This is a genomic window from Actinomadura madurae, assembly GCF_047130825.1.
Classification (GTDB): Bacteria; Actinomycetota; Actinomycetes; order Streptosporangiales; family Streptosporangiaceae; genus Spirillospora; species Spirillospora madurae.
Genome location: NZ_CP083237.1, coordinates 1075732 through 1130501, shown reverse-complemented (window position 1 = coordinate 1130501; position 54770 = coordinate 1075732). Strand labels below are relative to the sequence as shown.

Annotated in this window: 54 protein-coding genes (2 of these 54 only partly in view); 31 read left to right on the top strand and 23 right to left on the bottom strand. The window is 74.4% G+C overall.

The features are described 5' to 3' along the window. Positions 1–1119: the 3' portion of a sensor histidine kinase gene (locus K8Z49_RS05150; protein WP_412517715.1), read on the top strand. 369 nt of this gene lie to the left of the window's left edge; 1119 of the gene's 1488 nt are visible here — the last part of the coding sequence; its start codon lies beyond the left edge, outside the window; its stop codon occupies positions 1117–1119. An 84-nt stretch (positions 1120–1203) separates the two neighbouring features. On the opposite strand, the gene K8Z49_RS05145 is transcribed toward K8Z49_RS05150, so the two are convergent. From K8Z49_RS05145 to K8Z49_RS05135, 3 genes are all read right to left on the bottom strand, one after another. Continuing rightward, entirely contained in the window at positions 1204–1944 is a 741-nt protein-coding gene (locus K8Z49_RS05145) for an rRNA methyltransferase (protein WP_075022296.1), read from the bottom strand. Positions 1945–1949: 5 nt separating this feature from the next. Beyond that, positions 1950–2774: a TrmH family RNA methyltransferase gene (locus K8Z49_RS05140; RefSeq protein ID WP_412517714.1), complete on the bottom strand. Its 825-nt coding sequence runs from the start codon at positions 2772–2774 to the stop codon at positions 1950–1952. 87 nt (positions 2775–2861) lie between these two features. Beyond that, positions 2862–3293, bottom strand: a complete 432-nt coding sequence (locus K8Z49_RS05135; RefSeq protein ID WP_412517713.1) for a DUF6069 family protein — start codon at positions 3291–3293, stop codon at positions 2862–2864. Positions 3294–3450: 157 nt separating this feature from the next. Here K8Z49_RS05135 and K8Z49_RS05130 point away from each other — a divergent pair, with 157 nt between their 5' ends. Together K8Z49_RS05130 and K8Z49_RS05125 are read left to right on the top strand one after the other, a co-directional pair. Then, positions 3451–4626, top strand: a complete 1176-nt coding sequence (locus K8Z49_RS05130; protein ID WP_412517712.1) for a sensor histidine kinase — start codon at positions 3451–3453, stop codon at positions 4624–4626. Then, a complete protein-coding gene (locus K8Z49_RS05125) occupies positions 4614–5276 on the top strand; it encodes a response regulator (protein ID WP_412517711.1) in 663 nt (220 codons plus the stop codon). The genes K8Z49_RS05130 and K8Z49_RS05125 overlap by 13 nt, the downstream gene beginning before the upstream one ends. A 28-nt stretch (positions 5277–5304) precedes the next feature. On the opposite strand, the gene K8Z49_RS05120 is transcribed toward K8Z49_RS05125, so the two are convergent. Next, positions 5305–5910: a TetR/AcrR family transcriptional regulator gene (locus K8Z49_RS05120; RefSeq protein WP_024935715.1), complete on the bottom strand. Its 606-nt coding sequence runs from the start codon at positions 5908–5910 to the stop codon at positions 5305–5307. A gap of 112 nt (positions 5911–6022) precedes the next feature. On the opposite strand from K8Z49_RS05120, the gene K8Z49_RS05115 reads away from it, so the two are divergent. The 9 genes from K8Z49_RS05115 (at position 6023) to K8Z49_RS05075 (ending at position 13903) form a co-directional block, all read left to right on the top strand. Then, entirely contained in the window at positions 6023–6913 is an 891-nt protein-coding gene (locus tag K8Z49_RS05115) for a virginiamycin B lyase (RefSeq protein ID WP_412517710.1), read from the top strand. A gap of 64 nt (positions 6914–6977) precedes the next feature. Beyond that, positions 6978–8375: an MFS transporter gene (locus K8Z49_RS05110; protein ID WP_412517709.1), complete on the top strand. Its 1398-nt coding sequence runs from the start codon at positions 6978–6980 to the stop codon at positions 8373–8375. Between the two features lie 52 nt (positions 8376–8427). Continuing rightward, positions 8428–9213 (top strand): RNA ligase family protein, encoded by a 786-nt coding sequence (locus K8Z49_RS05105; RefSeq protein WP_412517708.1) that lies wholly within the window; start codon positions 8428–8430, stop codon positions 9211–9213. Next, complete coding sequence (locus K8Z49_RS05100; protein WP_412517707.1) at positions 9200–10324, top strand: AAA family ATPase; 1125 nt, start codon at positions 9200–9202, stop codon at positions 10322–10324. The genes K8Z49_RS05105 and K8Z49_RS05100 overlap by 14 nt, the downstream gene beginning before the upstream one ends. Before the next feature lie 64 nt (positions 10325–10388). Further along, positions 10389–11138 carry an SDR family oxidoreductase gene (locus K8Z49_RS05095; RefSeq protein ID WP_024935712.1) on the top strand — a complete coding sequence of 250 codons (750 nt, stop codon included), beginning with the start codon at positions 10389–10391 and terminating at the stop codon, positions 11136–11138. Between the two features lie 103 nt (positions 11139–11241). Continuing rightward, the gene (locus tag K8Z49_RS05090) at positions 11242–11730 is read left to right on the top strand and encodes a phage holin family protein (RefSeq protein ID WP_412517706.1); all 489 of its coding nucleotides are present in this window, start codon (positions 11242–11244) and stop codon (positions 11728–11730) included. After that, positions 11727–12182: a DUF3618 domain-containing protein gene (locus K8Z49_RS05085; protein WP_412517705.1), complete on the top strand. Its 456-nt coding sequence runs from the start codon at positions 11727–11729 to the stop codon at positions 12180–12182. The genes K8Z49_RS05090 and K8Z49_RS05085 overlap by 4 nt, the downstream gene beginning before the upstream one ends. Positions 12183–12207: 25 nt before the next feature. Next, on the top strand, positions 12208–13275 hold the full coding sequence (locus K8Z49_RS05080) for a YihY/virulence factor BrkB family protein (protein WP_412517704.1): 1068 nt from the start codon (positions 12208–12210) through the stop codon (positions 13273–13275). Between the two features lie 61 nt (positions 13276–13336). Then, on the top strand, positions 13337–13903 hold the full coding sequence (locus K8Z49_RS05075) for a GNAT family N-acetyltransferase (RefSeq protein WP_075022287.1): 567 nt from the start codon (positions 13337–13339) through the stop codon (positions 13901–13903). A 13-nt stretch (positions 13904–13916) separates the two neighbouring features. Here K8Z49_RS05075 and K8Z49_RS05070 read toward each other — a convergent pair whose 3' ends face one another. After that, complete coding sequence (locus tag K8Z49_RS05070) at positions 13917–14891, bottom strand: helix-turn-helix transcriptional regulator (protein WP_021599363.1); 975 nt, start codon at positions 14889–14891, stop codon at positions 13917–13919. 82 nt (positions 14892–14973) lie between these two features. Between K8Z49_RS05070 and K8Z49_RS05065 the strand changes: the two genes are divergently transcribed. Together K8Z49_RS05065 and K8Z49_RS05060 are read left to right on the top strand one after the other, a co-directional pair. Beyond that, on the top strand, positions 14974–15768 hold the full coding sequence (locus K8Z49_RS05065) for an alpha/beta fold hydrolase (protein WP_412517703.1): 795 nt from the start codon (positions 14974–14976) through the stop codon (positions 15766–15768). A gap of 131 nt (positions 15769–15899) precedes the next feature. Then, entirely contained in the window at positions 15900–16934 is a 1035-nt protein-coding gene (locus K8Z49_RS05060; RefSeq protein ID WP_412517702.1) for an alpha/beta hydrolase, read from the top strand. Between the two features lie 157 nt (positions 16935–17091). Here the strand turns inward: K8Z49_RS05060 and K8Z49_RS05055 are convergent, their stop codons facing one another. Then, on the bottom strand, positions 17092–18945 hold the full coding sequence (locus K8Z49_RS05055) for a glycoside hydrolase family 3 protein (protein ID WP_412517701.1): 1854 nt from the start codon (positions 18943–18945) through the stop codon (positions 17092–17094). A gap of 187 nt (positions 18946–19132) precedes the next feature. On the opposite strand from K8Z49_RS05055, the gene K8Z49_RS05050 reads away from it, so the two are divergent. Both K8Z49_RS05050 and K8Z49_RS05045 read left to right on the top strand, forming a co-directional pair. Continuing rightward, entirely contained in the window at positions 19133–19579 is a 447-nt protein-coding gene (locus K8Z49_RS05050; RefSeq protein WP_200871881.1) for a helix-turn-helix domain-containing protein, read from the top strand. Next, positions 19572–19940: a DUF4180 domain-containing protein gene (locus K8Z49_RS05045; protein ID WP_021600270.1), complete on the top strand. Its 369-nt coding sequence runs from the start codon at positions 19572–19574 to the stop codon at positions 19938–19940. Before K8Z49_RS05050 ends, K8Z49_RS05045 begins: the two co-directional genes overlap by 8 nt. A 39-nt stretch (positions 19941–19979) precedes the next feature. Here the strand turns inward: K8Z49_RS05045 and K8Z49_RS05040 are convergent, their stop codons facing one another. Both K8Z49_RS05040 and K8Z49_RS05035 read right to left on the bottom strand, forming a co-directional pair. Further along, entirely contained in the window at positions 19980–21206 is a 1227-nt protein-coding gene (locus K8Z49_RS05040) for an AI-2E family transporter (protein WP_021600271.1), read from the bottom strand. A 75-nt stretch (positions 21207–21281) separates the two neighbouring features. After that, positions 21282–22559 carry an APC family permease gene (locus tag K8Z49_RS05035; RefSeq protein WP_111831611.1) on the bottom strand — a complete coding sequence of 426 codons (1278 nt, stop codon included), beginning with the start codon at positions 22557–22559 and terminating at the stop codon, positions 21282–21284. An 87-nt stretch (positions 22560–22646) separates the two neighbouring features. On the opposite strand from K8Z49_RS05035, the gene K8Z49_RS05030 reads away from it, so the two are divergent. From K8Z49_RS05030 to rpoB, 3 genes are all read left to right on the top strand, one after another. Continuing rightward, complete coding sequence (locus K8Z49_RS05030; protein WP_412517700.1) at positions 22647–23426, top strand: metalloregulator ArsR/SmtB family transcription factor; 780 nt, start codon at positions 22647–22649, stop codon at positions 23424–23426. Next, entirely contained in the window at positions 23413–23802 is a 390-nt protein-coding gene (locus tag K8Z49_RS05025) for a VOC family protein (RefSeq protein ID WP_021599855.1), read from the top strand. The genes K8Z49_RS05030 and K8Z49_RS05025 overlap by 14 nt, the downstream gene beginning before the upstream one ends. Before the next feature lie 225 nt (positions 23803–24027). Next, positions 24028–27507: a DNA-directed RNA polymerase subunit beta gene (gene rpoB, locus K8Z49_RS05020; RefSeq protein WP_412517699.1), complete on the top strand. Its 3480-nt coding sequence runs from the start codon at positions 24028–24030 to the stop codon at positions 27505–27507. Positions 27508–27657: 150 nt separating this feature from the next. Here rpoB and K8Z49_RS05015 read toward each other — a convergent pair whose 3' ends face one another. Together K8Z49_RS05015 and K8Z49_RS05010 are read right to left on the bottom strand one after the other, a co-directional pair. Beyond that, the gene (locus K8Z49_RS05015) at positions 27658–28524 is read right to left on the bottom strand and encodes a hypothetical protein (protein ID WP_412517698.1); all 867 of its coding nucleotides are present in this window, start codon (positions 28522–28524) and stop codon (positions 27658–27660) included. A gap of 95 nt (positions 28525–28619) precedes the next feature. Then, the gene (locus tag K8Z49_RS05010) at positions 28620–30602 is read right to left on the bottom strand and encodes a heavy metal translocating P-type ATPase (RefSeq protein WP_412517697.1); all 1983 of its coding nucleotides are present in this window, start codon (positions 30600–30602) and stop codon (positions 28620–28622) included. A gap of 119 nt (positions 30603–30721) precedes the next feature. Between K8Z49_RS05010 and K8Z49_RS05005 the strand changes: the two genes are divergently transcribed. Both K8Z49_RS05005 and K8Z49_RS05000 read left to right on the top strand, forming a co-directional pair. After that, a complete protein-coding gene (locus K8Z49_RS05005) occupies positions 30722–31198 on the top strand; it encodes an ArsR/SmtB family transcription factor (protein WP_412517696.1) in 477 nt (158 codons plus the stop codon). Between the two features lie 144 nt (positions 31199–31342). After that, on the top strand, positions 31343–31810 hold the full coding sequence (locus K8Z49_RS05000) for a hypothetical protein (protein ID WP_412517695.1): 468 nt from the start codon (positions 31343–31345) through the stop codon (positions 31808–31810). 26 nt (positions 31811–31836) lie between these two features. On the opposite strand, the gene K8Z49_RS04995 is transcribed toward K8Z49_RS05000, so the two are convergent. Further along, positions 31837–32205, bottom strand: a complete 369-nt coding sequence (locus K8Z49_RS04995) for a YybH family protein (protein ID WP_111831606.1) — start codon at positions 32203–32205, stop codon at positions 31837–31839. A gap of 145 nt (positions 32206–32350) precedes the next feature. On the opposite strand from K8Z49_RS04995, the gene K8Z49_RS04990 reads away from it, so the two are divergent. Continuing rightward, complete coding sequence (locus K8Z49_RS04990; RefSeq protein WP_021598879.1) at positions 32351–32794, top strand: acyl-CoA thioesterase; 444 nt, start codon at positions 32351–32353, stop codon at positions 32792–32794. 150 nt (positions 32795–32944) lie between these two features. Here the strand turns inward: K8Z49_RS04990 and K8Z49_RS04985 are convergent, their stop codons facing one another. The 3 genes from K8Z49_RS04985 to K8Z49_RS04975 are packed head-to-tail and all read right to left on the bottom strand — an operon-like array spanning position 32945 to position 36078. Beyond that, a complete protein-coding gene (locus tag K8Z49_RS04985; protein WP_111831605.1) occupies positions 32945–33919 on the bottom strand; it encodes an ARPP-1 family domain-containing protein in 975 nt (324 codons plus the stop codon). A 49-nt stretch (positions 33920–33968) separates the two neighbouring features. Beyond that, a complete protein-coding gene (locus tag K8Z49_RS04980) occupies positions 33969–35300 on the bottom strand; it encodes a hypothetical protein (RefSeq protein WP_021598877.1) in 1332 nt (443 codons plus the stop codon). A 55-nt stretch (positions 35301–35355) separates the two neighbouring features. After that, positions 35356–36078 carry a TetR/AcrR family transcriptional regulator gene (locus tag K8Z49_RS04975; RefSeq protein WP_412517694.1) on the bottom strand — a complete coding sequence of 241 codons (723 nt, stop codon included), beginning with the start codon at positions 36076–36078 and terminating at the stop codon, positions 35356–35358. A gap of 93 nt (positions 36079–36171) precedes the next feature. Here K8Z49_RS04975 and K8Z49_RS04970 point away from each other — a divergent pair, with 93 nt between their 5' ends. Both K8Z49_RS04970 and K8Z49_RS04965 read left to right on the top strand, forming a co-directional pair. After that, positions 36172–37119, top strand: coding sequence for an ATP-binding cassette domain-containing protein (locus K8Z49_RS04970; protein WP_021598875.1), 948 nt, complete (start codon positions 36172–36174; stop codon positions 37117–37119). Positions 37120–37174: 55 nt separating this feature from the next. Continuing rightward, the gene (locus tag K8Z49_RS04965) at positions 37175–37948 is read left to right on the top strand and encodes an ABC transporter permease (protein WP_412517693.1); all 774 of its coding nucleotides are present in this window, start codon (positions 37175–37177) and stop codon (positions 37946–37948) included. On the opposite strand, the gene K8Z49_RS04960 is transcribed toward K8Z49_RS04965, so the two are convergent. Beyond that, positions 37846–38886, bottom strand: coding sequence for an EamA family transporter (locus K8Z49_RS04960; protein ID WP_024936802.1), 1041 nt, complete (start codon positions 38884–38886; stop codon positions 37846–37848). The genes K8Z49_RS04965 and K8Z49_RS04960 overlap by 103 nt on opposite strands. A 241-nt stretch (positions 38887–39127) precedes the next feature. On the opposite strand from K8Z49_RS04960, the gene K8Z49_RS04955 reads away from it, so the two are divergent. After that, positions 39128–42058 carry a hypothetical protein gene (locus K8Z49_RS04955; RefSeq protein ID WP_412517692.1) on the top strand — a complete coding sequence of 977 codons (2931 nt, stop codon included), beginning with the start codon at positions 39128–39130 and terminating at the stop codon, positions 42056–42058. A gap of 117 nt (positions 42059–42175) precedes the next feature. Continuing rightward, positions 42176–43291: a helix-turn-helix transcriptional regulator gene (locus tag K8Z49_RS04950; protein WP_412517691.1), complete on the top strand. Its 1116-nt coding sequence runs from the start codon at positions 42176–42178 to the stop codon at positions 43289–43291. Between the two features lie 14 nt (positions 43292–43305). Here K8Z49_RS04950 and K8Z49_RS04945 read toward each other — a convergent pair whose 3' ends face one another. Continuing rightward, positions 43306–43986 (bottom strand): ATP-binding protein, encoded by a 681-nt coding sequence (locus K8Z49_RS04945; RefSeq protein ID WP_412517690.1) that lies wholly within the window; start codon positions 43984–43986, stop codon positions 43306–43308. Between the two features lie 477 nt (positions 43987–44463). After that, positions 44464–45360, bottom strand: a complete 897-nt coding sequence (locus K8Z49_RS04940; protein ID WP_111831661.1) for an alcohol dehydrogenase catalytic domain-containing protein — start codon at positions 45358–45360, stop codon at positions 44464–44466. Positions 45361–45460: 100 nt separating this feature from the next. Between K8Z49_RS04940 and K8Z49_RS04935 the strand changes: the two genes are divergently transcribed. After that, positions 45461–45865, top strand: a complete 405-nt coding sequence (locus K8Z49_RS04935) for a winged helix-turn-helix transcriptional regulator (protein ID WP_021599212.1) — start codon at positions 45461–45463, stop codon at positions 45863–45865. 84 nt (positions 45866–45949) lie between these two features. Here K8Z49_RS04935 and K8Z49_RS04930 read toward each other — a convergent pair whose 3' ends face one another. Together K8Z49_RS04930 and K8Z49_RS04925 are read right to left on the bottom strand one after the other, a co-directional pair. Continuing rightward, positions 45950–46147 carry a DUF3040 domain-containing protein gene (locus K8Z49_RS04930; protein ID WP_024936039.1) on the bottom strand — a complete coding sequence of 66 codons (198 nt, stop codon included), beginning with the start codon at positions 46145–46147 and terminating at the stop codon, positions 45950–45952. Between the two features lie 56 nt (positions 46148–46203). Continuing rightward, complete coding sequence (locus tag K8Z49_RS04925; protein WP_412517689.1) at positions 46204–47781, bottom strand: glycoside hydrolase family 10 protein; 1578 nt, start codon at positions 47779–47781, stop codon at positions 46204–46206. Between the two features lie 716 nt (positions 47782–48497). On the opposite strand from K8Z49_RS04925, the gene K8Z49_RS04920 reads away from it, so the two are divergent. Next, complete coding sequence (locus K8Z49_RS04920) at positions 48498–49103, top strand: LAGLIDADG family homing endonuclease (protein WP_412517688.1); 606 nt, start codon at positions 48498–48500, stop codon at positions 49101–49103. A 41-nt stretch (positions 49104–49144) separates the two neighbouring features. On the opposite strand, the gene K8Z49_RS04915 is transcribed toward K8Z49_RS04920, so the two are convergent. Continuing rightward, positions 49145–49951 carry an NAD(P)H-dependent oxidoreductase gene (locus K8Z49_RS04915; protein ID WP_412517687.1) on the bottom strand — a complete coding sequence of 269 codons (807 nt, stop codon included), beginning with the start codon at positions 49949–49951 and terminating at the stop codon, positions 49145–49147. 89 nt (positions 49952–50040) lie between these two features. Between K8Z49_RS04915 and K8Z49_RS04910 the strand changes: the two genes are divergently transcribed. Next, positions 50041–51024, top strand: coding sequence for a GlxA family transcriptional regulator (locus K8Z49_RS04910; RefSeq protein WP_412517686.1), 984 nt, complete (start codon positions 50041–50043; stop codon positions 51022–51024). A 39-nt stretch (positions 51025–51063) separates the two neighbouring features. Here K8Z49_RS04910 and K8Z49_RS04905 read toward each other — a convergent pair whose 3' ends face one another. From K8Z49_RS04905 to K8Z49_RS04895, 3 genes are read right to left on the bottom strand one after another with little or no spacing between them, the layout of a single operon-like run. Beyond that, a complete protein-coding gene (locus tag K8Z49_RS04905) occupies positions 51064–52032 on the bottom strand; it encodes a S1C family serine protease (RefSeq protein WP_412517685.1) in 969 nt (322 codons plus the stop codon). A 59-nt stretch (positions 52033–52091) separates the two neighbouring features. After that, the gene (locus K8Z49_RS04900; protein ID WP_075025021.1) at positions 52092–52655 is read right to left on the bottom strand and encodes a GNAT family N-acetyltransferase; all 564 of its coding nucleotides are present in this window, start codon (positions 52653–52655) and stop codon (positions 52092–52094) included. A 17-nt stretch (positions 52656–52672) separates the two neighbouring features. Then, positions 52673–53473 (bottom strand): SDR family NAD(P)-dependent oxidoreductase, encoded by an 801-nt coding sequence (locus tag K8Z49_RS04895; protein ID WP_412517684.1) that lies wholly within the window; start codon positions 53471–53473, stop codon positions 52673–52675. Between the two features lie 68 nt (positions 53474–53541). Between K8Z49_RS04895 and K8Z49_RS04890 the strand changes: the two genes are divergently transcribed. Then, the gene (locus tag K8Z49_RS04890; protein ID WP_412517683.1) at positions 53542–54255 is read left to right on the top strand and encodes a spermidine synthase; all 714 of its coding nucleotides are present in this window, start codon (positions 53542–53544) and stop codon (positions 54253–54255) included. A 118-nt stretch (positions 54256–54373) separates the two neighbouring features. Beyond that, on the top strand, positions 54374–54770 hold the 5' portion of the coding sequence (locus K8Z49_RS04885) for a biotin transporter BioY (protein WP_412517682.1). The gene runs 191 nt beyond the window's last position; only the first 397 of its 588 coding nucleotides appear in the window; the start codon lies at positions 54374–54376; its stop codon lies beyond the right edge, outside the window.

Here is a 54770-nt window from a genome sequence, read left to right as displayed (position 1 = left end):
GGCCCCTCCCGCCACGCGGACGGCGCACCGAGAACCGTCAGGAGCGAGGGAACCGCCTATCGGGTCACGACCGTGCGGCTCTCCGACGGCACCTACGTGCTGCTCGCGATGTCGCTGGAACCGGTGGAACGCACCGTGCGGCGCCTGCTCCTGCTGAACGCGTGCGCGGGCGGTGTGCTGCTGCTGGTCCTGGCCGCGGTGTCGCAGGCGGAGTCGCGGCGCAGGCTGCGCCCGCTCGGCGACATGGTGCAGACCGCGTCGGCGATCGCCGAGGGCGACCTGGCGCGCCGCGTCACCGTCCGATCCCCGGCCAGCGCCGAGGTGGCGGAACTGCGCGGGGCGCTGAACACGATGCTGCACCAGATCGAGGCGGCCTTCGAGATGCGCGAGCGCAGCGGGGCGCAGCTGCGCCGGTTCGTCGCCGATGCCTCCCACGAACTCCGCACCCCGCTCGCCGCGATCCGCGGCTACCTGCAGCTGTCGGGCAAGGGCATGCTGGACGGCGGGGAGCGCGACCGGGCGGTGGCCCGCATGGCCGCCGAAGCCGACCGGATGGCCCGGCTCGTGGACGACCTGCTCGCCCTCGCCCGCCTCGACCAGCACCCGGAGATGCACCCGGTGCCGGTGGACCTGAACCGCGTCGTGCGCGACGCCGCAGCGGACCTGCGCGCCGTGCAGCCCGCACGGCCGCTGCGGGTGGACGTCCCCGAGCAAGACCTCACGACCGAAGGCGACGAGGGTCTGCTGGCGCAGATCGTCGCGAACCTGCTGGCCAACGTGCGCGCCCACACCCCTCCGGACGCCGCCGTGCAGATCACCTTGCGGCCGGAGGCCGACCAGGCAGTGCTGGAGGTCGCCGACGACGGGCCGGGCATGGACACCGGCGACGCCGCGCACGTGTTCGACCGTTTCTTCCGCGCACGCAGGAACGAGCAGCGCGATGACAAGGGGCCCGTTTCCAGGGAGCGCGTTGACGCGCACAACGGCAGCGGCCTGGGCATGGCGATCGTACGAGCGGCGGTCGAGGCGCACGGCGGCACAGTGAACGTGGACACCGCTCCAGGCGAGGGCTTCACCGCCACCGTGCGCCTGCCCCTGTCCCGACCTGTGGGTGAGTGAATTCGGCCTCACCCGATCGGATGCGATCGATGGCGATGACCTGCGTGTTCGGCGCCGTCTGCCGCTTTCCGGTCTGTCGGGCGCTCAGGGGGCCGTGGTGGGGCGGACGCGGAAAAGGCCGACGGTTCGGGTGCCGATCCGGAACGTGGCGTCGGCGCGGGGGCCGTCGTCCAGCCGCAGCTTCCGGCCGCGGACGGCGACGGCGATCACGGCGTCCTCGGACAGGAGCTCTCCCAGGGCCCGCAGCATGCCCGCCGTCCCGGACGCGCCGCCGGGGCCGCGCCAGCCGGTCTGCTCCCCGTAGGGGACGTCGGTGATCACCAGGCCGGGGCGGCGGCCGTCCAGCGCCTGGCGAAGCTGCCGCGGGTCGAACACATCGGCTTGGTGCAGGTGCGGCGCAGGGCCCTGCCCCGACGGCAGCCGGCGCGCGAGCCGTCGGGCCGCCTGGGCCGCGGCGGCGTAGGAGGGTTTGTCCCAGCGTTCGGCCTGCGCGTCCAGATCGGCGGCGCGGGCCGATAGCCCGGCTTCGTCCAGCAGGGCCAGGTTCTGCCCGGCCAGCCGTAGCGCGGCGGGATCGATGTCGGTGCCCACCACGGCGGTGATCTGGCCGGGATGCAGCAGTCCCAGCACGGTCAGCATGTAGCCGCTGCCGCAGCACGGGTCCCACACCATCGCCGCGTGGTCCTGGCGCATCGCCAGGGCACGCTGGAACATCTCGCTGGCCAGCCGCACCGGGAAGGCGGGGAAGCCGGGCGCCGAATGCAGGACGCCGCCGCTTGCCAGGTCCTCGTAGTTCTCCCGGACGACCGCGTAACGGTAGGCCATGGCGGTCAGGGCCGGCCGCCGCGTTGGCGGACGGTCTCGTACAGCGCGACCGTGGCGGCGCTGGCGGCGTTGAGCGAGCTGGCCGCGCCGCCGATCGGGATCCGCGCCATCGTGTCGCAGCCCTCCCGCCAGCCGGCGCTCAGCCCGGCGGTCTCGTTGCCGATGACCAGCAGCACGGGGCCGGTCAGGTCGACCTCGGCGATGTCGGCGGCGCCGTGCTCGTCGGTGCCGACCACGGTGAGCGGCCGTCCGGCGGCCCGCTCCCGCCGGACCCAGTCCAGCACCTCGCGGTGGGAGCGGACGCGGACCACCGGCAACGCCAGCAGCGACCCGGTGGAGGCGCGCACCGCCTTGGGGTCGTAGGGGTCGGCGGCGTGCCCGGTGACGATCAGTCCGGCACCGCCGAACGCGTCGAGCGAACGCACCAGCGTGCCGATGTTGCCGGGGCCGGCCGGCCGGTCGAACACCACGCCCAGGAACAAGGGCCCCACCGCGATCCGCGCCAGGTCGTCGTCCGGCAGCGCCACCACCGCCACCAGCTCGGGGACCTCCTGCTCCTTGCCGCTCAGCTCGCGCAGCAGTGCGGGCGCCATCGCCACCCGCTCGGCCCCGGCCGTGTCCAGCATCCCGGCCGCCCAGCGCGACAAGGGCCGCTCGGCGTCGTAGATCAGCGCCCGCACCGGCCAGCCGCGCTCCACCGCCAGGCTGATCGGCCGGACGCCCTGCACCAGGAACTCGCCCGCCCGCTGCCGCTTGTTCCGGTTCCGCAGCAGCGCCTCCCACTGCTGGAACCGCGCGTTGGGCCGCGAGATCCGCAGCACATCCCCCACCGACCGCTCCAGTCCGCTTCTCGCCCGAAGAACGGCCCAGTCTCCCACATGACGATCTCGGGACCGGTCCCCCGCTGCGCCGGCAATTCAGCGCTGTGACAATGAGGCTTCGGGACGCTCGGTGGAGCGCGCCGCCCGGGCCGTCCGGCCGAGCCCGGGGATCAGGACGGCCGCGACGATCAGGTGCATGCCGGTGAGGACCGCCATGGACGTCCCGTCGCCGGCGCTGCCGAGCGGTCCGCCCAGCGACAGGACGAGGACGGCCAGCGCGAGGGCGGTCCAGATCCGTCCCGGGCGGGCGGTGGTGCGTTCCAGCAGCGCGAGCAGTCCCCAGCCGGCCAGGCCGGCGATCAGGCTCCCGGCGATGACCGGGGCGGCCCCGACCGTGCGGAGCTGCCCGCCGGTCTCGGCGGACGGGTCGAGCCCCGCGACCGGGCCGGTCAGCGCCCACAAGGCGAGGGCGGCGGCGACCGCTCCCGCGACGGTCAGCGCCCGGCGTGCGCGATTCCCAGCGAACATGTGCTCGTCCTTTCGTTGCGGTCGATGCACGTAGCGTCGCCGCCGCGGCGCGCCTGCCGCATCGGGCGCGCGGTGGGAGCCGCCCCGACCGGGGAACGGGCGGGCACCGACTTTGGTCGGTGTCGGGCCGCGGGGCGTCGGGGCTAGCCTCGGTCCGGTGGACGAAACGACCCCCCACCTGCCCGAACGAGGTGCCTCCGGCGCGCGGGAGCGCCCGAGGCTCACCGCCGCGACCGTGACGGCCTGCTCCGCCGCGCTGGTCGTGGCGACGGTCCTGGGCCGTTTCGCCGACGACGTGGCGGGCTGGCGTCTCGCCCTGGACATCGCCGTCGGGGCGGCGAGCTGCCTGCTGTCCCCGCTGCTGGTGGGGCGGCCGGTCGCGGCGGCGCTGGCACTGACGGCCCTCGCGGCGCTGTCGCCGGCGGCGACCCCGCCGGCGAGCATGGGGGTCCTGCAGGTCGCGCAGCGCCGCCCGTTCCCGCTGGCCGCCCGGGTCGGCGCGGCGGGGGTCGCGGCGCACGTCGTCCAGGGGCTGTGGCAGCCGAACAGCGGGATCTCCTTCGGCTGGTGGCTGCTGCTGATCGCGTCCGGCTACGGCGCGCTGGTCGGCTGGGGCGCGTGGGCGCGGGCGCGCCGCGAGCTGCTGGAGTCGCTGCGCGAGCGGGCCCGCCGCGCCGAGGCCGAGCAGGGCCGCCGGGTCGCCGAGGCCCGCATGATGGAGCGGACGCGGATCGCGCGGGAGATGCACGACGTGCTCGCGCACCGGCTGTCGCTGCTGGCCACCTACGCGGGCGCGCTGGAGTACCGTCCGGACGCGCCGCCGGAGAAGCTGTCCCATGCCGCGGGGGTGGTCCGCGCCGGGGTGCATCAGGCGCTCGACGAGCTGCGCGAGGTGATCCTGCTCCTGCGCGCCGACGACGCCGCCGAGGAGGACCGTCCGCAGCCCGTCCTCGCGGACGTGCCCCGGCTGGTGGAGGAGTCCCGGGACGCGGGCACCCCCGTGGAGCTGCGCGACGACACGTCGGACGCGCCGGCGCTCCCCGCCGCCGCGGGCCGCACCGCGTACCGGGTGGTGCAGGAAGGACTGACCAACGCGCGCAAGCACGCCGCGGGCCGTCCCGTCCAGGTGGTGCTGGACGGGCGGCCCGGTGACCGGCTCGTCATCGACATCCGCAACCCCCTCGCCGGGGGCGGCGCGGGGCCGGTCGCGCCGGGCAGCGGGACGGGCCTGGTCGGTTTGACCGAGAGGGTCCGGCTGGCCGGCGGGCGGCTGGACCACGAGGCGGTCGCGGGCGAGTTCCGGTTGCGCGCCTGGCTACCATGGCCCGCGTGACCCGGCCCCTGCGCGTCCTGATCGTCGATGACGACGCGCTCGTCCGCGCCGGACTGTCGATGATGCTGGACGGGACGGGCGGCATCACGGTGGCCGGCGAGGCCGCCGACGGCGCCGAGGTGCCGGCCGCCGCCGACGCGCACGCCCCCGACGTCGTCCTGATGGACCTGCGGATGCCGCGCGTGGACGGCATCACCGCGACCCGCCGGCTGCGGGCCCGGCCGGACCCGCCGGAGGTGATCGTGCTGACGACGTTCGACTCCGACGAGAACATCCTGCACGCGCTGCGCGCCGGGGCCAGCGGGTTCCTGCTGAAGGACACGCCGCCGGACCAGATCGTGCACGCCGTCCGGCAGGTCGCCGCGGGCGACCCGATCCTGTCCCCGCGGATCACGCGCCGGCTCATGGACCGCGCCGCGGTGGAGGCCGGCGCCTACCAGCGGGCCCGTGCGGCGCTCGCCCGGCTCAGCCCGCGCGAGAACGAGGTGGTCCTGGCGATCGCCCGGGGGGCGTCCAACGCCGACATCGCGGAGGAGCTGTTCATGAGCGTGGCGACCGTCAAGGCGCACGTCTCCAGCGTCCTGACCAAGCTCGACCTCGACAACCGCACCCAGATCGCACTGCTCGCCCACGACGCCGGCCTCGCCTGACGCCCGCCGGGGCCGTCCAGAAGGCGGCTCAGGTGAGGAGGGCCCCGGCGCGGGCCGCGGCGCAGGCGGCCGCGGCGGCGCGGTCGGCGGCCTGCCGGCCGGCGGGTTCGCCGGTGATGAACAGCCGGTAGTACAGCGGGGCGACGGCGACCCGGACGACCTCGGCCGCGTCGGTCCCGGCGGGGACCTCGCCGCGGGCGGCGGCCCGTTCGACGACGGCGGCGGCCTGCTCGTGGCGGCGCGCGAAGAAGGCGTTCAGGGCGCGGGCGGCGTCGGTGCTCTGCGCGGCGGCCAGCACGAACGCGCGGGAGACCGGGCCCTCGCGGGGGTCGGCGAACCCGGCCTGGACGAGCCGAGCGATGGCCCGCAGGTCGCCGGCGAGGGTGCCGGTGTCGGGGATCGGCCAGGGTTCGGCGGCGGCGCGTTCGAGGGCGTCGGCGACGAGCCCGTCGGCGTTGCGCCAGCGCCGGTAGACGGTGGTCTTGTGGACGCCGGAGCGGGCGGCGACGCCTTCGACGGTGAGGCCGCGGTAGCCGTGCTCGGCCAACTCTGCGAGGGTGGCCTCCCGGACGGCGTCGCGCACCCGGGCGGTGCGGCCGCCGGGGCGCACGCTGCCCGGCCCCGCGGCGGTCACCGGGCGTCCGGGCGGTGTCGGCTGCTTCCCACGCCCCGATCGTAACGCAACACCGGTTGCGTTAACCTCGGCGCTGGGCGGAAACAGCAGTGGAGGACGAGGGGGGACGATCATGCCGCAGGGTTCGCACGCCACGATCAGGGAGTTCACGGTCTCGGGCCCGGACGCGGGCCCGTACGGCATCGCCGCCGGGCCGGACGGGGCGCTGTGGTGCACGCTCGTCCACGACGGCCGGATCGCGCGCCTGACGCCGGGCGGGGACCTCACCCTGCACGGTCCCGTCACCGGCGGCCCGATGATCATCACGGCGGGCCCGGACGGCGCGCTGTGGTTCACCGCCTTCCAGGGCTCCGTGGTCGGCCGGATCAGCACCGCGGGCGAGATCACCGAGTTCGCCGTCCCCGAGGGCTGCGGCCCCTGCGGGATCGCGGCCGGGCCGGACGGCGCCCTCTGGTTCACCCAGATGCACACCGGGCGCATCGGCCGGATCACCGTGGACGGGCGGGTGACCGACCATCCGGTCCCGGGCGAGGGCACGATGCCGTCGATGATCACCGCGGGCCCGGACGAGGCCCTGTGGTTCACCCTCAACCAGGGCAACGCCATCGGGCGGATCGCCCCCGGCGGGGACGTCACCGTCCACGCGCTGCCCACCGAGGGGTCCGCGCCGGTCGGCATCACCGCCGGGCCGGACGGCGCGCTGTGGTTCGTCGAGATCGGCACCGGGCACATCGGGCAGATCACCACCGACGGGAAGGTCACCGAGTTCCCGCTGCCCGACCCCGCCTCCCGCCCGCACGCGATCGTCACCGGCCCCGGCGACGACCTGTGGTTCACCGAGTGGGGCACCGCGCACATCGGGCGGATCACCCCCGACGGGCGGATCGACGAGCATCCGCTGCCGACGCCCGGATCCGAGCCGCACGGCCTGGCCGTCGGGCCGGACGGCGCGCTGTGGGTCGCCCTGGAGACGGGCGCCATCGCCCGCGTCGCCGTCAGCTGACCGCTTCCCTGCCGCCGCGGACGGTTCGGGCCACACCGAAGCATCCCGCCGCCACCGTGGGGGCATGGGTTCCACGACACATGCCACCGCCGGTCCCGAGACCCGCGTGCCCGTCCCCCGGCGCGGGGCGGCACTGGCCATCCTGTGCGCCGGGATGTTCCTGGTCCTGCTGGACGTGACGATCGTCAACGTCGCGCTTCCAGGGATCGGACGGGCGCTCGGCACCGGCCTGCCCGGCCTGCAGGGGGTCGTGGACGGGTACGCGGTCGCGATCGCGGGGCTGCTGCTCGGCGGCGGCGCCCTCGGCGACCGGATCGGCCACCGCAGGACGACCCTCGCCGGCTTCGCCCTGTTCGGGCTGGCGTCGCTGGCCTGCGGGGCCGCGCCCGGAGCCGGGCCGCTCATCGCGGCGCGCGTCGCCCAGGGGGCCGGGGCGGCGCTGCTCCTGCCCGGCAGCCTCGCCCTCGTCACCGCCATGTACCCGGGGCGCGCGGAGCAGGCGCGGGCGCTCGGGGCGTGGGCTGGCATCTCCTCCACGGCACTGCCCGCGGGACCGCTGCTGGGCGGGCTGCTCGCCGACACCGCGGGCTGGCGCTGGATCTTCCTGCTGAACGTCCCGATCACGGCCATGGCGATCATCGGCGTCAGCCTCCTCGTCCGCCCGCCCGAGGGCCGTGACGCGGGGCGGCGACAGGACGTCCCTCTGGACCGCGCCGGGCTGATTCTGGCGCCGCTCACCCTGGGCGGCCTGGTCTGGACCGTCATCGCCGCCGGCCACGGTCATCCGGGGACGGCCGCCGGCACCGCCGTCCTCACCCTGGCCGCGGGGGCCGCGTTCGTGGTCGCCGAGCGGCGGGCGGCGGCGCCGATCGTGCCGCGCGGGCTGCTGCGCGCCCCGGCGTTCCTCGGCGCGGGCGCCATCGCGCTGATCATGAACCTGGTCACCAACGGGGTGCTGTTCGTCGCCACGCTGTGGCTCCAGCAGGATGGGCACCGCTCCGCCCTGACCGCCGGCGCGATGCTGCTGCCGATGGCCGCCCCGCTGGCGTTCCTGGCCCCGGTCAGCGGGCGGCTCACGGCCCGGTACGGGACGCGGGTGCCGATAGCCGCGGGCGCCGCGATCGCCGCCGCCGGATGCGTGTCCCTGCTCGGCGCCGGGCCCGGCGGGTACGCGGCGCTGCTTCCGGCGCTGCTCGGCATCGGGATCGGGGACGGGCTGATCGTCACCGCCGTGGTCGCCGCCGCGATGCGCGCCGCGCCGCCCGCGGACGCCGGCCTGGCCGGGGGCTTCAGCAACACCGCCCGCCAGATCGGGACGGCGCTCGGCGTCGCGGTGTACGGGACCGTCGCCGGCCCCGCGCCGCGACCGGCGTTCACCTCCGGCCTGCACACCCTGGCCTGGGCGAGCATCGCGCTGTGGCTGGCCGCGCTCGCGCTGACCCGCGTCGTCCCGGCCCGCTGAGGCGCCGAAAACCGGTCGACATGATCGGGCGCGCTCGCCTACAACGGTCGGCATGCTTCGCAAGTACCCCCGGACCCGGCACATCGAGGGCTCCCGGCTCCAGCCAGGCGACCACGATCTCGCCGCGGTGCCGTTCGCGGCCATCGCCGGGTGGTACCTGGTGGTGGAGGAGAAACTCGACGGCGCCAACGCCGGCATCAGCTTCACCCCGGACGGTGACCTGCGGCTCCAGAGCCGCGGCCACTACCTGACCGGCGGGCCGCGCGAGCGCCAGTTCGGGCCGTTCAAGGCGTGGGCGGCGTCGGTCCAGCACGTCCTGCGCGAGCGTCTGCGGGACCGCTACGTCCTGTACGGGGAGTGGCTGTACGCCAAGCACACCGTCTTCTACGACGCGCTCCCCCACTACTTCTGCGAGTTCGACGTCCTCGACCTGGCGGACGGGACGTTCCTGTCGACCGCGCGGCGCCGGGAGCTGCTGGAGGGGACGCCGGTAGTGCCGGTCCCCGTCCTGCACGAGGGCCCCCTGCCGGAGGTGGCCGCGCTGACCGCGCTCGCGGGGCCGTCCACGTGCCGCACCCCGGCGTGGCGGGACGCGCTGCGGGACGCGGCGCGGGCGGGCGGCGCCGACCCCGATCGCGTCACCGAGGAGACCGACACCTCCGAGGAGATGGAGGGCCTCTACATCAAGGTGGAGGAGGACGGGCAGACCGTCGGCCGCTACAAGTGGGTCCGGCCGAGCTTCCTCACCGCGATCCTGGACTCCGGCACCCATTGGCAGGACCGGCCGATCGTCGCCAACGGGCTCGCCGACCCGGAGGTGTTGTATGCGGGTGTTTGAGGAGCTGTGCCCGGCGCCGCCGCACTGGACCGTCCCCTGGGACCGGATCCGCGACGCCTTCGACTGGGTGCGCGACATGGCCGGGGTCCCGCAGGACGCGGTCTACCACGGCGAGGGCGACGTCGAGGTCCACACCCGGCTGGCGTGCGAGGCGCTGGCGTCGCTGCCGCAGTGGCGGGCGCGACCCGCGGCCGAGCGGGTGCGGCTGTTCACGACCGTGCTGATGCACGACATCGCCAAGCCGCACTGCACCGCCGTCGACGACGACGGCCGCATCACCGCCCGCGGCCACTCCCGGCGCGGCGACCTGATGGTGCGCCGCATCCTGTGGGAGCTGGGCGCGCCGGTCGCGTGGCGCGAGCACGTGGCCGCGCTGATCCGCCACCACCAGGTGCCGTTCTGGGCGCTGGAGCGCCCCGACCTGCAGCAGATCGCGTTCCGGGTCAGCCTGCTGGCCCGCAACGACGACCTGGTGCTGCTGGCGTCGGCCGACATCCTCGGCCGGATCTGCCCCGACACCGAGGAGCTGCTGGAGAACGTCGCCCTGTATGGGGAGTACTGCGCCGAGCAGGACTGCCTGGACGGGCCGCGCGCGTTCCCGTCCGACCACGCCCGGTTCTGGTACTTCCGCAAGCCCGGCCGCGACCCCGGGTACGCCGCCTACGACGACACGCGCTGCACCGTGACCGTCCTGTCCGGCCTGCCGGGCGTGGGCAAGGACCACTGGATCGAGGCGAACCGGCCGGACGTGCCGGTCGTCAGCCTCGACCGGCTCCGCGCCGAGATGGGCGTCGGCCCGGCCGGCGACCAGCGCGCCGTGGCCGCCGCCGCGCACGAGCTGGCCCGCGGGCACCTGCGCGCCGGGCGGTCGTTCGTGTGGAACGCCACCAACGTGTCGCGGACGCAGCGCGACCTGTGCACCGGCCTCATCGCCGGCTACCGGGGGCGCGTCGAGGTGGTCGCGCTGGAGGCGCCGCCGCGGGTGCTGCGGGACCGCAACCGGGCGCGGGCGGCGCCGGTCCCGGACGCGGTGATCGACCGGCTCGTCCGCCGCTGGGAGACCCCCGACCCGACCGAGGCGCACCGCGTCGACTGGCTCGCCACCGTCTGAGCTGGTACGTCTGAGCTGGTACGCCTGAGCTGACAGGCGGGCGGTATCGGACGGGAGGTCGCCGATGGAGGGACGGGTCGCGCTGGTGACGGGCGCCGGATCGGGCATCGGCGCCGCGATCGCGGCGGCGCTGCTGGACGGCGGCTGGCGCGTCGCGCTGGCCGGGCGCCGCGCCGGGCGCCTGGAGGAGGCGGCGGCGCGCGGCGGGGCCGGGGAGGCGCTGGCGGTGCCCGCCGACGTCACCGACCCCGGCTCGGTCGAGGGGCTGTTCGGCGCCGTCCGCGACCGGTGGGGGCGCCTGGACCTGCTGGTCAACAACGCGGGCGTGTTCGGTGCGTCCGCGCCCGTGGAGGAGTTCTCCCACGACGAGTGGCGCACGGTGGTCGACACCAACCTGACCGGCGCGTTCCTGTGCGCGCAGCAGGCGTTCCGGATGATGAAGGACCAGGACCCGCAGGGCGGCCGGATCATCAACAACGGGTCCCTGTCGGCGCACACGCCGCGTCCCCGGTCGGTGGCCTACACCGCCAGCAAGCACGCCGTGACGGGGCTGACCAAGACGCTGTCGCTGGAGGGCCGCCCGTACCGGATCGCCTGCGGGCAGATCGACGTGGGCAACGCCGCCACCGAGCTGACCGGCGGTTTCGGCGCGGGCACCCTGCAGGCGGACGGGACGGTGAAGGCCGAGCCGAGGATGGACGTGCGCCACGTCGTCGACGCCGTCCTCTACATGGCCGGGCTGCCGCTGGAGGCCAACGTCCAGTCGTTGACGGTGATGGCCACCACGATGCCCTCGTTCGTGGGCCGCGGCTGACCCCCGCGTTCACCGCGGGTCGGGGCGCGGACACGTTTAGCCCATGAGCTGAGGGAACGCCACCACCAGGCTTCGTAACGATATGCGGAGGAGGCCTGGAGCGATGAGCATCGCGCGTCGGCAACACGATGGTGAGGGCCAGACCGGGACGCTGGGAGCACACCGGCAGGATTTCGGGCGCGCACCGGAGTCCGGTGACGGGCGTCACGGGGCGGGCACGGGCGAGCTGGTCCGGCAGGCCGCGCAGCAGGTGTCGGAGCTGATGCGCGCCGAGATGCGCCTGGCGGCGGCCGAGCTGAAGGACAAGGCCCGCCACGCCGGCACCGGCGCGGGCATGTTCGGCGGCGCGGCCCTGGTCGCCCTCTACGGGCTGGGGGCGCTGCTGGCCGCGGCGATCGCGGGGATCGCGGTGACGCTGCCGGTGTGGGCCGCGGCGCTGATCATCGGCGGGTTCCTGATGCTGGTGGCGGGTGTGCTGGCGATGCTGGGCCGCGCGCAGACCAGGCGCGCCACACCGCCCCGGCCGGAGAAGGCGATGGACGAGGCCCGGCAGGCCGTGGCCGAGCTGAAGGAGAGGGCGACGCACCGATGACCACGCAGGGCAAGCACGGCGCGGCCGCCGGGACCGAGGAGCTGCGCCAGGACGTCGACCGGGCGCGCCACGAGCTCGGTGACACGGTGGAGCAGCTGGCCGCGAAGGCCGATGTGAGGGCGATGGCCCGGCAGAAGGCCGAGTACGCGCGGGGCAGGGCCCGCGACGCGGCCGCGTCGGCGTGGCGGGCGGCCGGCTCGGAGAAGACGGTGTCCAGGGCGCGGCGGGGCGGGATCGTGATCGGCTCCGCGGGCGCCGTCGCCGGCGCCGCCCTGTGGATGCGCCGCCGGGGCACGCCGCGGATGCGGCTCGGCGGCACGCCGCGGATGCGGCTCGGCGGCACGCCGCGGATGCGGCTCGGCCGCGGCCGCAGGGCACCGGTCCAGGTCCGGTTCCGCACCGGCCAGAAGCGCGCCATCGAGGTGCGCCGCCGGCGCCGGAAGTTCTTCTGAGAGGGCCGGGAAAGAGGACGGACTCATGCACGGCCGAACCAGCGCGTTCCTGCGCAGAGGACCCGGCGCGCCGACAGATCTGCCCGTGCGGTCGTGGGGGCAGGCGCTCAAGCGCACCGCCGGCGAGTTCAAGAAGGACAACCTGTCCGACTGGGCCGCCGCGCTCACCTACTACTCCATCCTGTCGATCTTCCCGGCGATCCTGGTGGTGGTGTCGCTGGTGGGCCTGGCCGGCCAGTCGGCCACCGACGACCTGATCGACAGCGTCGGGGACCTGGCGCCCGGATCGGTCCGGGACCTGCTGATCAGCAGCATCCGGCAGCTGGAGGGCGGCAGCGGCGGCGCGGGCGTCGTCGCGGTGCTGAGCCTGGGCGCCGCGGTGTGGTCGGCGTCGGGGTACGTAGGGGCGTTCATGCGCGCCTCCAACGTCGTCTACGACGTGCCCGAGGGCCGGCCGTTCTGGAAGACCGTGCCGATCCGCGTCGGCGTCACGCTGCTGACGCTGGTGCTGCTGTCGGCGTCGGTGATCGCGGTGGTGGTGTCAGGGCCGCTGGCCCGGGAGATCGGCGAGATTCTCGGGCTCGGCTCGCAGGCGGTCACGATCTGGGGCATCGCCAAGTGGCCGGTGCTGGTGCTGGTGGTGAGCCTGCTGTTCTCGCTGCTGTACTGGGCCTCCCCCAACGCCAGGCGCGGGTTCCGGTGGGTCACGGCGGGCGGTGTCCTGGCGATCGTCCTGTGGCTGGCCGCGTCCGGGCTGTTCGCGCTGTACGTGGCGAACTTCGCCTCCTACAACAAGACCTACGGCAGCCTGGCCGGGATCATCATCTTCCTGGTGTGGCTGTGGATCACCAACCTGGCGATCCTGCTGGGCGCCGAGCTGAACGCCGAGATCGAGCGCGGCCGGGCGATCGCCGGCGGGCAGTCGGCCAAAGAGGAGCCGTACGTGGAGTTCCGCGACACCCGCGCGTTCGACGAGGACCAGCGGCGCGAGACCGGTGTCGGGGAGACCGGGACGCCGGAGGAGGCGGGAACCGGGGACAAGGCCGCGGAGGCCGGGCGGCGGGAGCACGGGAGCGGCGCCCACCGGTCCTAGGGCGGCCGTCCCGGGGAATCACGGGTCGCATAAGGGCGATTACCGTGAATAGGATCATCGCATGCTCCGTCCCGCCTATCCGATCGAGACCGAGCGTCTGATCCTGCGGCCGTTCCGCGAGGACGACCTTGAGGGCCTGTACGCCTACCAGTCGCTGCCGGAGGTGGCGCGGTACCTGTACTGGAAACCGCGTTCACTGGAGGAGTCGCGTTCGTTCCTGAAGCAGAAGATGAGCGCGGCGACCGTGGAGAAGGAAGGCGACTGGCTGGTCCTGGCCGTCGAGTGGCGCGAGACCGGCGAGCTGATCGGCGAGGTCAACCTGCAGTGGCGCAGCCGGGAGCACCGGCAGGGCGAGATCGGCTACATCTTCAACCCGGCCTACCACGGCAAGGGGTTCGCCACCGAGGCCGCCGAGGCGGTGCTGCGGCTGGGCTTCGAGGGGCTGGACCTGCACCGGGTGTGCGGCCGGCTGGACGGCCGCAACGCCGCGTCCGCCCGCGTCCTGGAGCGGCTCGGCATGCGCCGCGAGGCGCACCTGATGCAGAACGAGATCGTCAAGGGCGAGTGGAGCGACGAGGTCATCTACGCGATGCTCCGCCACGAGTGGGACGCCCGCACCTCCTTCTGACCCGCGCCGCGGGTCACCGCCCGGCCTGCTCCTGGAGTGAGCGGGCCAGGTCGCGGACGTGGCCGCGCAGCTCGCCGGGGCGGCGGATGACGAATGGGAAGCCGAGTCCGGCCAGCATCCGCGCCATCCCGTCCAGGCGCTCGGCACGGGTGGTCAGCAGCACTCCCCCGGCGTCCTCGGCCAGCGTCGCGGTCGCGGCGGGGATCCGGCGCCGCGCCTCGGCGATCGTGGTCTCCAGCAGCACCTCCACCTCGTGGGCGTAGGGGACGGCGGCCAGTGACCGGGTGACGTGCTGGACGGGGTCGAGGCCGGCGGGCGGCTCGAAGCGCGCGGTGCCGGGCTCGGCGGAGGCGACGCGGTCGATCCGGAACGTGCGGATCTCGCCGCTGCGGTGGTCGTGGCCGGTGACGTACCAGCGGCCGGAGTGGAACACCAGGCCGTAGGGGTCCAGGTCGCGTTCGGTGTCGGCGCCGCGGAAGGAGCGGTAGCGCAGCCGGACGCGGCGGCGTTCGCGGGCGGCCGCGGCGAGGGTGAGGACGGCGCCGGTGTCGGGGGCGGCACCGCGGACGGCGGCGTCCCGCGCGGGGGCGGTGAACCCGAGGGTGTCGCGCAGCGCCTGGACGCGGTCGCGCAGCGCGGCGGGAAGGACGCGCTCCACCTTGGCGAGGGCGCTCTCGGTGGCCTGCCCCGGAAGCCCGATCCGCCGTCCGGCCAGCAGGCCGAGCACCACGGCGGTGGCCTCGTCGTCGGTGAGCATGAGCGGCGGCAGCTTGTAGCCGGGCATGAGCCGGTAGCCGCCGTGGCGCCCGCGTTCGGCGGTGACGGGGACGCCGAGGTCCTCCAGCCGGGCGGCGTAGCGGCGGACGGTGCGCTCGTCCACGCCGAGCCGCCGCGCCAGCTCCGCGCCGCCGATGCGCTGGTTGGCCTGCAGCAGCTCCAGCATGGCCAGGACACGGGTGGTCGGATGCGACGGTGGAGGATGTGACACAGGCCACTCCATAAATCCGGGCGGTTTCTGTCCGGTATCGACCGTAGCGTGGGATCACATCCACGAGAAAGGACGGCCGACCGTGACTTCTGACAGCGGGACTTCTGACACCGTGACCTCCGGCGAGGCGACGTTCGTGCTGGTCCCCGGCTACTGGCTCGGTGCCTGGGCCTGGGACGCGGTGGCGGCGGAGCTGCGCGCGGCGGGGCACGCCGTCCACGCGGTGACCCCCGCCGGGCAGGCCGAGCGGGCGGAGCAGTCCGCGCCCGGCGCCGACGTCGAGACCCAGATCGCCGACCTGGTGAGGCTCATCGAGGACGCGGACATGCGCGAGGTCGTCCTCGTCGCCCACAGCGGCGCCAACATGGCCGTCACCGGCGCCGCCGACCGGATCCCCGAGCGGATCGCCAACGTCGTGTACGTCGACAGCGGGCCGATGCCGTCCGGCATGGCCGGCATCGACTTCCACGACGCCGAGGCGCGCGCCGAGCTCGAGAAGGCGGTCGCCGAGCAGGGCGGCGGATGGCGCATCCCGGTGCCGCCGTTCGACGCCGCCGCCGACCCGGTCAACCTCGCGGGCCTCACCGAGGAGCACCTGGCCGCCATGCGCGGGCGCGGCACGCCCCAGCCGTTCGGCACCGCGACGCAGGCGCTCACCCGCCCCGACCCGCTGCCGGCGACGCCGCGCACGCTCATCGCCACCACGATCCCGCTCGACGCGGTCAGGCAGATGGGCGACAGCGGCCACCCCGTCTTCTCGCTGATGACCGGGCCCGGCTGGACCTACCGGGAGCTGCCGACCGGGCACTGGCCGATGCTGTCGGCGCCGCGCGAGCTCGCCGCGCTGCTGGCCGGGGTCGCCGCCGGCGGCTCCTGAAGCACTCACTTCTCCACAGCCGCACGGGCGTTTCTTGTTACCCGCCCATGTAGATCATTCCGGCCGGGTCGAGGACACTCTGCGGAAGTCGCGCGGCCACGGGGGTCGGGCCTGATCCGCGAGGTGAGCAGATGACACCCACCGCCCGCCATCGATCACACCGCGTGCACCGGCGGCGCTCGCTGGCGTCCGGGGCGATCACCGTCGTCGTGGCCGCGGGCCTCGGCGCGGTCGGCACGGGGCCGGCGCGGGCGCTGGCGGGCCCGGTCAAGGCGGACGACGGCGCGCGCATCACCGCGGAGAAGAAGATCGCCTCCCGCGCGGTCGACATCACGATCGCCTCGCCCGCGCTGGGCAAGTCGGTGAAGGCCCGCATCCTGCTCCCGGCGAACTGGTCGCGCAACGCGACGGCGACGTGGCCCGTGCTGTACGCCTTCCACGGCGGGCAGGACAACTACACCTCCTGGACCAAGAACAGCGACATCGAGGCGTGGGCGGCGAAGTACAACGTCATCGTCGTCATGCCGGAGGGCGAGAACGGCTCCTACACCGACTGGTACAACTACGGCAAGGGCGGGTCGCCCAAGTGGGAGACCTTCCACACCGCCGAGGTGCGCCAGCTGATGGAGCGCAACTACCACGCGGGCGCGCTGCGCGCGGCGATCGGCAACTCCTCCGGCGGCGCGGGCGCGATGTCGTACGCGGCGCGGCATCCGGGGCTGTTCAAGTACGCGGCGTCGCTGAGCGGGATCCTGTCGATGCGCTCGATCGGGATGCCGGCGATGCTGATGTTCCTGAACGCCGGCAACGGGCAGGACCCGTTCGCGATCTGGGGCGTCCCGTGGGCCGACGACGCCAACTGGGCGGCGCACGACCCGTCCTCGCTGGCGCCCAAGCTGCGCGGCACGGGGCTGTTCTTCTCCGCCGGCACGACCGGCCGCCCGGGGCCCGGCGACCCGGACGTGGCGCCGTGGGACATCGGCCTGCTCAGCGAGATCGCGGTGGGCGCGAACAACAAGGACTTCAAGAAGCGGCTGGACGAGCTGAAGATCCCCTACACCGCCCACATCTACGGCGACGGCCGCCACAACTGGCCGGCGTGGATCCGTGAGGCGGCGGCGATCTGGCCGACGCTGATGAAGTCGCTCGGCGCGCGGAAGGCGTGACGCCGGGGCGCCGCCTCCGCGGACGGCGCCCCCTGGCCCGACATGAACCAGAACCCGGCCCGGTTCCGGTGCGGCTGCGGCTGCCGACCCGGGACCGGGCCGCCGCGTCCGCGGGCGCCCGGCCGCCGGCCAGGCCGGGCGCCCGCGGATGCGGCGGTCAGTAGCCCAGCCCGTGCCCGTAGGGGTAGAGGACGGAGCCGGGCTGGTCCTTGACGGGGATGGCGACGGGCAGGCGGCCGCGCGGGTTCAGCTCGCCGAACAGCGTCCGGGCGGCCGAGCGCAGCGCCTCGGCGGTGTAGGAGTAGGTGGCGAGGTAGGTGGTCGCCTCGGGGAACCAGGCGATGTCGTAGGGGTCGCGGAGCGCGATCACGACGACGGGCCGGCCGGTGGCGATGAGCGCCTTGACGAGGTTCGTCTGGCCGGGCCCGTTGTGGCCTGGCTCGTCCTTGACGTCCCAGGCGCGGTTGGTGACGGCGACGACGAGGTCCTTGTCCTTCGCGGCGGCGACGGCCTGGTCGATCTCGGCCTGGCCGGGGTTGATGCCGGTCTGCCGGATGGTGGTGACGGCGCCGCGGCGGGCGATCTCGGTGCCGAGGGAGGCGGTGGTGGACACCCCCCAGCCGGTGACCAGCACGTCGCGGGCGCCGGGCCGCAGCGGCAGGATCCCGGCGCCGTTCTTGACCAGGGTGGTGGTGCGGTCGGTGGCGCGCTGCGCGGCGGCCAGGTGCGCGGGTGTCCCGACGATCTGGTCGATCTTCGACTCGTCGGCGTAGGGGTCGCGGAACAGGCCGCGCTTGCGCTTCAGCTCCAGGATCCGGTAGACGGACTCGTCGAGGCGCTCGCGCGTCAGCTCACCGGTCTTGACGGCGTTGACGACGGCGGCGAGCTGGCGGGGGAACACGCCGTCGCCCTGGGCGTCCGCCGGCGGTTTGAGCAGGACGTCCGCGCCGGCCTTGAGGGCGAGGACGGGGATGTTCTCGTCGCCGTACTTGTCGCGGACGCCCTGCATGTCGAGCGCGTCGGTGACGACGACGCCTCGGTAGCGCAGCTGCTCGCGCAGGATGCCGGTGAGGATGGGCCGCGACAGCGTGGCGGGGTCGCCGGAGGGGTCCAGCGACGGGACGACGATGTGCGCGGTCATGATGGAGTCGACGCCGTGCCGGATCGCGGCGCGGAACGGCGGCAGGTCGAGCCGCTCCCATTCGGCGCGGGTGTGGTCGATGTGCGGGACGCCGGTGTGGCTGTCGGTGGTGGTGTCGCCGTGTCCCGGAAAGTGCTTGACGGTCGGGGTCACTCCCCCGGAGCGGTATCCGCCGACCTGCGCGGTGACCATGGAGGCGACCAGGGCGGGGTCGGACCCGAAGGACCGGACGCCGATGACGGGGTTGGCCGGGTTCACGTTGACGTCGGCGTCGGGCGCGTAGTCCTGGTTGACGCCGATGGCGCGCAGCTCGCGTCCGGTGATGCGGGCCAGGGCGCGGGCGTCGCCGGTGCGTCGCCCGGCGGCCAGCGCCATGGCGCCGGGCGACTGCGTGGCGGGCGGCTGGACGCGGGCGACGATGCCGCCCTCCTGGTCGGTGGCGATCGTGGCGGGGATCTTCAGCGGCGTCGCCGCGGCGGCGCGCTGGATGCCGTTGGAGAAGGCGGCGAGCTGGTGCGGGTCCCGGACGTTCTCGCCGTAGTAGATGATCCCGCCGGGGTGGTAGCGGGCGATGACCTGGGCGGCGTCGTCGACCCCGTACAGCCTGCGGTTGGCGGCGACGGCGGCGGGGTCGGTGGTGGTCGCGCTGGTCCCGAAGATCTGCAGGACGAACAGCTGGGCGGCCTTGTCCTCCAGCGACATCGAGCGCAGGAGCCGCAGCAGCCGCGGGTCCTTGCCGCCGTGCCGCGCGGCCTGCGCCGCCGCGGCGGGCGCCGCGGCGGCGTCCGGTGCGGCCAGGCCGGTCACGGCGAGGGCTCCCGCCGTGAGGCCGGCGAGCCACCGGCGGCGGCGCGTCCTGGGACGGTACATGTCGGCTCCCTCCCGCCCCCGAGCGGCCCGATGATCAAGGTTCCTCCTGGCACGTTAGACCGGCCGGGCGCGCCCGTCCATGGCAATGGTCGACGATCCGCCCGGGAACCGGCCCCGCCCGGCCCTGGCAAGCCGGGCATGCCATAAACATCCGCATCACTCTCTATATACAGTAGTTTAGGGAGTGATGGAGCAGAAAATGTACTCGGTCGAGGAGGTCGCCGATCTCCTCGGGCTGCATGTGCGGACGGTGCGCGGCTACATCCGCGACGGCCGGCTCAACGCGGTGCGGATCGGCAAGCAGTACCGGATCGCCCCGGCGGACCTGGAGGCGCTGACCGGGCGTGCCCGCCGCGCCGCCCCGCTTCCGGGGCCCGGCGCGGTGGAGGTGTCGAGCATCGTGCAGATCGACGGGGTCGGCCGGGCCGCGGCCGACCGGCTGGGCACGCTCGTCCTGGCCGGGATCAGCACCGGCGACCCGGCGCACCCGCTGCGCGTCCAGGTCGTCCACGACGAGGAACGGAACCGGATGAAACTGGTGATCATGGGCGGCGCGGCCGCCACGGCCGACGTCCTGCGGCTGCTGGATTCGGTACTCGGCGGTCTGTCGAACGGGGAGGACGGCGATGCCTGACGTGATCCGGGAGCGGGCCGGCGTCGCGGTGCTGATGTGCGATCCGGACGGCCCGCCGGTGGCCACGGTCCAGGACGCGCTCGACCTGATCGGCGCGTCGTTCCTCGGCGCCGAGGCGGTGGCGGTGCCCGTGGCGCGGCTGGACGAGCGGTTCTTCTCGCTCGGCACCCGCCTCGCCGGCGAGATCATGCAGAAGTTCGCCAACTACCGGCTGCGGCTGGCGGTCGTCGGCGACGTCTCCGCGCACGTGGCGGCGAGCCCGGCGCTGCGCGCCCTCGTCCACGAGTCCGGCACCGCCGGCCACGTGTGGTTCGTGCCCGACCTGGACGCGCTGGACGACCGACTCCGCGCGGTCGCCTGAGCCCGCCGCGCCGGGGTGCGGGTCAGTCGCGGCACCGGGTCAGTCGCGGCGCAGCCACCGCCACCAGCGTCCGGCGGGCGCGTCCGGCTCGGTCAGCGGATGCACCTCCACGTCGTAGCGGCGCACGTAGGCGGTGGCGAAGGCCTGGATGGTGGCGCCGAGCGGGATCGCCAGGAGCACCCCGATGGGCCCGGCGACGGCCGCTCCGGCCAGGATGAGCCCGAACGCGACCGCCGGGTGCATGTCGAGGGTCCGCGCGGTGATGCGCGGCTGCAGCAGGTAGTTCTCCAGCTGCTGGTAGGCCAGGACGAACAGCAGCATCCACAGCGCCGTCGACGGCCCCTTCGTCAGCGCGATGAGCACGGGCACCGCCCCCGCCAGGTAGGTGCCGACGGCCGGGATGAACTGCGACACCACCCCGACCCACAGCGCCAGCGTCGCCGCGTAGGGGACGCCGAGCCCGGCCATGGCGGCGTAGTGGGCGATGCCGGAGATGAGGGCCAGCAGGCCCCGCGAGTAGATGTAGCCGCCGGTCTTGTCGACGGCGATCTCCCAGGCGCGCAGCACCTGGTGCTGGCGTTGCGGCGGCAGCACCGAGCAGACCGTCCGGCGGAACCGCGGGCCCTCCGCCGACAGGTAGAAGGTGAACAGCAGCACGCCGAGGGTGTTGAAGATGACGCCGAACGCGGTGGTGCCGATCCCCCACACGTTGCCCGCGATCGACGACAGGTGGCGGGTCAGCGCGCCGCTGACGGTGGGCAGCCGCTCGAACAGCGTCTCCTGGGACAGGTTCGTCCCGAACGTGTCGTTCACCCAGCCGATGAGGCTGCGGACGTAGCCGGGGAACCCGTCGATGAGGTTGGTGGTCTGGGTGGCCAGCAGCGACCCGATGCCGCCGAGGAACCCGGCGAGCAGCAGGCCGATGACCAGGAACATCGCCCCGGTCGCCAGACCGCGCCGCCACCCGCGCCGCGCCAGCCAGTTCACCGCCGGCTCGATCGCGAACGCCAGGAACAGCGAGATGAGCAGGAGCAGCAGCAGCTCCCGGAGCCGCTCCAGCAGCCACAGCCCCGCCATGAACGCCAGCACGACCGCGCCGGCCAGCACGAACGCCTTCGGCAGCCACGGCGGCATCCGGTGGGCGGGGCCGGCGGCGGCCCGCGCGGCGTGGTCGTCGGGCGGGACGTCGGCGGGCCCGTAGACGGACGCGGGGGCGAACGTCTCACCGGGTGCCTCGCCGGGTGCGCTGCCGGACGTGGGCGGCATTCCCGCACGTTAACGGCACCGCCGGGGTCCTCCCGGACGTCCTGCCCAAGCGCGTGCCCGGCCTTTGCCGAGATTTCACCCCTCGCGCCCCGCGCCGGATGCCCGGTGGCGCAGCACCAGCCACCGGCCGGCCAGCCCGGCGGCGAACATCGCCGCGCCGGCGAGGACGGACGGCCAGGGCAGCGCGGCCGACAGGGTCACGCAGCCGGCGGCGCCGAGCAGGTGCAGGGCGCGCGGCCACCGGCGGTCGGCGGCGGGCTGGGTGAGCGCCGCGGCGTTGGCGATGGCGTAGTAGACCAGGACGCCGAACGAGGAGAAGCCGATCACGCCGCGCAGGTCGGCGGTCGCCACCAGCACGCTCACCGCGGCCGCGAGGGCGATCTCGGCATGGTGCGGCACCCGGTGGCGGGGGTGGACGGCGGCGAGCCGGACGGGCAGGTCACCGTGGCGGGCCATGGCCAGGCCGGTCCGGCCGACACCGGCGATCAGGGCCAGCAGCGCGCCGAGCGCCGCCACCGCCCCGCCGGCCCGCACCACCGGGGCCAGGGCGGGGGCACCGGCCGCCTCGACGGCGGTGGCCAGCGGCGCGGCCGAGCCGGCGAGCCGGTCCGGCCCGGCGGCCAGCAGCGCCGCCGTCCCCACCACCAGGTAGATCGCGACCGTGAGGAACAGGGCGATCGGGATGGCGCGGACGATGGTGCGGCGCGGGTCGCGGACCTCCTCCCCCATGGTGGCGATGCGGGCGTAGCCGGCGAAGGCGAAGAACAGCAGCCCCGCGGCCTGCAGGACGCCGTAGGCGCCGCCCGCCCGCAGGGACGCCCACCCGCCCAGGTTCGCGGCGCCGGCGTCGCCGCCCGCAGCGATGCCGGCCACCACGACCGCCAGCGCGGTCAGGGTGCCGGCGACGAGCACCCGGGTGAGCATGGCGGTCCTGGTGACGCCGCGGTAGTTGAGGGCGGCCAGCCCGAGCACGGCCGCGACGGCGGCGGCGCGCTGCGCCCACCAGGGGCCCGGGACCGCGTAGGAGGCGAACGTGAGCGCCATGGCGGCGCACGAGGCGGTCTTGCCGACCACGAACCCCCACCCGGCCGTGAAGCCCCACCAGTGGCCGAGGCGCTCGCGTCCGTAGACGTAGGTGCCGCCAGACGTGGGGTAGACGGCCGCGAGCTGCGCGGAGGCGGTCGCGTTGCAGTACGCGATCACCGCGGCGGCCAGCAGCCCGATCAGCAGGCCGGTGCCGGCGGCGCGGGCGGCGGGGCCGAAGGCGGCGAACACCCCCGCCCCGAGCATCGACCCGAGCCCGATCACCACCGCGTCGCCGGTGCCGAGCCGGCGCGTGAGGTGTTCGGCCATGGCGCGTCTCCTCGGGCTGGGTCGTTCCTCGGCGCCGTCATCCCTCGGCGCTATTCCATCAAACCGGTTTGATGTATCGTCGGTGGCATGGGGTCATCGAGTCAAGCCGCCCCGGCGTTCGTGCGCTTGGCCGCCCACCCGCTGCGCTGGCGGCTGCTGACCGCGCTCGCCGCGGGCGACCTGCGGGTCCGCGAGCTGACGGCGCTGGTCGACGCGCCGCAGAACGCGGTCTCCTACCATCTGCGGCTGCTGCGCGAGGGCGGCCTGGTCACCGCCTCCCGCAGCAGTTTCGACGGCCGCGACAGCTACTACCGGCTGGATCTGGACCGCTGCGCGCAGGCCCTGGCCGACACCGGGGCCGTCCTGCATCCGGCGCTGCGCCCCGCCCCGCCGCCCCCGGCCGGCCCGCGGCGGTGGCCGCGCGTGTCGGTGCTGTTCGCGTGTACCGGCAACAGCGCCCGCTCGCCGATCGCCGAGGCCCTGCTGCGCCACCACACCGCCGGGGACGTGACCGTGGCCAGCGCCGGGAGCCGGCCCAGACCGTCCGTCCACCCGCAGGCGGTGCGGATGCTGTGCGAGGAGTACGGCATCGACATCGCCGGCCGGCGGCCCCGCCATCTGGACACCCTGCGCGACCACCGGTTCGACTACGTGATCACTCTGTGCGACAAGGTCCGCGAGGTATGCCCCGAGTTCGGCGGCGACCCGCGGCGCGTCCACTGGAGCATCGGCGACCCGGCGGCGGGTCCCGCGGGGCGGGCGGAGCACGCCGCGTTCGCCCGCGCCGGGGCGGTCATCGATGCCCGCGTCCGCCACCTGCTGCCCGTCATCGCCCAGACATCGGAGGCCCATCATGACGGCACCTGACCAGTACGCCGGCGTCCGCTACCTCGTGGACGACGTCCAGGCGTGCGTCGACTTCTACACGACCCACCTCGGCTTCACCCTGGGGCGCGACGCCGTGCCCGCCTTCGCCGACGTGGTGCGCGGCCCGCTGCGGCTGCTGCTGTCGGGGCCCGCCAGCTCCGGGGCCCGCGCCACGCCCGCCGACGCGGCCGCCCCGGGCCGCAACCGCATCCACCTGGTCGTCGACGACCTGGCCGCCGAGATCGAGCGGCTCCGCGGCGCGGGCCTGGCCTTCCGCAGCGAGGTGGTCGCCGGACCCGGCGGGCGGCAGATCCTGCTCGCCGATCCGGCCGGCAACCTGATCGAGCTGTTCCAGCCCGCCTCCGCCACCGCCTGAGCGGGCCGGCCGCCTCCGTCCGATGCGACTTGACGTGGTCCACGTGCGCGTGCGATCCTGGCCACGGCATCGAAGTTGACAATGAATGCGGCACGTGGACATTTCTGTTCACGTGCTTTATGCTGCCCTCTCGCGCTTGCCCTCGATGCCCCACTCCCCTGCGTTGGCTGTGATGGCGTCCGGCGCGCGTGTTCAGTCCGCCGCGAGCCCTCGGAAGGACATCTGTTGGCAGCAGCCTCGCGCAACGCCTCCGCCGTACCCGCTGGTCCTCGTCGCGTGTCGTTCGCGCGCCTTGACGAGCCGCTTGAGGTTCCCGACCTTCTCGCTCTGCAGACCGACTCGTTCGACTGGCTGCTGGGCAATGAGAGGTGGAAGGCCCGGGTCGAGGCGGCCCAGAAGGCCGGTAGTAGGAGTGTCCCGACGCAGTCGGGGCTGGAGGAGATCTTCGAAGAGATCAGTCCGATCGAGGACTTCTCCGGGACGATGTCGCTGTCGTTCCGTGACCACCGGTTCGAACCGCCCAAGTACTCCGTGGAGGAGTGCAAGGACAAGGACATGACCTACTCCGCCCCGATGTTCGTCACGGCGGAGTTCATCAACAACACCACCGGTGAGATCAAGAGCCAGACGGTGTTCATGGGTGACTTCCCGTTGATGTCGCCCAAGGGCACCTTCATCATCAACGGGACCGAGCGGGTGGTGGTGTCCCAGCTGGTCCGCTCGCCGGGGGTGTACTTCGATCGGGCGCTGGACAAGGCGTCGGACAAGGACATCTACGGGTGCCGGGTGATCCCGAGCCGGGGTGCCTGGCTGGAGTTCGAGATCGACAAGCGCGACAACGTCGGGGTGCGCATCGACCGCAAGCGCAAGCAGCCGGTGACGGTGCTGCTGAAGGCGCTGGGGTGGGACGAGGCGCAGATCCGGGAGCGGTTCGGCTCGTATGAGTCGATCAATGTCACGCTGGAGAAGGATCACACCTCCGGTCAGGACGATGCCCTGCTGGACATCTACCGCAAGCTGCGTCCGGGGGAGCCGCCGACGCGGGAGTCGGCGCAGACGCTGCTGGAGAACCTGTACTTCAATCCCAAGCGGTACGACGTGGCCAAGGTCGGCCGCTACAAGATCAACAAGAAGCTCGGTCTGGACCTGGACATGAACCAGGGCACGCTGACCAAGGACGACATCGTCGGCACGATCGAGTACCTGGTGCGGCTGCACGCCGGCGAGGAGGAGGCCACTCTCGGGGCGGTGCCGGTGCCGATCGAGGTCGATGACATCGACCACTTCGGCAACCGGCGGCTGCGCACGGTGGGTGAGCTGATCCAGAACCAGGTGCGTTTGGGGCTGGCGCGGATGGAGCGCGTCGTCCGGGAGCGGATGACCACCCAGGACGTCGAGGCGATCACGCCGCAGACGTTGATCAACATCCGGCCGGTGGTGGCCTCCATCAGGGAGTTCTTCGGCACGAGCCAGCTCTCCCAGTTCATGCAGCAGAGCAACCCCCTCGATGGCCTGACGCACAAGCGGCGGTTGAACGCTCTGGGTCCGGGTGGTCTGTCGCGTGAGCGGGCGGGCATGGAGGTCCGTGACGTCCACCCGTCGCACTACGGCCGGATGTGCCCGATCGAGACCCCGGAAGGCCCCAACATCGGCCTGATCGGGTCGCTGGCGGCGTTCGGCCGGGTCAACCCGTTCGGGTTCATCGAGACGCCCTACCGCAAGGTCGAGAACGGTGCCGTCACGGACCAGATCGACTACCTCACCGCCGACGAGGAGGACCGGTTCGTCGTCGCGCAGGCCAACTCGCCGCTGAACGAGGACGGGTCGTTCGCGGAGGACCGGGTCATGATCCGCAGGAAGGGCGGCGAGGTCGAACTCGTCCGTCCGGCGGAGATCGACTACATGGACGTCTCGGCGCGGCAGATGACCTCGGTCGCGACCGCGATGATCCCGTTCCTGGAGCATGACGACGCCAACCGGGCGCTGATGGGCTCCAACATGCAGCGGCAGGCCGTTCCGCTGCTGCGCAGTGAGGCGCCGCTGGTGGGCACGGGCATGGAGTACCGGGCGGCGACCGATGCCGGCGACGTCATCACGGCCGAGAAGGCCGGCGTCGTCGAGGAGGTCTCGGCCGACTATGTGTCGGTGATGAACGATGACGGCACCCGGACGACGTATCGCGTCACGAAGTTCAGGCGGTCGAACCAGGGCACGTCGTACAACCAGAAGCCGATCGTGGACGAGGGCCGGCGGGTCGAGGTCGGGCAGGTGATCGCCGACGGGCCGTGCACCGACGACGGTGAGATGGCGCTGGGCAAGAACCTGCTGGTGGCGTTCATGCCGTGGGAGGGCCACAACTACGAGGACGCCATCATCCTGTCCCAGCGGCTGGTGCAGGACGACGTCCTGTCCTCGATCCACATCGAGGAGCACGAGGTCGACGCCCGCGACACCAAGCTGGGCCCCGAGGAGATCACCCGGGACATCCCGAACGTCTCCGAGGAAGTGCTGGCCGACCTCGACGAGCGCGGCATCATCCGCATCGGCGCCGACGTCGTCAATGGTGACATCCTGGTCGGGAAGGTCACGCCGAAGGGCGAGACCGAGCTGACCCCCGAAGAGCGGCTGCTGCGCGCGATCTTCGGTGAGAAGGCGCGGGAGGTGCGCGACACCTCGCTGAAGGTCCCGCACGGCGAGCAGGGCAAGGTCATCGGTGTGCGGGTGTTCTCCCGCGACGACGGCGACGAGCTGCCGCCCGGGGTGAACGAGCTGGTCCGGGTGTACGTGGCGCAGAAGCGCAAGATCACCGATGGTGACAAGCTCGCGGGCCGGCACGGCAACAAGGGCGTCATCTCCAAGGTGCTGCCGGTGGAGGACATGCCGTTCCTGGAGGACGGCACCCCCGTCGACATCGTCCTGAACCCCCTCGGCGTCCCCGGGCGCATGAACGTGGGCCAGGTCCTGGAGACCCACTTGGGGTGGATCGCCGCCCAGGGCTGGGACATCGGCGGTGTGCGGGAGGAGTGGGCGGAGCGGCTGCGCGAGAAGGGCTTCGAGCGGGTCGAGCCGCGCACCAACGTCGCCACGCCGGTGTTCGACGGTGCCGGCGAGGAGGAGATCATCGGTCTTCTGGGCAGCACCATCGGCAACCGGGACGGCGGCCGGATGGTGATGCCGAGCGGCAAGGCCCGGCTGTTCGACGGCCGGTCCGGTGAGCCGTTCAAGGACCCGATCTCGGTCGGCTACATCTACATCCTGAAGTTGCACCACCTGGTGGACGACAAGATCCACGCGCGGTCGACCGGCCCGTACTCCATGATCACCCAGCAGCCGCTCGGCGGTAAGGCCCAGTTCGGCGGCCAGCGCTTCGGTGAGATGGAGGTGTGGGCCCTGGAGGCCTACGGCGCGGCCTACGCGCTGCAGGAGCTGCTGACCATCAAGTCCGACGACGTCCTCGGCCGCGTGAAGGTGTACGAGGCCATCGTCAAGGGCGAGAACATCCCCGAGCCCGGCATTCCCGAGTCCTTCAAGGTGCTCATCAAGGAGATGCAGTCGCTGTGCCTCAACGTCGAGGTGCTCTCCAGCGACGGCATGTCCATCGAGATGCGCGACACCGACGAGGACGTCTTCCGCGCCGCGGAGGAGCTCGGCATCGACCTGTCCCGCCGTCCTAACGAGGGCGCGATGAACATCGACGAGGTCTGAGCGAGGAACCGCCAGTCCGGGAGCCCGTCCGCTGAGCGGCGGGCTCCCGGACTTCGAGGACCATCGGTCGCGGCGATGGATCGGCCGTTCGGGCAGTGTCGCGGTCGCTCCACTCGCGCATGACGGGTCCCAGGCCGGTATCTCCGGTGGTCACGCGTTTCGGGTTTCGTTGTCCGGGGTGAGTGCCGCGTGGAGCCGGGCGAGGCGTGTCGCCAGGCCCGGGTGACCGGATGCCGCGGTTTTCCGGCTGAGCTGGTCGGCGCAGTGCTGATACAGCGGGAGGAGTTCTCGCTGGAGCAGTCCGGCGGCTGCGGGATCGTCGATACCGTTGGCGCGCCAGCGTGCGGCGCAGGTCACCAGGGTCCTGGAGATGTTCGGTGTGGCGGTGTACCAGCGTGCGGCGTCGTCGTTGCGGCCGAGGCGTCCGGTGGTGGCGGTGTAGAGCAGGCGCACGGGGAACAGCACGGCCTTGGTGACGGCGCGGGCACCTCGCCCGGCCAGTGCCGCGGAGTCGCCGAGCATGCGCAGATAGGCGGGATCGCCGAACTTGGCCAAGGCGAAGGTGGCGCTGTCGAGGAGAAGATCTTCTGTGCTGGGCCGGGCGCATCGGGCGCGCTGGTCGGTGCCGTGCAGCAGGACGCCGGAGTCGAGCAGGTCGAGCCGGTCGGTCGCGGGGAAGCGACCGGCCTCGGTGCCGTGGGCCAAGTGCTCCCAGTCGCTCCAGAAGATCGATAGTCGTTCGGCCAGGGCGTAGTGGGTCGAGCCCCTGTAGCACTGGACGGTGTCCCGGTGAACGGCGTCGATGGCCGGCGCCAGGGCTTGGTCGGCCTGGTCGACGATCAGCGCCAGGTCCACGTCGCTGACGTCGGGGACGAAGCCGCCGTGCGCCAGGCTGCCGATCGCGAACGCCGCGGTCAACCGGCCGTTCAGCCTCGCGTCGGCCTGGGCGACCGCTTCCCGCACTATGTCCCGCCCCACCGGATGGGACAGGGGGGCATCGGATGGGCTGGGGGTCATAGCTGACTCCTTGTGCTCGGTCCGGCCGCCGCCGTCGGCTGTCAGGGTCCGGCGGCGCCGGTGCCTGCCGGTCGGTGTAGGGGGCTCGGTGGTGGTCAGGACGGTTCGGTCGCCGCTTCGCCCGCGGCCCGGCGCCAGGCGGCGCCGCGTAGCAGGCGCAGCCCGTTGAGCGCCACGATGACGGTGGAGCCCTCGTGGCCGGCGACGCCCAGCGGCAGCGGCAGCGTGCCGACCAGGTCCCAGAGGACCAGGCCGGTGATGAACACCGCGGCGATGACCAAGTTCTGCGTTACCAGCCGCCGGGCCCGCCGCGACAGGGAGATGACCGCGGGAATGGCGGCCAGTTCGTCGCGGACGATGACGGCGTCGGAGGTCTCCAGCGCGAGGTCGGATCCCGCGCGGCCCATGGCGATGCCGGTGTGCGCGGCGGCCAGCGCTGGTGCGTCGTTGACGCCGTCGCCGACGACCAGCACTCTGCGGCCCTGAGCGTGCAGGTCCCGCACGGCGGTGACCTTGTCGGCCGGGAGCAGGCCCGCGCGGACGTCGCCGATGCCGGCGTCAGCGGCCAGCCGGGCGGCCGCGGCCGGGTTGTCGCCGGTGACCAGGATCGGGCGGACGCCGGTGAGGACGGTCAGGGCGGTGACGGTGGCCGCGACGTCGGGGCGGAGCCGGTCGGTGATCCCGAGTACCCCCGCCGGGGTGTCGTCGAGTTCGACCAGCACCGCGGTGCGGCCCTGCTCCTCCAGCCGCTCGGCGACCGCGGCGGCGGGGTGGCCGCCGGTGCCGGTCCGCAGCCGGGCCGGGCTGCCGACCGCGACGCGGCGGCCATCGACGGTGGCGGTGACGCCGGTGCCCGGCGTGGAGGCGAAGTCGGCCGCGGCGGGGACGTCCAGGCCGCGGGCGCCCGCCGCGTCGATGATGGCGCGGGCGATCGGGTGCTCGCTGGGATGCTCGGCTCCCGCCGCCAGCCTCAGCAGTTCCTCCTCGGTCAGGCCCGCCGCCGGCAGCGGGCGGATGTCGCTGACCCGCGGGACGCCCTCGGTGAGGGTGCCGGTCTTGTCGAGGGCGACCTGGTCGACCTGTCCGATCCGTTCCATCACCACCGCGGACTTGACCAGGACGCCGTGCCGTCCGGCGTTGGCGATGGCCGACAGCAGCGGCGGCATGGTGGCCAGCACCACCGCGCACGGCGATGCGACGATCATGAAGGTCATCGAGCGCAGCAGCGATTCGGTCAGCCCGGCGCCGAACGTGAGCGGGACGGCGAACACCGCCAGTGTCGCGGCGACCATTCCCACGCTGTAGCGCTGCTCGACCTTCTCGATGAACAGCTGAGTCGGCGCCTTGGTCTCGGACGCCTCTTCGACCATCGCCACGATCCGCGCGATCACCGAGTCCGACGGGTCGCGCTCGACCTTCACCCGCAGCGCGCCGGTCCCGTTCAGGGTGCCGGCGAACACCTCGTCCCCGGCCTGCTTGGCCACCGGCAGCGGCTCCCCGGTGATGGTGGCCTGGTCGACCTCGCTCGCCCCGTCCAGGACGCGGCCGTCGGCGCCGACCCGTTCTCCCGGCCGCACCACGATGGTCTCGCCGACGGCCAGCCGGCCGGTGGGGACGGTGTGCTCGGCGCCGTCATCGGCCAGGCGGGTCGCGGTGGCGGGGGCCAGGTCGAGCAGGCCGCGGACCGAGTCGGCGGTGCGGGCGGTCGCGACCGCCTCCAGTGCCCCGGAGGCGGCGAAGATGACGATCAGCAGCGCCCCGTCCAGCACCTGCCCGATCGCCGCCGCGCCCAACGCGGCCGCCACCATCAGCAGGTCCACGTCCAGCGTCCCGCCCGTGAGGGCCTTCAGCCCCGCCCAGCCCGGCTCCCACCCGCCGGTGACATAGGTCGCGGCGAACAGTGCCCCCCACGCCCACGCCGGACCGTCCAGCAGGTACACCGGCAGCCCGGCCGTGAACAGCACCAGCGCGGCCGCCGCCCACCGCGCCTCCGGCAGCGCCAGCACCCGGGTGCGGCGCCGGGGCGCCGCACCCTCGCCCGGAGCGGTGGGGCCGGCCGGGGTCAGGGGGGAAGTCATGGGCAGCGTCCTTCATGAGCAGGAAGCCGGAAACGGCCGGATTACAGCCGGGGCGTCCACCGCATCAGGAACACATGAACAACAATTCATGCTTTCATGGGTGTCGTAGCATGGCCCGCATGGGTCATGGAGCGCCGCAACGGTCCGGCACCGCCGCCGGCGGGGCGTCGCGCGCGCGGCTGGACGCCGCGTCCGCGGCCCGGGTCGCGACCACGCTGCAGGCGCTGGCCACCCCCTCGCGGCTGCTGATCCTGGCTCGGCTGCGCGAGGGCCCGCTGCCCGCCACCGAGCTGGCCGCCGAGGTCGGAATGGAGCAGTCCGCCTGCTCCCACCAGCTGCGGCTGCTGCGCAACCTCGGCCTGGTGGTCGGCACCCGCCAAGGCCGCTCAGTGGTGTACGCGCTGCACGACGACCACGTCGCCGAACTCCTCGACCAGGCCGTTTACCACGTCGAGCACCTCAACTTGGGCCTCAGCGACGCCGTTCCGGCGTCCGCCGCGTCGGGCACCACGGCGGGTGCAGTCCGACCCGAGCCCGCACCCGCGGCGGAGGCCGGCGCCGGCCCCGAGAAGCAGCCGGCGACGACCCGCGAGTGACCGGCCGCCTCGACCTCCATCTCCAACGGCGTCGATTGTCGGTTCGCTTCGGCAGATTGTGTCTCCTTCCGGAGGAACATCAGTCCCGCAGATCTCCGGAGTCGCACCGTTAGTCGTCTGGACCCGACGGACAAGGATGTGGTCGTGGCTGGTGACGACATTGCTCAGGCAATCCTCGACAGGCGGGACGTCCTGCATCCCTGTCGCTCCGGATCTGGCCGAGCAGGCCCAGGCGCATGTGGGCACATCTCCGCCGAGCCGCGTGACCGGTGCGCCGTCACCGACGACGCGGGGCCCGGCGACTGGACCGACTCCCTCCTGAAGGCCAGCGGAACCTACACCGAGCTCCCGGTGGACGAGGGGCTGGTCTGCGAGTCCGGCGACTCGGACGCACTGCTGGACGGGCCGCTGGCCCGAGCCCGCACCGCCGAACTGTACGGCGTCGAGCCGGCGCGGCTCCCCGGCACGATCCACGCGGACTTCTGCGTCATCCCCGCCTTCTCCGATTGGTGGAGCGCGCTTGGAGCGCGCTTGGAGCGAGCCACCCCGGACGACGCACCTGACATCCTCCTGGACGGGCCCCCTGATCAGGACATCGGTCGCGGCCGATGATCTGACGGCGGGCCGCGGGTGGGCTTCTAGGCGTCGGCGGGTGGGACGAATTCGGGCTGGTCGATGACGCGCAGCCAGCTGCCGTCGGGCTGGCGGCGGACGACCTGCGCGCGGGCGCCGGCGCCGTCCCGGGGCGGTGTGGAGGTGAGGGCGATGTCGCCGTTGACCAGCGTCGGCAGCGGCTCCTCGGGCTCGAAGCGGGGGCGGCCGGCCAGGACCTTCTCCCACAGCTCGCGGATGGCGTCGCGTCCCACGGTCTGGGAGCCGGGCGGGTAGGCCAGGACCGCGTTCTTCTCGTAGAGCGCGGCGACCCCGGCGGCGTCGCCGGCGTTGGAGCGCTCGACGAACAGGCGGGTGATGTCCTCGGGCCGCATGGCCTTGTCGTGTTCCGTCATGGGTTCCTCCCCGATGTGCGCGGCTTGCGTCTCCCATCGTGGTCGCCGCCCGTCCAGAAGTCCAAGAGATGGTTCTTCTCCAAGCCAGAAGCGAGCGTTATGGACGACGCGGGACGGTCGCGGGGATGGTGCAGGATGATCCGGTATGGGTGAGGTGTTCACGCATCGGCTGCGGGTCCGGTACAGCGAGTGCGATCAGCAGGGCGTGGTGTTCAACGGCCACTACCTGTTCTTCTACGACGTGGCGCTGACGGAGATGTGGCGGGAGCTGTTCGGCGACTACGCCGACATGGTGGCGCAGGGCTACGACCTGGTGGTGGCGGAGGCGCGGATCCGCTACCGGGAGGGCGCGCGGTTCGACGATCTGCTGGACGTGTCGATGCCGCTGGCGCATCTGGGGACCACGAGCATGATCGTGCGTCCGGTGTTCCGGGTGGGTGGGCGCCTCATCGCCGACGGGGAGGTGCGGCATGTGTTCATCGACCCGCCGTCCAAGGCCAAGAGGGAGATGCCGCCGCAGGTCAGGTCGGCGCTGGAGCCCTATCTGGACGGGGCGGGACAGACGGCCGGCGCCTCGTCAGGCTTTTGATCGCCGTAACGACGGCCTCAGCGTCGCGCGTTTCCGATGTGGAATCGGGGTTCCGCCTGACGTGCCCGGCACAGTTCCCGCGGCCGTCTTGATTGAAGCGGGTGCCGCGTCCCCGGGGCAACCCCTTTTTCCGCGGGGTCGCCCCGGGGGTCAGCGGGCGAACAGGGAGGCGTAGACGGTGCGGTCGCCGTCGGTGACGACCTGCCCGGCCAGGCGGGGGCCGGTGACGGTGGACAGCCGCAGGTTCAGGTAGCGGTCCTCCTCGACCAGGTCGGCGGCGGGGTCGGTGAAGGCGTCGGCGATCCGGCCGCCGATCTCGGCGAGGCGGGCGGCGCGGTGGTGGTCCAGGGCGCCGCGCAGCGCGGCGAGCCCGGTGCGGCCGCCGGTGTCGAGGGGGTCGGGGGCGGTGGGCGCGGCCGGTTCGGCGTGCCAGGCGGCGACGCCGTAGGCGAAGCAGGCCAGCGCGGTCCACATCTCGGCGAAGTAGCCGGGGTCGGGGGTGATCTCCAGGCCGGCGAACGCGCCGGAGACGAAGAACAGCGCGCCGATCTGGCCGGGCTGCGGTTCCAGCCGGGACTGGAACCGGGTCAGCACGGGCCGCTTGCGGGACAGGATCTGCTCCAGGTGGCCGCGCCGCGGCAGGCCGTGCCGCACGTTGAGGTCGGCGATGTCGTGCCACAGCTTGGTGTAGCTGCTCACGCCGCGCAGTTCCAGGGCGCGTGCGCGCAGTTCGACGGGCAGGACGAAGAACCACTGGTCGCGTCCGGCGAGGTAGCCGCCCTGGCCCTGCTGGACGCAGCAGGCGTCCTCGAAGCGGAGCGTCTGCCCGGCGGCCAGGAACGCCGACCGGCACAGGGCGTGGTTCTGGGCGCCGTCCTGGATGTAGCCGATGTGCAGGGGGACGATCGCGACGCCGGAGGAGGCGGCGTTGGTGAGCTCGACCTGCCCGTACGTGGGGACCCCGGTCAGCTTGAGGCCGGTGCGGGGCGGCACGAGGCCGGGGTGGGAGGGCCCGGAGATCGGCACCATGGTGAGGGCGCCGGCCTGCTGGGGGGTGCCCAGGCGGTGCCCGGCGAGGCTGAGCGGGCCGGGCAGGAGGGTGTCGAGCGCCGTCATCTCGGTCATGCGGTGCTCCCTTCGGTCGGTGCGGGCCCGGCTTGTTCGTGCGGGGTGTTCAGGCGGCGAGGCGGGCGGCCAGGGCGTCGGCCCGCCGCTCCAGGGCGTCCAGGCGGGCGTGCAGGGCGGTGCGCAGCCAGGGCGCGCCGGCGTCGCAGTGCCCGAACATCCAGGGCAGGAGTTCGTCGAAGTCGTCCTGGTGCCAGAACCCGCGCTGCGGGAGGGAGGGGGCGGGGCGCCGCAGTGCGAGGTCGTCGCCGCCGGTGAACATGGCGTGGCAGAACACCACGGGGGTGGTGATGCCGGCGCGCGGCATGCCGGCCACGACGCGGGCCAGGTCGCCGGGGAAGACGTTCTCGTATCCGTCGGAGACGACGGCGACCAGGTCGGGGTCGGCGCCGAGGGCGTCCAGGACGCCGGTGGCCAGGTCGGTGGCGCCGCGGGGGGCGCGTTCGTCGCCGCCGGTCTCGATGACCTCCAGCCGGTCGCACACCTGGGACAGCACCATCCGCAGCGCGGCGGCCTGCGACAGCACGGCCCATTCGCGGTCGCCGTAGCCGCGCATCGACGCCGAGGCGTCCAGGACCAGCGCGAGCGTGCCGGCGAAGCGGGGGAAGGCGCGGGCGGCCTGGTCGACCTGGCGGCCGAGCGCGGCGTACAGGTCCTCGGAGGGGCCGCCCCGGTACAGGTGGACCAGGGTGGCGGCGATGTCGCCGCGGTTGGTGGCGGTGATGGTGGCGGGCCGTTCCCGGAGGGTGTCGAGGGCGAGCGCGGGCTCGTCCGGCACCGGGAGGTGCGCGGGCTCGCGGGTGGTGCCGTAGAGGGCCTGGACGCGGGCGGGCGCGGCGGCGGGGTCGGTGAGGAACCGCAGCAGGCGGCGCCGCAGGTAGTCCGAGCCGGTGTCGCCGCCGTGGATGCGGCGGGCGCAGCCGCGGGCGGTGTCGGTGCCGAGGGCGTGCTCGAAGCAGTCCAGGAGGGCGGGGCGGCGGGCGGCGATGAGCGCGTCGGCGCCGGGGTGCTCCAGGACGAACCGCAGCGCGGTGCGGGTGGTGTGCTTGTGGTTGGCGCGCAGCCGCCGCAGCGTGAGCAGGACGGTGATGACGTGGCCGGGCGGCAGCCCGAGGGTCAGGACGCGGGCGGTGCGGGCCTGGACGGCGCGGGCCCGGTCGCCGAGCCCGGCCTGGGAGGCGGCCAGGATCTGCAGGAGCACGCGGGCGCGCTGCCAGGGCCGCACGCCGGGCGCGAGGCCGAGCAGGGCGTAGCCTTCGGCGTCGTCGGTGTGGGCGGCGCGGTGCAGGTCGGCGTCGTCCCAGCGCGGGGCCGAGCCCCGGGGCAGGGTGAGCGCGGTGTCGTGGTGCTGCAGGTGGGTGAGCAGTGTGGGGATGTCCATGATTGTCGGCCTCCGCAATCACGGAGTGTAGGAACGACCGGGAGCGGTCCGACACTCATTTTCCGGCGGCCGGCGGCCCGCCGTCGCTTTCCCCCGTCCCGTGGGCGGGGGGTGCGGCGGCGTAGCCGCCGAGGCCGTGCTCCAGCAGGTCGAAGGCGCGTGCGGCGGCGGCGTAGACGTCCTCGCGCATCTCCTCCAGAGTCTCCCCCGCGCTCTTGCGGTCGGCGATGTGCTCGACGAGGGAGGTCTGCACGGCGAGGATCATCGCGGCGGCGGCGCGGGGGGCGATGTCGCCGGGGCCGGCGCCGGTGTCCTCGGCGAGCAGCCCGGCGAGGTGGTCCTCGGCGCGGCGGATCATCTCGCGGCTGCGGGCGGTGAGCGCGGGGCTGTCGCGGACGGTGCGGGTCCAGACCTCCGATCCCTCGTGGAAGGCGGTCTGGTAGGAGCGGGCGTCCAGGCCCTCGAAGAACCGGCGGCGGAACACGGCGGCGGCGCTCTCGCCGGGGCGGCGGTCGCGGAAGTCGCGTCCGGCGGCCTCGATCATCTCGTCCTGCCGGTCGAAGAACAGGTCCTCCTTGGTCTTGAAGTAGTTGAAGACGGTGTTGACCGACACGTCGGCGGCGCGGGCGACGTCGGCGATGGTGACGGCGTCGAACCCGCGCGTCATGAACAGGCCGGTGGCGATGTCGGAGATGCGGCGCCGCGTCTGGCGCTTCTTGCGTTCCCGCAGCCCCAGCTCCGGTTCTGTCCCGGCGCCCGGCAGGGTGTGCTCGCCCATGCCGGCGAATATACCTTCACTGATGTCACTATAAATTTGGTGTGACTGCAAAATTGTGGTTACTCTGTGGACATCGCTCTGAGGGAGGACATCGTGATCGAGGCGCGCGGGCTGGCCCGCACCTTCACCGCCGGGCACGGGACGGTCGAGGCCGTCCGCGGCGTGGACCTGTCGGTCGCGGCCGGCGAGATCGTGGGGTTCCTCGGCCCGAACGGGGCCGGGAAGACCACGACGCTGCGGATGCTGACGACGCTGCTGGCGCCGACCGCGGGGACCGCGCGGGTCGCGGGCCGCGACCTGCGCGCCGACCCGGCGGGGGTGCGGCGCCGCATCGGCTACGTCGCCCAGGGCGGCGGCACCGACCCGGCCGTCCCGGTCGCCGAGGAGCTGGACCTGCAGGCCCGCCTGCACGGCGTCACCGGCCGCCGGGCGCGGATCGCCGAGCTGTGCGCGCGGCTGGACCTGGACGGCCTCGCGGCGCGTCCGGCGGGGTCGCTGTCGGGCGGGCAGCGGCGCCGCCTGGACGTCGCGCTCGGGCTGGTGCACCGGCCGCCGCTGCTGTTCCTGGACGAGCCGACCGCCGGGCTGGACCCGCAGAGCCGCGGCAACCTGTGGGACCACGTCCGCTCACTGCGCGACCGCGACGGCACGACGGTGTTCCTGACCACCCACTACCTGGACGAGGCCGACGCGCTGTGCGACCGGCTGCTGATCATCGACCGGGGCCGGATCGTCGCCGAGGGCACGCCCGCCGCCCTCAAGCGCCGCGTCGCCGGCGACGTCGTCACGCTGGCGCTGGCCGACGCCTCGGCCGCCGGAGCGGCCCGCGCCGCCCTGTCGGCGCTGCCGGAAGTCCGCGAGGCCGCGGTCGCCGGCGGCGCGGTGCGGCTCACCGTCCAGGACGGCGAGAAGGCGCTGATGCCGCTGATGCGGGCGCTGGACGGCGCCGGGGTGGACCTGGCGTCGCTGAGCCTGGCCCGTCCCACCCTCGACGACGTCTTCCTCGCCGTCACCGGCCGCTCCCTGCGCGACGCCGCCTGACCGCCCCCGCTTCCCCCTCCCCCGGCCGACCCGCCCGAACCAAGGAGTGCCCCCGATGTCCTCTGCCGCCCGGACCGTGTCCGACACCCGGCTGATCTTCCTGCGGTACATGCGGCAGACGCTGCGCAGCAAGGTCGCGGTGGTGTTCGGCCTGATGCAGCCGCTGCTGTACCTGGTGCTGTTCGGGCCGCTGCTGTCGGAGCTGGTGGACGTGCGCGGGTTCGGCGCGGGCAGCGCCTGGCAGGTGTTCGTGCCCGGCGTGCTGATCCAGCTGGCGCTGTTCGGCGCCGGGTTCGCCGGGTTCGGGCTGATCGCCGACCTGCGGTCGGGGGTGGTGGAGCGGCTGCGCGTCACCCCGGCCAGCCGGACCGCGCTGCTGCTGGGACGCGTCCTGCGCGACACCGCCGTCATCGCCGTGCAGGGGCTGCTGCTGGTCGCGGCCGGGCTCGCGCTGGGGCTGCGCGCCCCCGCAGGCGGTATCGCCGCCGGTCTGCTGCTGGTGGTGTCGCTGACGGTCGGTGTCGCGTCGCTGTCCTACGTCCTGGCGATGAGGACGCGCACCGAGGACGCGTTCGCGCCGCTGCTGTCGGCGGTGACGCTGCCGCTGATGCTGCTGTCGGGGATCCTGCTGCCGATGAGCCTGGCGCCGGGATGGCTGGACGCGCTGTCGCGCCTCACCCCGTTCCGGTACGTGGTGGACGCGGCGCGGGCGGCGTTCCTCGGCGACTACGCCTCGGCGGCCGTCGCCGAGGGCGCGCTGGTCGCGGTGGTGCTGCCGGCGGTGTCGGTGTTCCTGGGCGTCCGCCGGTTCCGCGGCGACAGCGCCTGACCCGCCGGCGGCACCGCGGCGCGCTGGGCGATGTAGGCGCCGGTCAGCACGACCGCGCCGCCGAGCATCTGCACGGCGGTGAGCCGCTCGCCCAGCGCGGCCCAGGCGATGAGGGCGGCGGCGACGGCCTCGGTGTAGCAGATCGCGCCGCCGACCTGCGCCGACAGCCGCTGCAGGCCCGCGACCCCGGTGAGGTAGGCAAGGACGGTGCTGACGATCCCGATCCAGGCGACGAGCGTCCAGCCGGGCGCGGTGTGACCGGCGACCGGCACGGCCGCGCCCAGCACGTCCCACGGCAGCGCCCACGGCGCCGCGAGCCCGGCAAGGGCGGCCGCGGCCACGACGCTGCCGGCGCAGGTGATGACCAGGGGGTCGACGCGGCCGGTGAGCCGGTCGACGATGAGGAAGTAGCTGGCCTGGCAGGCGGCGGCGCCGAGCCCGGCGGCCAGGCCGACCGGGTCCAGCGACAGGCCCGTCCAGACCTGCACGACCAGGGCCAGGCCGGTCATCGCGATCGCGACGCCGGCCGCGGCGGTGCGGTGCACCGGGGCGCGGCGCACCACCCGCAGCCATCCCAGCACGATGACCGGGCCGCTGAACTCCAGCAGGATCGCCACCCCCACCGGCAGCCGGGACGCCGCGACGAAGTAGCACGCCTGGCAGCCCGCGACACCGGTCAGCCCGTAGACGGTGAGGGCGCGCAGGTGGGGGCGCAGGCCACGGGCCGCGGCCCGGCCCCGCCAGATCACCGCGGCCGGGACCAGCACCAGCGCCGCCACCGCGATCCGCAGCCAGACCGCCTGCAGCGGGCCGAGCCCGGCCTCGATCAGGGCCTTGCCGAACGGCCCGGACGCGCCGAAGCACACCGAGGAGAACAGCGCCAGGAAAAGGCCCCACGCGCGGGTCCGCGCGGCGCCGTCACGTGCGGCGGCGTCCATCCTCACCCCCGGGTCGCGTGGTCCGCCGATGCGCCCACCCCCGGCGGGCTAATGAGCATCCTTCCATAACGGTCCTTACACGTCGATGGCGCGGGCCCGGGCCGGGGTGGGGGGCGTCGCCCCACAGAGCACAGGCCTGAGCCGGGGGGTGTGGCGGATCGTCCCCTCACAGAGCGCCGGCCACCTGTCCGTAACGTGCGCGATGCCGGACGAACCGTCCGCTGCGACTACTATTCGCCGGATGAGCTGGCAGGCGGCCGGGGCGGCGCCCGGCGGAACCGGAGGGGGCCCGAGCGGCGACCTGTTCGCCTCGGTCGAGGGCAACGTGCGCGAGCTGGTGGCCTCACCGTGGTGGCAGACCGCCCCGCCGGCCGACCGCGCGGCCCAGATCGCCGCGCGGATGCTGTGGGGCGCCGGCGAATGGTGGCTCTACGGCGCGTGGGGCCGCTGGTACCGGTGCGGCCTGGACGGCACCTGGCACCCCTGCCCGCCGCCCGCGCAGTTCGAGGACCGCCGCGTCGCCGTCCCCGCGCCGAGCGGCGCCGGGACACCGCCCGTCCCGCCGCAGCTGTTCCCGACCGGCCCCGACCTGGCCGCCGGGCGCGTCGCGCCGCTGGGGTTCCTCGGGCCCGTCCCCGACACCGCCGTCGTCGCCCGCATCTCCCAGGCCCTCACCACCGCGCTGGCGGTCAACCCGCAGCAGTTCGCCCAGCGCGACCCGATGTTCCAGCCCGGGACGCCCAGCACCGTCGCCGCCGCGTGGGGCGCGCTGCTGTGGTGCGCCGGGTCCCCCGTCGTGCTGACCGAGCACCCGCTGATCGAGTCGTTCATCCCGTTCCTGACGACCTCGGCCGAGCAGCTGCACTGGATGATGCCGCCCGACTTCGGCACCCTCGCCGGCTACTACGTCCACCGGCTCGGCGCCGGCGACGGCGGCGGCGCCGCCCACATCGCCCGCGTCATGTACGAGGTCGCCGCCGGGCTGCAGGCCGACCCGCGGTTCCGTCCCGGCGCCGACGCCCTGGCCGCGGTGACGGCGGCGTCGCTGCGGATGGTCAACCAGGACCTGGCGACCGTCCGGTACGGGCCCGAGGCGATCCTGCAGGAGTGGCGGCGCCGCTGCCCCGCCGAGTACGCCACCCCGATGGTCCGCGACACCGCCCCCGGCGAGTACCTGCGGCTGGCCCTGTACGACCTGCAGGAGATCGTCGCGGGCCTGACCGGGCCGCGCCCGGCGGCGCCCGGCCGCGGCCACGACGAGGTCCGCCGCGCCGGGATCGCGGTGCTGGCGGCCGACCTGCAGGCGGCGCCGGGCGCGCTGCCGGCGCTGCAGCGCTGGCTGGACACCGACAGCGCCCGGACGCTGCAGGCGGTGCTGTCGGACCCGGCCAACCCGCTGCGGTCGCTGTGGCCGCGCGACGGCCGGCTCCCCGACACCCTGCGCAGCGACGACCCCGACGCCCTCGCCGCGCTGCTGTCCACCACCTACACCCTCGGGCTGACGTGGTGCCGGCTGGCGCAGGTGCCGCCGCCGGCGACGGGGTTCGCGGTGCCGCAGGCGGTCGCGGCGGAGCTGACGTCCCCGGCGATGCACACGCCGCCCTCCACCGACGAGCTGTCGGCGTGGGACATCATCAAGGCCGCCCGCGCCCACATGGCCGCCGAGCGCGCCACCTCCGGCACCGACCAGCCGGTCGCGCCGGTGCCCGAGCCCGCGCAGGACGCCCCGGGCCCGCCGCCCGCGGTCGCGCCGGTCCCGCCGCCGGCCGCGCCGGTCCCGCCGCCGTCGGCCCCGGAACCGCCCGCCCCGCATGCGGCCCGGCCCGCGCCTCCGCCGGAGTCGCCGGCGCCGTTCCCGAGCCCGCAGCCGCCCCCTCCGCAGGAGGCGCCCGCCCCGCCCCCACCAGCCCCTTCGGCGGACCCGTTCGGCTCCGACACGCCGCCGCCGCGGATCCCCCCGCCGCCCGCTCCCCCGGCGGTTCCTCCGGCGGCGGACCCGCCCCCCGAGGCCTCCGCGGACCTGCTGTTCGAGGAGGCGCCGCCGACGCGGCGCACGCCTGCCCCCGGCCGCCAGTCCACCCCGCCTCCGCCGCCTCCGCCTGCGCCGCCGGCCCCGCCGCCGGGTCCGCCCGCGGCCGAGCCCGCCGCACCGGCGTGGCCGCAGGCCGGTCCCGGGCCGGCGTGGCCTTCGGAGCCGCAGAACACGCAGCTGGACGACGCGTTCCGGACCCAGCTCGACCCGGGTCCGGCGTGGCCGGGCGCGGAGGCCCCGGCGGCGCCCGCCCCGTCGCCGGCGCCGCACGCGGATCTTCCGCCGCCGCCCGCGCCGGTGCCCGAGCCGCCGCCCCCGGTGCCGCCGGCGCCCGTCCCCGAGCACAGCCCGCAGGTCGCCGAGGCGTACGGGATCCGGTTCCTGTGCGGCGCCGACGACATCGAGCGCGTGGTGACCGAGGTGCGGCGGCGCGGCAAGTGGGCGCGGCGGCTGCGCGGGCAGGAGGTGTCGAGCGCGTCGGCGCCGGCGCTGCTGCTGATCGGCGCGCCGTCCAGCGGCCAGCGGCGCCTGGCCCGGATGGTGGCGCGGGCGCTGGCGGAGGTGGAGGCCTCCAGCGGCGACGTCCACGCCGTCCACGCCGAGGACCTGCGCGAGCAGGGCCCCGACGGGCTGCGCGCCGCGCTGGACGAGCACGCCGGGCACGTGCTGCTGCTGGACGGCCTCGACGGCCTGATCCTGGACGAGGCGCAGGGCGCGGCGTACGCGTCGGTGCTGTACCGGACGCGGCTGGAGGGCGTGAACGACACCGCGCTGCTGGCCACGTGCGAGCCGGACCGGGTCGGGGAGCTGTCGGCGGCGTCACCGGAGCTGGTCACCGACCTGCGGGCGGTGCGGCTGCCGGACCTGGCGGCCCCGGAGGCGCGCTCGGCGCTGGTCCGGCTGCTGGCCGAGGAGCGCAGCCTGCGCCTCGGGTCGGACGCCTGGGCGGTGGTGGACCGCGAGGTGGGGTCGCTGCGCCCGCGCGGCCGGCTGACGGGCGCGCGGCTGGTGGAGGCCTACCTGGACCGGGCGGCGACGCGGCATCTGGGCAGCGCGGAGGCGACGCAGGCGATCGGCAGCGCGCTGTCGCTGACGGCGGCCGACTTCGAGGGCCTGGCGGCCGAGCTGTCCGGTCGCTGACCCCGCCGAGCCCGACCCCGCGGGCCCGACCCCGCGGGCCCGATTCCCCTTGCCCGCGGGGGATTTGGGCCCCTGCCCGGCGGCGGAATGTCGGTGGGCGAGGTCACGATGGGTGACGTGGACCGTGTAGACCGGCTGCTGGAGCTCATCGCGGAGCTGAGGGCGGCCTCCCCCGAGCCGCTCGACCCGGCCGTGCTGGCGGCGCGGCTGCGGGTCAGCGAGCGGACCGTCCGCCGCGACCTGGAGATGCTGACGCACGGCGGGCTGCCGGTGCGGGCGGAGAAGGGCCGCGGGTACGTGCTGCCCGAACCCGAGGCGCCGGCGCCGCTGACCGAGGCGGGGTCGCTGACGGGCCCGGTGCGCGACGCCCTGGCCGAGGCCGTCCGCACCCGCCGGGTGGTGCGGCTCGCCTACACCGACCAGGCGGGGGCGCGCAGCTTCCGGGACGTGGAGGCGCACGGCCTGGTCATCGCCCCCTACGGGGAGTACCTGGTGGGGTGGTGCCGGATGCGGGACGGGCCGCGGATGTTCCGCCTGGACCGGATCGGCGCGGCGTTCCTGTCGGGGCGCGGCGCGGAGGTCCGCGACCTGGACGAGCTGCTGGCGGCGCTGCGGGTGCCGATGCCGCGTCCCCCGGCCGAGCCGGCGCCGCGCGGTCCGGCGGGCGCCGCGCGGGCGCGGGCGTGGACGCTGGACCGGCTGGAGCTGGTGCGGTCGCGGCTGCGGGACGCGGCGGCCGAGGTCCGCGGCGGCGGCGAGGGGGCCGCGGCGCTGCGCGGGGTGCTGGGGCACCTGGCGGAGTGGACACGGTGGCAGGCGGCGGCGATCCGGTCGGCGGCGACCGGCGAGGACCCGGTCCTGGCGGGCCGCCCGCCCGCGTTCCCGCCCGATTTCGGGCGGGAGATGCCCTATGACGCGCGGGAGCGGATGATCCAGGACGCGATGGCGCTGCGGTCGCTGGGCGATCTGGCCCGCGACCTGCAGGAGGTGCTGGAGGCGGTGGGGCACTGGGCGGCCGGCTGCGACGACGCGCTGTGGGAGGACGAGCTGCCCGACCCCCGCCCCTACGGGCCGCCGGGCCCGCCGCGTTTCCTGGCCGACCTGCTGGCGGGCTGGCGCGGCCCGCTGGCCCACATCGAGTGGCATCTGGACCGGCTGACCGACGAGCCGCCGGTCCCGCCGGGCGACGACGAGGAGGCGTGGGTCGTGGACCGCTGCCCCTTGCAGGCCTGACCCGGTCGGGCGGGTCAGTTCCGCGCGGCGCCGCCGGCCGTGCCGCCGGCCGTGCCGTTGACTGCGCCGCTGCCGTTGGCGGTGGGGTGGCCGGGCGGGCGCGAGAGGTGGCGGGTGAACCAGACCGTCTTGCCGGACGGGCCGGGGCGGGCGCCGAACTCGGTGGCGAGGGCGGCGACCAGCAGCAGCCCGCGGCCGGCCTCGGACCAGTCCAGGACGCGGGGCGGCTCGGCGGGCACGCGGGGCACGGCGGAGGCGGCGTCGCTGACCTCCCCGACCAGCCGCACGGGCTGCCGGGTGCCCGCCGGCGCCCCGCCGGGGGCGGGGCCCGCCGTGCCGTCCGCCGTGCCGCCCGCCGCGCGGACCGGCTCGCCGGGCACCGTGCCGTCCGGGGCGGTGTCCAGGCGGAGGGTGAGGCGGACGGGTCCGGACCCGTGCACGACGGCGTTGGTGACGAGCTCGTCCACGATGAGGACGATGTCGTCGAGGGCGGCGGGGTCGGTGACGTGCCAGCGGCGCAGGGCCTCTCCGGTGAGGGCGCGGGCCCGGGACGCGGCGCGGGGGCCGGGGTCCAGGTCCCAGCCCGCGGCGGCGCCGGGCCTGTCGTTCACGGTGTCGTGGGCGCCCCCGATGGCGCTGATGGTCGCGTCGTCGCCTGCTGCGGGTCGTGTGGTGCTGGTCCCCGTGGTGTGCACTGCCCCGTCTCCTCACCCTCTGCCGGTCCCCCGTGGTTCGGCGGCCCTCGGTGCGCGGCCGTGTCCCGTCGCGGCCGCGTCCGGGGACGCCGGGGCGTGGCGGCCGGGCCGGTGGTCCCCGCACCGCCGGCCGGTGGCTCCCGGGCGTTCCCCGCACTGGTTCATAGGAAGTGACGCGTCGGCGGGCGGGCCGGTGCACGGCCGTAGGGCAACCCTCACCCGGAGGTGAGGTGAACTTCACATGCGGGGTGCCGGTGGCGGTGGCACCCGCGCGGAGCCGTTACAGTGGGTGCGTCGGTGTGGCATGTGTCCCCCGGGCTCTACTTGACGCCTTCGGGGAATACCGCCGGTCCCATGCGGTCCGGGCTGGAGCTTCGTTGTGCCTTTCGCCGTGAGGCGACCACCACACCGGCGTGAACGCCGTGGCCCCGGCGAGTCCGTCTCGCCGGGGCTTCGGCGTTTCGCATGTAGAACGGCTCACGGCACCAGGAGCCATCGTCCCCGCTGCCCGCCGCCGGCGACCTTGTCGTAGGCGGTGGCGCTGTCGGCCAGCGGGACGCGTCCGGCCACCCGCGGTTCGAGGACGCCGGAGGCGGCGAGGGCGAGCAGGCCGGCGAGCCTGGCGCCGTCGGGCTCGACGCTGACGACGGCGACCTCGATCCCGCGTTCGGGGGTGGCGGGGGCGGCGGCGGGCACGCCCGCGAACGCGCCGCCGTCGCGGACGGCGCCGAGGGCCTCGGCGTGCAGGACCGCGCCGTCCAGGACGGCGTCGAAGGAGCGCTGCGGTATCCGGGTGACGAGCTCGCGGGCGCCTGCCCGCAGTACGAAGTCGCGGTCGGAGGCGCGTGCCAGCCCGGTGACGGTCCAGCCGGCGTGGGCGGCCAGGGCGACGGCGTAGCCGCCGACGGCGCCGGCGGCTCCGGTGACCAGCAGAGTACGCCCGCGGGCGGGGCCGAGCCGGTCCAGCAGCTGCGCGGCGGTCAGGCCGTTGACCGGGAGGGAGGCCGCGGCGACCGGGTCGAGGCCGGCCGGCAGCGGCGCGGCGGCCGCCGCGGGCACGAGGGTCTCCTCGGCGTGCGCGCGGACGGGGGCGGTGAAGTCGGCGTGCACGGCGGCGACGGCGTCCCCGGCCGAGAAGCCGGTGACGGCGGCGCCGGTCGCGGTGACGACGCCGGTGAGGGACAGGCCGAGGCCGACCGTGCCGGTGAGCCCGAAGATCTGCCGGGCCGGGCCGGCGGCGACGAGGGTGTCGACGGGGTCGACCGATGCCGCCGTGACGCGGACGCGCAGGTCGCCGTCTCCGGGCGGGGGCAGCGTCACCTGCTCCAGGGCGGGCGCGGCGGTGCCGGGCTTGGACACGAGTGCGAACGTCATGGTGGGCTCCTTGCCGTCGATGGACGACACCACCATCGGTGACTTACTCTCTTTTGGGAAGTAGGCACTTTGAGGTGGGGTACGCACCCGGAGGTGGGCCATGGACGTGGGCTCGGACGTGGGCTCTGCCGAGGTTCCGGCGGGGCGGTTCGACGCGTTCGCCGCCTCGTGCCCGAGCAGGCGGCTGCTGGACACGATCGGCAACAAGTGGGCGAGCCTGGTGATCGCGGCGCTGGGACTGGACGGCCGGTCGCGCTACAGCGACCTGTCCGCGCGGATCGCGGGCGTGAGCCAGAAGATGCTGACCCAGACCCTGCGGAACCTGGAGCGGGACGGGCTGGTGACCCGCACGGTGACCCCGTCGGTGCCCGTCCGCGTCGACTACGAGCTCACGCCGCTGGGCCGGTCGCTGCTGGACACCATCTGCCGGATGAAGGCGTGGGCGGAGGAGCACATGCCCGAGGTGGACCGGGCGCGCGAGGAGTACGACCGCAGGAGCGCCTGACCGCGCGCCGCGGCGCCCCCGGGCGGGAGCCCCGGGGACGCCGCGGTGGGCGGTGGCCGGTTTACGGCGCGCTGCTTCGGGTGTCTACAGGACGGCGGCCGCGATGCCGGCGGCGATCGCGGCGACGACGAGGATGGCGGCGGCCACGGTGAGGACGACGGTGCGGCGGCGGCCGCGCGGGGCGCCGAGCCGTGCCAGGCGCTGGGCCAGCCGCGGGTCGTCCTCGCTCAGGCGGACCTCGATCTGCGTGAGGATCCGCTGCTCCTCCATCGACAGCGCCATGCTCATACCTCCGGGGGGTGGTCAGGTGTCTGATTCCTCCCCACGGACCATGATCATTATCCCTCGGGTGCGGTGACCGTCGCGCCGCGCCCGGGGGCGCTCTGGTGGTGGAGCCGGTCCTGGGCGGTGACGTAGTAGGTGTAGACGCGGCCCTTCTTGGCGCCGGGGTCGACGATGCCGCCGCCGCGGACGTCGGCGATGAGGCGCCGCGCGTCGACGGGGGCGCAGCCGGGCCGCTCGCCCTCGACCCGGTAGACGGCGTAGGAGGTGGCGCCCTTGGACGGCCGCCAGGTGACCTTGACGCCCTTGCCGTCGCCGGCGGGCGCGGCCTTGGTGTCCTGGACGGGCGGCGGCGCGGCGCCGCCGCGGCGGGCCGGGACGGGCCGCAGGGCGGGGCGGCCGTAGTGGTCGTCGCGGAGCCGGGCGGCGAAGCCGCGGCGGTTGGCGGCGACGTCGCGGGCGCTGAAGAACACGTCGCCGTTGATCTGGGGGTGCTTGGCGTTCAGGGCGAGGTGGCGCGACAGCTCGGCGGGGTCCTTCCAGGCGGCGTCCGCGCCGACGCGGTAGGCGGCCTGCCCGATGGTGAGCTGGACGCCGGTGCCCTTGACCTGCCCGGCCCACCAGGCGGCGAGCTTGGCGTAGTCGGCGCGGGGGTCGCCGATCGGCCAGTACAGCTGGGGGGTGACGTAGTCGAGCCAGCCCTTCTTGATCCAGGTGCGGGTGTCGGCGTAGATGTCGTCGTAGCTCTGCAGGGCGCTGGTGGCCGACCCGGCGGGGTCGCTGCTCTTGTTGCGCCACACGCCGAACGGGCTGATGCCGAACTGCACCCACGGCTTGGCCTCGTGGATCTTGCCCGACAGCGACTCGACGAGGGTGTCGACGTTCTTGCGGCGCCAGTCGCCCTTGTCCATCCCCTTGCCGTGGGTCTTGAAGGTGGCGCCGTCGGGGAAGTCGCCGTCCTCGGGGTAGGGGTAGAAGTAGTCGTCGAAGTGGACGGCGTCGATGTCGTACTTGTTGACGACGTCCATGACGGCCTTGGTGGCCAGGTCGCGGACCTGCGGCAGGCCCGGGTCGTACCACAGGCCCTTGTTGTACTTGCGGACCCAGTCGGGGTGCTGGCGGGCGGGGCTCTTGGGCGACAGCTTCTTCAGGTCGTCCTGGCGGGAGATGCGGTAGGGGTTGAACCAGGCGTGGAACTCCAGGTTGCGGGCGTGGGCCTCCTTGAGCATGAACGCCAGGACGTCGTAGCCGGGGTCCTTGCCCTGCGTGCCGGTGATCCACTGCGACCACGGCTCGTACGGGGAGTCGTAGAACGCGTCGGAGTTCGGGCGGATCTGGACGAACACGGCGTTCATGTTCATCGACGCGGCGGTGTCGAGGAGCTCGGTGTAGCGCTTCTTCTGCTTCGCGGCCGGTCCCTCGGGCCAGTCGGTGTTGCCGACGGTGGTGATCCACATGGCGCGCAGCTGCCGGCCGCCGGTGTCGCGGGGTGCGGCGATCTGCGGGCATTCCGCCTTCGCGCCGGGCGGGACGGGCCCGCCCCCGCGCGCGTCGCGCTCTCCTGAGCCGCCGAAGGCGGGGATGCCGCAGGCGGCGAGCGCGCTCATCGCCGCTCCCGCCGTGATCGCCGCCACTGCCCGGGTCCTGGTTCGCCATGCCATAGCGGCCCATTGTTACGCACCCGTTGCGATGCTCGGACCGAAACGCCGATGCCCGTGTGATCCCTTTCCGTCCCATTTACCCTGGTCCGCACGTTGCGATCTTCGAACACGCGCTGCACACTGCGTGACGATGCGACTCGCCAATGTGTTCGAGGAGGTGCCTCGCACGGGATTCATCCACGGTCGGAGGCGGTGCGGCTGACGCGCGCACCGGATGCCACCGGTCTCGCCGGGGACACGCCGGTCCTGATGGCGGACGGCCGCACGAAACCCTTGAAATCGTCACGGGCGTCGGACCGCGTCTACGCGTACGCGGATGGTCGGCCGCTACCTCATCACGCAGGTCAGAGAACACCGGCGGGTCGTCGGCTCCGCCCCTTTGGTGACCCTTGAGGACGGCACCCGGCTCACGGCCGGGCCCGGTCATCGTCTGCTCACCGAGCGAGGTTGGAAGCACGTCACCGGGACTGAACAGGGTTCCCGGCGGCGGCCACATCTCACCGCCAACAACAGTCTGATCGGGATGGGCAAATTCGGCGACCCGCCCGCACGGGACGTGGATTATCGCAGGGGATATCTATGTGGATTGATACGAGGCGACGGGCACATAGGTCTATTCCGCAGGAGTTCCGGATCGCCCCCATGCAAGAATCCATCGTTTTCGCCTCGCTCTGGCCGACCTCGAAGCCTTGGAGAGAAGTCGCCGTTACCTCACCGGGTTCGGTGTCCCCACTTGGGAGTTCATATTCTCCAGGGCAACGGAGAACCGGAGAGAGATCAGGGCCGTCCGCGCTCAGAGCGCGATGGCGGTCGCGACGATCGAGGGCATCATACGCTGGCCGGAGTCAGCACCGCCTGAGAATTGGCGGAAGGGTTTCCTTGCCGGGGTCTTCGACGCCGAGGGGTCGTGCAGCAGGGGAATCCTGCGGTTCTCGAACTCAGATCCACAGATCCTGGACGTGATCAGCGACTGCCTCCTCCACTTCGGATTCAACTTCGTGCGGGAGGGCCCACGAACCCCCGCCAATGTGCCGGTCGCCACGATCCGGCTCCGAGGCGGCCTGCGTGAGCGAACTCGGCTCTTCCACATCATCGGTCCGGCGATAACCCGCAATATCTCGATCGGCGGGATCGCCGTGGAGAGTGGTGCGCCGCTCGGCATCGCCTCCATGACCGCAATCGGTCCAAGGATTCCCCTGTGCACGGTCGTCACCGCGTCGGGGGATGTCGTCGCCGACGGTGTCCTCTCTGAGGCCTGCCCGGCAGATCGCGGGGCTGGGCCCACGGCCGGGTGATCCGTGGGCGGAGGCGGACGTCACCACTTCGCACTGCAGGGTCAGGCGGCGTCGGTGTCGGCGTCGGTCGTGGTGCGGGGGGCGGGGTGGTGGTGGATGCGCAGGCCGGTGCGGCCGGGGGCCAGGTGGGGGCGCAGGACGAGGTCGTCGTCGTAGTCGCCGCCGTGCTCGGTCCGGTACGGGATGGGCGGAGCGGTGGGCAGGGCGCGCAGGCGCTCGTCGAGGGCGGCGGTGTGCGCGGCGTGGTCGGCGGGGGTGGCGCGGTCGGCGCCGGTGATGACCAGGGGCGGCAGGACGTCCATGCCGGTGTAGAAGAGGGTGCCGTGCAGCAGGGGGAACAGCACGTCTTCGGCGGCGCCGTGGACGCCGCGGGGGCCCAGGCCGGTGGCGCGGGCGCCGGCGGTGGTGACGACCAGGGCGCGGCGCCCGGCCAGGCCGCCGTCGCCGTAGCGCAGGGTGCGGCCGCGGTCGTCGGTGACGCCGAACGCGAAGCCCTGGACGAAGACGCGGTCGAACCAGCCCTTGAGGATCGCGGGCATCCCGTACCACCACAGGGGGAACTGCACGATCAGCGCGTCCGCCCAGGCGATCTTGTCCTGTTCGGCGCGGATGTCGGGCGCCAGGGCGCCGGCGGCGTGCGCGCGCTGCGACTCGGCGCCGACGACGAGGCGGGCGGCGGGGTCGTGGCCGAAGTCCTCGGGCCCGACGACCGGGTTCCAGCCCATCGCGTACAGGTCGGAGTGGCGGACGTGGTGGCCGTGGCGGCGCAGGGTGGCGGCGCCGTGGTCGCGCAGCGCGCCGTTGAGGGAGCGGCCCTCGGGGTGGGCGAAGATCCACAGGACGTTCATGGCGTGTCTCCTTTCGGTGGACTCGATGCTGCCGGGCGTCCGCCGCGCCCGTAAGTGGCCGGCAGGCCAATATGTGCAAGGATCGGGCCATGGGCGGTGACGGGCTGCGGCGGGTGGCGGTGCTGGTGCGCGAGGGTGTGCTGCCGATGGAGCTGGGGATCGTCCATCAGCTGTTCGGGCAGGCCAGGTCGCCGGGCGGGGCGCCGCTGTACGAGGTGGTGTCGTGCGCGGTCGAGCCTGGGACGGTGCGGGCGGACGCCGATTTCGGGGTCTCGGTCCGGCATGGGCTGCGGGCGCTGGAGGCGGCGGACACGGTGGTGGTCCCGGCCTCGCACCTGCTGGACGAGGACCGCCCCGGGGACGGGCCGGTCCCGGCGGCGCTGGCGGCGGCGCACGCGCGCGGCGCGCGGGTGGCGTCGGTGTGCACGGGCGCGTTCGTGCTGGCGGCGGCGGGGCTGCTGGAGGGGCGGCGCGCGACGACGCACTGGCTGTCGTGCGGCCGGTTCGCGGCGATGTTCCCGGAGGTGCGGGTGGACGCGGCGGTGCTGTTCGTCGACGAGGGGGACGTGCTGACCTCGGCGGGGGAGGCGGCGGGCATCGACCTGTGCCTGCACATGATCCGCCGCGACCACGGCGCGGCGGTCGCGGGGGACGTGGCGCGCCGCACGGTGGTGCCGCCGCACCGCGAGGGCGGGCAGGCGCAGTTCATCGCGCTGCCGGTGCCCGAGCCGCGGGCGTCCTCGACCGGGGCGGCGCGGGCGTGGGCGCTGGAGCGGCTGGACCGGCCGGTGACGCTGGCGGGGATGGCGGCGCGGGCGTCGATGAGCGTGCGGACGTTCACGCGCCGGTTCCGGCAGGAGACGGGCGTGTCGCCGCAGGTGTGGCTGGCGGCGCAGCGGGTGGAGCGGGCGCGGCGGCTGCTGGAGGAGACCGACCTGCCGGTGGACCGGGTCGCCGAGCGGGCCGGGTTCGGGACGGCGGCCTCGCTGCGGCAGCATCTGGCGGCGGCGGTCGGGGTGTCGCCGTCGGCGTACCGCGCCACGTTCCGCGGCCCTGGCCTCCAGGGCCGCTGACGTCCGAGGCCGCTGAGATCGGGGCGCTGTCCGGGACGGTCAGGCGTGTTCGGTGTCGAGCTCGACGGGTTCGGCGATGACGTCGACCATGGCGCCGTTGCGCAGCACCGTGATCGGCAGGGGCTTGCCGATCGCGTCGGCGAACATCAGCTTCTGCAGCGACTGGGCGTGGGAGACCGGCGTTCCGCCGGCGGTCAGGACCAGGTCGCCGCGGCGCAGCCCGGCCCGGTCGGCGGGGCTGCGGGGCACGACCTCGGCGACGCGCAGCGCCTCGTCCTGCCCGATGCGCTCCCGCAGCGCCGCGGGGACCGGGACGGGCGCGGCGGCCAGGCCGAGGAACGCGCGGCGGACGCGGCCCTCGCGCATCAGCGCGCCGATGATGCGGCGGGTGGTGGCGTTGACCGGGACGGCCAGGCCGAGCCCGATCCCGGCGACGGCGGTGTTGACGCCGACGACGCGGCCGCGGGCGTCGGCGAGCGCGCCGCCGGAGTTGCCGGGGTTGAGGGCGGCGTCGGTCTGGATGACGTCCTCGATGACCCGCACGCCGGTGCCCGAGCGGGTGCGCGCGGTCGGCAGGGACCGGCCGAGCGCCGACACCACCCCGGCGGTGACCGACCCGGCCAGGCCGAGGGGGTTGCCGACGGCCACGACCAGCTGCCCGACCACCAGGTCGTCGGCGTCGCCGAGCGTGACCGGGCCGGGGGTGGGCCCGTCGGCGCGGACCACCGCCAGGTCCGACAGGGGGTCGGTGCCGACGACGGTGAACGCGCCGGTGTCGCCGTCGGCGAACGCGGCCTGCCCGCCGGACGCCGACCCGATGACGTGGGCGTTGGTGAGCAGGAACCCGTCGCCGGTGAACGCCACCGCCGACCCGGAGCCCTCCCCCCGGCCGTGCCGGACGCGCAGCGCCGCCACGCGCGGGGTCAGCTCGCGGGCGACGGCGGACACGACCCGGGAGTAGGCGTCCAGCGGCTCGCCCTCCCGGGGCTCGCTCTCGTGGGGGACCATCGCACCCCCGATGATTACATCGTTACATGGCAACGCCGGGAGGTGAAGAGGTGTTCCCGCTACGCCCGACCGGAGCCCGGGCCGCCGTTCGGGCCGCCGTTCAGGCCGGGGGCCAGGTCGGTGCGCAGGATGCTGTAGAGGACCTCGTCGCGGTGCTCACCGCCGCGGAACCCGACGCCCCGCATGACGCCCTCGCGGGTGAAACCGGCCCTCTCCAGCGCCCGCTGCTCGGCGATGTTGTCGACCTCGACCTCGGCCTGGATCCGGTGCACCGCGGTGTGCGCGAACAGGTACTCCACCAGCAGCCGCTGGGCGCGGCTCCCGGCGCCGTGCCCGCGCGCGTCCGGCAGCAGCGAGATCCCGACGCTCCAGAACCACGACTGCTCCATGTAGGCGATCTTGCGGTAGGACACGATGCCGAGCAGGCGGCCGCCGCGGACGACGGCCAGGTTGCCGAGGTCCTCGCCGAGCATCCGGTTGTCCTCCCACCGCCGCCGGTAGCGGCGCGGGTCGTGCCACCCCTGCCACAGGAACTCCCCGGCCAGCCGCGGGTCGGTCCGCAGCCGCTCGATGACGGCCACGTCGTCCTCGGCGACCGGCCGCAGCTCCACCTCGTCGGTCATGGGCCCCTCCCCGGGGGTCAGCGCAGCGTGGACAGGCCGCCGTCGACGTGCAGGACCTGCCCGGTGACGTAGGACGCGCGGTCCGACAGCAGGAACACCGCGGCGTCGGCGACCTCCCACGCCGTCCCCTGCCGGTGCATCGGAATCAGGCGGGCGACCTGGTCGCGGGAGGCGTTCCCGGCGGAGACGGAACGCCCCATCACGGTGTCGATGAGGCCGGGCGCCACCACGTTCGCGCGGACGCCGCGCGGCGCGCCCTCGGCCGCGATGTGCCGCACCAGCCCGGTCAGGCCCGCCTTGGAGGCGTCGTAGGACGGCGACCGCGACCCCGGCTTGGTCCCGGCCAGCGACCCGATGAACACCAGCGCGCCGCCGCCCTCCAGCGCCGGCATCGCGGCCTTGCCGACCAGGAACGGCGCCCGCAGGTTCACCTGCAGCACGCGGTCCCAGTCGGCCAGCGCCGTGCCCGCCAGCCCGTACCCGATGCCGATCCCGGCGTTGAACACCACCCCGTCCAGCCCGCCGAGCCCCTCGACCGCCCGCGTCACCACCCGGTCGCACGACTCGGGGTCGGTCACGTCCGCGACGACCACGCACGCCTGCCCGCCCTCGGCGGCGATCATCGCGGCGGTCTCCCCCGCGGCGTGCTCGTCCATGTCGCCGCACGCCACCATCGCGCCCTCCCGCGCGGCCGTGACGGCGATGGCGCGGCCGTTGCCGACCGGGGCGGCGGGGTCGTCGCTGCGCCGCGTCCCCGCGCCGACGACCAGGACCCGGCGGCCCGCGAGCAGCCCGCCGGGGGGTGGAGTCTCGGGCATGATCGGCACCGTAGTCGACACCGCCCTCCCCCGCCCAGCCCCCGTCCGGTCCCGGCTAGGGTGCGGGCATGGTGCACGGCACGGGACGCGCGGCGGGGACGGCCGGGGAGCCGGTGGTGGTCGAGCGCGCCGCCGGGGCCGGCGGTGAGCTGGTGCTGCGCCGCGACGGCGCCCACTACGAGATCATCAGCAACGGCGTGTTCCTCATGGACACCCGCAACGGCGAGTCCGAGCGGCTGCTGGTCCGCGCCGCCGCCGAAGGGCTGGACGGGCCGGTCCGCATCCTCATCGGCGGGCTCGGCGTCGGGTTCTCCCTCGCCGAGGCCCTCACCCTGCCCGGCGTGGAGCACGTCACCGTCGTCGAACGCGAGCCCGCCGTCATCGGCTGGCACGCCACCGCGCTGCGGCCCTGGTCGGCCGGCGCCCTGGACGACCCCCGCGTCACGGTCGAGCGCGCCGACCTGCTCGCCTTCGTCGCCGACCCCGGCGACCGGCGGTTCGACGCGCTGTGCCTGGACATCGACAACGGCCCCGACTGGACCGTCACCCCCGGCAACGCCCGCCTCTACGCGCGCGGCGGCCTGGACGCCCTCGCCGGGCTGCTGACCCCGCGCGGCGTCCTGGCGGTGTGGAGCGCGAACGCCGCGCCGGCGTTCGAGACGCTGCTGCGCGACCGGTTCGCCCGCGTCGAGGCCCGCCCGGTGCCGGTGCCGCGCGGCGAACCCGACGTGGTCTACCTCGCCGCCGAACCGCGCCCTGCCGCCGGGCCCACCCCCAAGTGAGCCCCGATCAATGAGTGAGCCGACAAAGCGCGGCGACCCGTTTCTGTAGGGGTGCGCCGTCCATCCCGGAAGACCAGTTCGCTAGGTTTCGGACTGAACAAACCTTTTGGGAGGATCTGTGGCTCACGCCCACGCAGCCCAGCGGCACCCCGCCGTCCTGGGCGACCTGCTGCCCGGCTCCCTGGCCCGCGACGCCGCACTCGTCGCCGGCTCCGCCGCCCTCGTCGGCGCCGCCGCGCAGCTCGCCGTCCCACTGCCCGGCACCCCCATCCCGGTGACCGGCCAGACCTTCGCGGTCCTGCTCGCCGGCGCCGCCCTCGGCCCCGGCCGCGCCGCCCTGGGCATGCTGGTGTACCTGCTGGCCGGCACGGCGGGCGTCCCCTGGTTCACCGACGGCACCTCCGGCACCGGATCCCCCACCCTCGGCTACGTCATCGGCTTCGTCGCCGCCGCCACCCTGGTCGGACGGCTCGCACAGCTCGGCGGCGACCGCACCCCCCTGCGCACCGCCGCCA

Bases quoted from the DNA above. Each gene is read 5' to 3' on its own strand.
- K8Z49_RS05015 (WP_412517698.1), bottom strand. From the start codon at position 28,524: ATGACCCCCAGCCCATCCGATGCCCCCCTGTCCCATCCGGTGGGGCGG.
- K8Z49_RS04895 (WP_412517684.1), bottom strand. From the start codon at position 53,473: ATGCCCGAGACTCCACCCCCCGGCGGGCTGCTCGCGGGCCGCCGGGTC.
- K8Z49_RS05030 (WP_412517700.1), top strand. From the start codon at position 22,647: ATGGGGTCATCGAGTCAAGCCGCCCCGGCGTTCGTGCGCTTGGCCGCC.
- K8Z49_RS04980 (WP_021598877.1), bottom strand. From the start codon at position 35,300: ATGGACATCCCCACACTGCTCACCCACCTGCAGCACCACGACACCGCG.
- K8Z49_RS04955 (WP_412517692.1), top strand. From the start codon at position 39,128: ATGAGCTGGCAGGCGGCCGGGGCGGCGCCCGGCGGAACCGGAGGGGGC.
- K8Z49_RS05105 (WP_412517708.1), top strand. From the start codon at position 8,428: ATGCTTCGCAAGTACCCCCGGACCCGGCACATCGAGGGCTCCCGGCTC.
- K8Z49_RS05025 (WP_021599855.1), top strand. From the start codon at position 23,413: ATGACGGCACCTGACCAGTACGCCGGCGTCCGCTACCTCGTGGACGAC.
- K8Z49_RS04995 (WP_111831606.1), bottom strand. From the start codon at position 32,205: ATGACGGAACACGACAAGGCCATGCGGCCCGAGGACATCACCCGCCTG.
- K8Z49_RS04930 (WP_024936039.1), bottom strand. From the start codon at position 46,147: ATGGCGCTGTCGATGGAGGAGCAGCGGATCCTCACGCAGATCGAGGTC.
- K8Z49_RS05010 (WP_412517697.1), bottom strand. From the start codon at position 30,602: ATGACTTCCCCCCTGACCCCGGCCGGCCCCACCGCTCCGGGCGAGGGT.
- K8Z49_RS04965 (WP_412517693.1), top strand. From the start codon at position 37,175: ATGTCCTCTGCCGCCCGGACCGTGTCCGACACCCGGCTGATCTTCCTG.
- K8Z49_RS04905 (WP_412517685.1), bottom strand. From the start codon at position 52,032: ATGGTCCCCCACGAGAGCGAGCCCCGGGAGGGCGAGCCGCTGGACGCC.
- K8Z49_RS04990 (WP_021598879.1), top strand. From the start codon at position 32,351: ATGGGTGAGGTGTTCACGCATCGGCTGCGGGTCCGGTACAGCGAGTGC.
- K8Z49_RS04890 (WP_412517683.1), top strand. From the start codon at position 53,542: ATGGTGCACGGCACGGGACGCGCGGCGGGGACGGCCGGGGAGCCGGTG.
- K8Z49_RS05115 (WP_412517710.1), top strand. From the start codon at position 6,023: ATGCCGCAGGGTTCGCACGCCACGATCAGGGAGTTCACGGTCTCGGGC.
- K8Z49_RS05085 (WP_412517705.1), top strand. From the start codon at position 11,727: ATGACCACGCAGGGCAAGCACGGCGCGGCCGCCGGGACCGAGGAGCTG.
- K8Z49_RS05080 (WP_412517704.1), top strand. From the start codon at position 12,208: ATGCACGGCCGAACCAGCGCGTTCCTGCGCAGAGGACCCGGCGCGCCG.
- K8Z49_RS05005 (WP_412517696.1), top strand. From the start codon at position 30,722: ATGGGTCATGGAGCGCCGCAACGGTCCGGCACCGCCGCCGGCGGGGCG.
- K8Z49_RS04915 (WP_412517687.1), bottom strand. From the start codon at position 49,951: ATGAACGTCCTGTGGATCTTCGCCCACCCCGAGGGCCGCTCCCTCAAC.
- K8Z49_RS05135 (WP_412517713.1), bottom strand. From the start codon at position 3,293: ATGTTCGCTGGGAATCGCGCACGCCGGGCGCTGACCGTCGCGGGAGCG.
- K8Z49_RS04985 (WP_111831605.1), bottom strand. From the start codon at position 33,919: ATGACCGAGATGACGGCGCTCGACACCCTCCTGCCCGGCCCGCTCAGC.
- K8Z49_RS04940 (WP_111831661.1), bottom strand. From the start codon at position 45,360: ATGACGTTCGCACTCGTGTCCAAGCCCGGCACCGCCGCGCCCGCCCTG.
- K8Z49_RS04910 (WP_412517686.1), top strand. From the start codon at position 50,041: ATGGGCGGTGACGGGCTGCGGCGGGTGGCGGTGCTGGTGCGCGAGGGT.
- K8Z49_RS05145 (WP_075022296.1), bottom strand. From the start codon at position 1,944: ATGGCCTACCGTTACGCGGTCGTCCGGGAGAACTACGAGGACCTGGCA.
- K8Z49_RS05095 (WP_024935712.1), top strand. From the start codon at position 10,389: ATGGAGGGACGGGTCGCGCTGGTGACGGGCGCCGGATCGGGCATCGGC.
- K8Z49_RS04900 (WP_075025021.1), bottom strand. From the start codon at position 52,655: ATGACCGACGAGGTGGAGCTGCGGCCGGTCGCCGAGGACGACGTGGCC.
- K8Z49_RS05050 (WP_200871881.1), top strand. From the start codon at position 19,133: ATGGAGCAGAAAATGTACTCGGTCGAGGAGGTCGCCGATCTCCTCGGG.
- K8Z49_RS05055 (WP_412517701.1), bottom strand. From the start codon at position 18,945: ATGTACCGTCCCAGGACGCGCCGCCGCCGGTGGCTCGCCGGCCTCACG.
- K8Z49_RS05075 (WP_075022287.1), top strand. From the start codon at position 13,337: ATGCTCCGTCCCGCCTATCCGATCGAGACCGAGCGTCTGATCCTGCGG.
- K8Z49_RS05100 (WP_412517707.1), top strand. From the start codon at position 9,200: ATGCGGGTGTTTGAGGAGCTGTGCCCGGCGCCGCCGCACTGGACCGTC.
- K8Z49_RS04935 (WP_021599212.1), top strand. From the start codon at position 45,461: ATGGACGTGGGCTCGGACGTGGGCTCTGCCGAGGTTCCGGCGGGGCGG.
- K8Z49_RS05060 (WP_412517702.1), top strand. From the start codon at position 15,900: ATGACACCCACCGCCCGCCATCGATCACACCGCGTGCACCGGCGGCGC.
- K8Z49_RS04975 (WP_412517694.1), bottom strand. From the start codon at position 36,078: ATGGGCGAGCACACCCTGCCGGGCGCCGGGACAGAACCGGAGCTGGGG.
- K8Z49_RS05045 (WP_021600270.1), top strand. From the start codon at position 19,572: ATGCCTGACGTGATCCGGGAGCGGGCCGGCGTCGCGGTGCTGATGTGC.
- K8Z49_RS04960 (WP_024936802.1), bottom strand. From the start codon at position 38,886: ATGGACGCCGCCGCACGTGACGGCGCCGCGCGGACCCGCGCGTGGGGC.
- K8Z49_RS05110 (WP_412517709.1), top strand. From the start codon at position 6,978: ATGGGTTCCACGACACATGCCACCGCCGGTCCCGAGACCCGCGTGCCC.
- K8Z49_RS05035 (WP_111831611.1), bottom strand. From the start codon at position 22,559: ATGGCCGAACACCTCACGCGCCGGCTCGGCACCGGCGACGCGGTGGTG.
- K8Z49_RS05040 (WP_021600271.1), bottom strand. From the start codon at position 21,206: ATGCCGCCCACGTCCGGCAGCGCACCCGGCGAGGCACCCGGTGAGACG.
- K8Z49_RS05125 (WP_412517711.1), top strand. From the start codon at position 4,614: ATGGCCCGCGTGACCCGGCCCCTGCGCGTCCTGATCGTCGATGACGAC.
- K8Z49_RS05090 (WP_412517706.1), top strand. From the start codon at position 11,242: ATGAGCATCGCGCGTCGGCAACACGATGGTGAGGGCCAGACCGGGACG.